The organism is Microbacterium sp. MMO-113 (assembly GCF_037148555.1).
Taxonomy (GTDB): Bacteria; Actinomycetota; Actinomycetes; order Actinomycetales; family Microbacteriaceae; genus Microbacterium.
In genome coordinates, this window is the sequence record NZ_JBBCTD010000003.1 from 277576 (window position 1) to 331296 (window position 53721).

The 53721-nt window shown below is 69.7% G+C and carries 59 protein-coding genes, 3 tRNA genes and 1 pseudogene (2 of these 63 cut by a window edge); 23 read left to right on the plus strand and 40 right to left on the minus strand.

Annotated elements, in window-relative coordinates:
- On the plus strand, window positions 1-584 hold the 3' portion of the coding sequence (locus WFJ36_RS11930) for a class I SAM-dependent methyltransferase (protein WP_336643339.1). 238 nt of this gene lie to the left of the window's left edge; 584 of the gene's 822 nt are visible here — the last part of the coding sequence; its start codon lies off the left edge, out of view; it ends in the stop codon at window positions 582-584.
- A 142-nt stretch (window positions 585-726) separates the two neighbouring features.
- Window positions 727-2244 carry an amino acid permease gene (locus tag WFJ36_RS11935; protein ID WP_336643340.1) on the plus strand — a complete coding sequence of 506 codons (1518 nt, stop codon included), beginning with the start codon at window positions 727-729 and terminating at the stop codon, window positions 2242-2244.
- A gap of 15 nt (window positions 2245-2259) precedes the next feature.
- Here the strand turns inward: WFJ36_RS11935 and ygfZ are convergent, their stop codons facing one another.
- The 3 genes from ygfZ to WFJ36_RS11950 all read right to left on the minus strand — a co-directional run bounded on the left by ygfZ (window position 2260) and on the right by WFJ36_RS11950 (window position 4428).
- Window positions 2260-3375, minus strand: a complete 1116-nt coding sequence (gene ygfZ / locus WFJ36_RS11940) for a CAF17-like 4Fe-4S cluster assembly/insertion protein YgfZ (RefSeq protein ID WP_336643341.1) — start codon at window positions 3373-3375, stop codon at window positions 2260-2262.
- Window positions 3376-3387: 12 nt separating this feature from the next.
- The gene (locus WFJ36_RS11945; protein ID WP_292788366.1) at window positions 3388-3990 is read right to left on the minus strand and encodes an FABP family protein; all 603 of its coding nucleotides are present in this window, start codon (window positions 3988-3990) and stop codon (window positions 3388-3390) included.
- 147 nt (window positions 3991-4137) lie between these two features.
- Window positions 4138-4428 carry a hypothetical protein gene (locus WFJ36_RS11950; protein ID WP_062636289.1) on the minus strand — a complete coding sequence of 97 codons (291 nt, stop codon included), beginning with the start codon at window positions 4426-4428 and terminating at the stop codon, window positions 4138-4140.
- A gap of 73 nt (window positions 4429-4501) precedes the next feature.
- Here WFJ36_RS11950 and WFJ36_RS11955 point away from each other — a divergent pair, with 73 nt between their 5' ends.
- The 7 genes from WFJ36_RS11955 to pstB all read left to right on the plus strand — a co-directional run bounded on the left by WFJ36_RS11955 (window position 4502) and on the right by pstB (window position 12705).
- The gene (locus WFJ36_RS11955) at window positions 4502-5185 is read left to right on the plus strand and encodes a winged helix-turn-helix transcriptional regulator (protein ID WP_060923071.1); all 684 of its coding nucleotides are present in this window, start codon (window positions 4502-4504) and stop codon (window positions 5183-5185) included.
- Window positions 5186-5230: 45 nt separating this feature from the next.
- A complete protein-coding gene (locus WFJ36_RS11960; RefSeq protein ID WP_071328846.1) occupies window positions 5231-7399 on the plus strand; it encodes an RNA degradosome polyphosphate kinase in 2169 nt (722 codons plus the stop codon).
- A complete protein-coding gene (locus tag WFJ36_RS11965; RefSeq protein WP_336643342.1) occupies window positions 7396-8382 on the plus strand; it encodes an NUDIX hydrolase in 987 nt (328 codons plus the stop codon). Before WFJ36_RS11960 ends, WFJ36_RS11965 begins: the two co-directional genes overlap by 4 nt.
- A 221-nt stretch (window positions 8383-8603) precedes the next feature.
- Window positions 8604-9707 carry a phosphate ABC transporter substrate-binding protein PstS gene (locus tag WFJ36_RS11970; RefSeq protein WP_071328848.1) on the plus strand — a complete coding sequence of 368 codons (1104 nt, stop codon included), beginning with the start codon at window positions 8604-8606 and terminating at the stop codon, window positions 9705-9707.
- Window positions 9708-9813: 106 nt separating this feature from the next.
- Window positions 9814-10797, plus strand: coding sequence for a phosphate ABC transporter permease subunit PstC (gene pstC, locus WFJ36_RS11975; protein ID WP_336643343.1), 984 nt, complete (start codon window positions 9814-9816; stop codon window positions 10795-10797).
- 1 nt (window position 10798) lies between these two features.
- Complete coding sequence (pstA, locus tag WFJ36_RS11980) at window positions 10799-11896, plus strand: phosphate ABC transporter permease PstA (RefSeq protein WP_060923076.1); 1098 nt, start codon at window positions 10799-10801, stop codon at window positions 11894-11896.
- Between the two features lie 29 nt (window positions 11897-11925).
- Entirely contained in the window at window positions 11926-12705 is a 780-nt protein-coding gene (gene pstB, locus WFJ36_RS11985; protein ID WP_062636281.1) for a phosphate ABC transporter ATP-binding protein PstB, read from the plus strand.
- 1081 nt (window positions 12706-13786) lie between these two features.
- Here the strand turns inward: pstB and WFJ36_RS11990 are convergent.
- The 5 genes from WFJ36_RS11990 to WFJ36_RS12010 all read right to left on the minus strand — a co-directional run bounded on the left by WFJ36_RS11990 (window position 13787) and on the right by WFJ36_RS12010 (window position 18621).
- Window positions 13787-14671 carry an aminodeoxychorismate lyase gene (locus WFJ36_RS11990; protein ID WP_292788351.1) on the minus strand — a complete coding sequence of 295 codons (885 nt, stop codon included), beginning with the start codon at window positions 14669-14671 and terminating at the stop codon, window positions 13787-13789.
- Window positions 14672-14842: 171 nt separating this feature from the next.
- Window positions 14843-15472, minus strand: a complete 630-nt coding sequence (locus WFJ36_RS11995) for a DNA-directed RNA polymerase subunit beta (protein ID WP_336643344.1) — start codon at window positions 15470-15472, stop codon at window positions 14843-14845.
- 29 nt (window positions 15473-15501) lie between these two features.
- Window positions 15502-16278 (minus strand): anti-sigma factor, encoded by a 777-nt coding sequence (locus tag WFJ36_RS12000; RefSeq protein ID WP_336643345.1) that lies wholly within the window; start codon window positions 16276-16278, stop codon window positions 15502-15504.
- Complete coding sequence (gene sigK, locus WFJ36_RS12005; protein ID WP_292788345.1) at window positions 16275-16877, minus strand: ECF RNA polymerase sigma factor SigK; 603 nt, start codon at window positions 16875-16877, stop codon at window positions 16275-16277. The genes WFJ36_RS12000 and sigK overlap by 4 nt, the downstream gene beginning before the upstream one ends.
- A 31-nt stretch (window positions 16878-16908) precedes the next feature.
- Complete coding sequence (locus tag WFJ36_RS12010; RefSeq protein ID WP_336643346.1) at window positions 16909-18621, minus strand: cytochrome c biogenesis protein DipZ; 1713 nt, start codon at window positions 18619-18621, stop codon at window positions 16909-16911.
- Between the two features lie 167 nt (window positions 18622-18788).
- Between WFJ36_RS12010 and WFJ36_RS12015 the strand changes: the two genes are divergently transcribed.
- Both WFJ36_RS12015 and WFJ36_RS12020 read left to right on the plus strand, forming a co-directional pair.
- On the plus strand, window positions 18789-19448 hold the full coding sequence (locus WFJ36_RS12015) for a fasciclin domain-containing protein (protein ID WP_071328855.1): 660 nt from the start codon (window positions 18789-18791) through the stop codon (window positions 19446-19448).
- 135 nt (window positions 19449-19583) lie between these two features.
- A tRNA-Lys gene (locus WFJ36_RS12020) sits at window positions 19584-19656 on the plus strand.
- Window positions 19657-19664: 8 nt separating this feature from the next.
- Here WFJ36_RS12020 and WFJ36_RS12025 read toward each other — a convergent pair.
- Window positions 19665-20129: a hypothetical protein gene (locus tag WFJ36_RS12025; RefSeq protein ID WP_292788341.1), complete on the minus strand. Its 465-nt coding sequence runs from the start codon at window positions 20127-20129 to the stop codon at window positions 19665-19667.
- Between the two features lie 157 nt (window positions 20130-20286).
- Here WFJ36_RS12025 and WFJ36_RS12030 point away from each other — a divergent pair, with 157 nt between their 5' ends.
- Entirely contained in the window at window positions 20287-20832 is a 546-nt protein-coding gene (locus tag WFJ36_RS12030; protein WP_025104283.1) for a type 1 glutamine amidotransferase domain-containing protein, read from the plus strand.
- Window positions 20833-20835: 3 nt separating this feature from the next.
- On the opposite strand, the gene WFJ36_RS12035 is transcribed toward WFJ36_RS12030, so the two are convergent.
- Entirely contained in the window at window positions 20836-21354 is a 519-nt protein-coding gene (locus WFJ36_RS12035; protein ID WP_336643347.1) for a CGNR zinc finger domain-containing protein, read from the minus strand.
- A 25-nt stretch (window positions 21355-21379) separates the two neighbouring features.
- Between WFJ36_RS12035 and WFJ36_RS12040 the strand changes: the two genes are divergently transcribed.
- On the plus strand, window positions 21380-21598 hold the full coding sequence (locus tag WFJ36_RS12040) for a hypothetical protein (RefSeq protein ID WP_336643348.1): 219 nt from the start codon (window positions 21380-21382) through the stop codon (window positions 21596-21598).
- Here WFJ36_RS12040 and WFJ36_RS12045 read toward each other — a convergent pair.
- From WFJ36_RS12045 to WFJ36_RS12090, 10 genes and pseudogenes are all read right to left on the minus strand, one after another.
- A complete protein-coding gene (locus WFJ36_RS12045; RefSeq protein ID WP_071328861.1) occupies window positions 21579-22112 on the minus strand; it encodes a DUF1697 domain-containing protein in 534 nt (177 codons plus the stop codon). The two genes, WFJ36_RS12040 and WFJ36_RS12045, sit on opposite strands and share 20 nt — an antisense overlap.
- Complete coding sequence (locus WFJ36_RS12050) at window positions 22109-22690, minus strand: isochorismatase family protein (protein ID WP_336643349.1); 582 nt, start codon at window positions 22688-22690, stop codon at window positions 22109-22111. The genes WFJ36_RS12045 and WFJ36_RS12050 overlap by 4 nt, the downstream gene beginning before the upstream one ends.
- A 78-nt stretch (window positions 22691-22768) precedes the next feature.
- Window positions 22769-22841 (minus strand) — tRNA-Thr (locus tag WFJ36_RS12055).
- Window positions 22842-22910: 69 nt separating this feature from the next.
- Window positions 22911-24464 (minus strand): alpha/beta hydrolase, encoded by a 1554-nt coding sequence (locus WFJ36_RS12060; RefSeq protein ID WP_071328863.1) that lies wholly within the window; start codon window positions 24462-24464, stop codon window positions 22911-22913.
- Window positions 24461-25618 carry a DNA polymerase III subunit delta' gene (locus tag WFJ36_RS12065; protein WP_071328864.1) on the minus strand — a complete coding sequence of 386 codons (1158 nt, stop codon included), beginning with the start codon at window positions 25616-25618 and terminating at the stop codon, window positions 24461-24463. Before WFJ36_RS12065 ends, WFJ36_RS12060 begins: the two co-directional genes overlap by 4 nt.
- An 84-nt stretch (window positions 25619-25702) precedes the next feature.
- Window positions 25703-26332, minus strand: a complete 630-nt coding sequence (tmk, locus tag WFJ36_RS12070) for a dTMP kinase (RefSeq protein WP_292788327.1) — start codon at window positions 26330-26332, stop codon at window positions 25703-25705.
- Window positions 26329-29184, minus strand: a complete 2856-nt coding sequence (topA, locus tag WFJ36_RS12075) for a type I DNA topoisomerase (RefSeq protein WP_336643350.1) — start codon at window positions 29182-29184, stop codon at window positions 26329-26331. Before topA ends, tmk begins: the two co-directional genes overlap by 4 nt.
- Before the next feature lie 78 nt (window positions 29185-29262).
- Window positions 29263-29592: an Rv3654c family TadE-like protein gene (locus WFJ36_RS12080; protein ID WP_071328867.1), complete on the minus strand. Its 330-nt coding sequence runs from the start codon at window positions 29590-29592 to the stop codon at window positions 29263-29265.
- Complete coding sequence (locus WFJ36_RS12085; protein ID WP_292788324.1) at window positions 29592-29972, minus strand: TadE family type IV pilus minor pilin; 381 nt, start codon at window positions 29970-29972, stop codon at window positions 29592-29594. Before WFJ36_RS12085 ends, WFJ36_RS12080 begins: the two co-directional genes overlap by 1 nt.
- A pseudogene (locus WFJ36_RS12090) lies at window positions 29969-30073 on the minus strand (DUF4244 domain-containing protein); the annotation flags it as partial. The pseudogene WFJ36_RS12090 and the gene WFJ36_RS12085, both read right to left, overlap by 4 nt.
- 29 nt (window positions 30074-30102) lie before the next feature.
- On the opposite strand from WFJ36_RS12090, the gene WFJ36_RS12095 reads away from it, so the two are divergent.
- From WFJ36_RS12095 to WFJ36_RS12105, 3 genes are all read left to right on the plus strand, one after another.
- Window positions 30103-31698 carry a recombinase family protein gene (locus WFJ36_RS12095; protein ID WP_336643351.1) on the plus strand — a complete coding sequence of 532 codons (1596 nt, stop codon included), beginning with the start codon at window positions 30103-30105 and terminating at the stop codon, window positions 31696-31698.
- Between the two features lie 27 nt (window positions 31699-31725).
- A complete protein-coding gene (locus tag WFJ36_RS12100) occupies window positions 31726-32124 on the plus strand; it encodes a hypothetical protein (RefSeq protein ID WP_336643352.1) in 399 nt (132 codons plus the stop codon).
- A 520-nt stretch (window positions 32125-32644) separates the two neighbouring features.
- Window positions 32645-33235 (plus strand): hypothetical protein, encoded by a 591-nt coding sequence (locus WFJ36_RS12105; RefSeq protein WP_336643353.1) that lies wholly within the window; start codon window positions 32645-32647, stop codon window positions 33233-33235.
- 41 nt (window positions 33236-33276) lie between these two features.
- On the opposite strand, the gene WFJ36_RS12110 is transcribed toward WFJ36_RS12105, so the two are convergent.
- Window positions 33277-33492, minus strand: coding sequence for a helix-turn-helix domain-containing protein (locus WFJ36_RS12110; RefSeq protein ID WP_336643354.1), 216 nt, complete (start codon window positions 33490-33492; stop codon window positions 33277-33279).
- A 76-nt stretch (window positions 33493-33568) separates the two neighbouring features.
- On the opposite strand from WFJ36_RS12110, the gene WFJ36_RS12115 reads away from it, so the two are divergent.
- Complete coding sequence (locus WFJ36_RS12115) at window positions 33569-33742, plus strand: hypothetical protein (protein WP_336643355.1); 174 nt, start codon at window positions 33569-33571, stop codon at window positions 33740-33742.
- Window positions 33743-33796: 54 nt separating this feature from the next.
- On the opposite strand, the gene WFJ36_RS12120 is transcribed toward WFJ36_RS12115, so the two are convergent.
- From WFJ36_RS12120 to WFJ36_RS12190, 15 genes are all read right to left on the minus strand, one after another.
- A complete protein-coding gene (locus WFJ36_RS12120) occupies window positions 33797-34030 on the minus strand; it encodes a hypothetical protein (protein ID WP_336643356.1) in 234 nt (77 codons plus the stop codon).
- 209 nt (window positions 34031-34239) lie between these two features.
- Window positions 34240-34689, minus strand: a complete 450-nt coding sequence (locus tag WFJ36_RS12125) for a hypothetical protein (RefSeq protein ID WP_336643357.1) — start codon at window positions 34687-34689, stop codon at window positions 34240-34242.
- On the minus strand, window positions 34686-35660 hold the full coding sequence (locus tag WFJ36_RS12130; protein WP_336643358.1) for a hypothetical protein: 975 nt from the start codon (window positions 35658-35660) through the stop codon (window positions 34686-34688). The genes WFJ36_RS12125 and WFJ36_RS12130 overlap by 4 nt, the downstream gene beginning before the upstream one ends.
- A 17-nt stretch (window positions 35661-35677) precedes the next feature.
- A complete protein-coding gene (locus WFJ36_RS12135; RefSeq protein WP_336643359.1) occupies window positions 35678-35977 on the minus strand; it encodes a hypothetical protein in 300 nt (99 codons plus the stop codon).
- Complete coding sequence (locus tag WFJ36_RS12140) at window positions 35974-36276, minus strand: hypothetical protein (RefSeq protein WP_336643360.1); 303 nt, start codon at window positions 36274-36276, stop codon at window positions 35974-35976. Before WFJ36_RS12140 ends, WFJ36_RS12135 begins: the two co-directional genes overlap by 4 nt.
- Entirely contained in the window at window positions 36273-36545 is a 273-nt protein-coding gene (locus WFJ36_RS12145) for a hypothetical protein (RefSeq protein WP_336643361.1), read from the minus strand. Before WFJ36_RS12145 ends, WFJ36_RS12140 begins: the two co-directional genes overlap by 4 nt.
- A complete protein-coding gene (locus WFJ36_RS12150) occupies window positions 36542-38947 on the minus strand; it encodes a phage/plasmid primase, P4 family (RefSeq protein ID WP_336643362.1) in 2406 nt (801 codons plus the stop codon). The genes WFJ36_RS12145 and WFJ36_RS12150 overlap by 4 nt, the downstream gene beginning before the upstream one ends.
- Window positions 38944-39216 (minus strand): hypothetical protein, encoded by a 273-nt coding sequence (locus tag WFJ36_RS12155; RefSeq protein WP_336643363.1) that lies wholly within the window; start codon window positions 39214-39216, stop codon window positions 38944-38946. Before WFJ36_RS12155 ends, WFJ36_RS12150 begins: the two co-directional genes overlap by 4 nt.
- Window positions 39217-39317: 101 nt before the next feature.
- Window positions 39318-39449 carry a hypothetical protein gene (locus tag WFJ36_RS12160; protein WP_336643364.1) on the minus strand — a complete coding sequence of 44 codons (132 nt, stop codon included), beginning with the start codon at window positions 39447-39449 and terminating at the stop codon, window positions 39318-39320.
- Window positions 39446-39655, minus strand: coding sequence for a hypothetical protein (locus WFJ36_RS12165; protein WP_336643365.1), 210 nt, complete (start codon window positions 39653-39655; stop codon window positions 39446-39448). The genes WFJ36_RS12160 and WFJ36_RS12165 overlap by 4 nt, the downstream gene beginning before the upstream one ends.
- A 384-nt stretch (window positions 39656-40039) precedes the next feature.
- Complete coding sequence (locus WFJ36_RS12170) at window positions 40040-40606, minus strand: hypothetical protein (protein ID WP_336643366.1); 567 nt, start codon at window positions 40604-40606, stop codon at window positions 40040-40042.
- Window positions 40603-40908, minus strand: coding sequence for a hypothetical protein (locus tag WFJ36_RS12175; protein ID WP_336643367.1), 306 nt, complete (start codon window positions 40906-40908; stop codon window positions 40603-40605). The genes WFJ36_RS12170 and WFJ36_RS12175 overlap by 4 nt, the downstream gene beginning before the upstream one ends.
- Entirely contained in the window at window positions 40892-41512 is a 621-nt protein-coding gene (locus WFJ36_RS12180; protein WP_336643368.1) for a hypothetical protein, read from the minus strand. Before WFJ36_RS12180 ends, WFJ36_RS12175 begins: the two co-directional genes overlap by 17 nt.
- Window positions 41513-41749: 237 nt before the next feature.
- Complete coding sequence (locus tag WFJ36_RS12185) at window positions 41750-42649, minus strand: type II secretion system F family protein (RefSeq protein WP_292788321.1); 900 nt, start codon at window positions 42647-42649, stop codon at window positions 41750-41752.
- The gene (locus WFJ36_RS12190; protein WP_336643369.1) at window positions 42643-43647 is read right to left on the minus strand and encodes a TadA family conjugal transfer-associated ATPase; all 1005 of its coding nucleotides are present in this window, start codon (window positions 43645-43647) and stop codon (window positions 42643-42645) included. The genes WFJ36_RS12185 and WFJ36_RS12190 overlap by 7 nt, the downstream gene beginning before the upstream one ends.
- 398 nt (window positions 43648-44045) lie before the next feature.
- Here WFJ36_RS12190 and acs point away from each other — a divergent pair, with 398 nt between their 5' ends.
- On the plus strand, window positions 44046-46013 hold the full coding sequence (gene acs, locus WFJ36_RS12195; RefSeq protein WP_292788317.1) for an acetate--CoA ligase: 1968 nt from the start codon (window positions 44046-44048) through the stop codon (window positions 46011-46013).
- A gap of 99 nt (window positions 46014-46112) precedes the next feature.
- Here acs and WFJ36_RS12200 read toward each other — a convergent pair whose 3' ends face one another.
- A complete protein-coding gene (locus WFJ36_RS12200) occupies window positions 46113-46571 on the minus strand; it encodes a RidA family protein (RefSeq protein WP_071328872.1) in 459 nt (152 codons plus the stop codon).
- Complete coding sequence (locus tag WFJ36_RS12205) at window positions 46568-46792, minus strand: hypothetical protein (RefSeq protein ID WP_060921874.1); 225 nt, start codon at window positions 46790-46792, stop codon at window positions 46568-46570. Before WFJ36_RS12205 ends, WFJ36_RS12200 begins: the two co-directional genes overlap by 4 nt.
- Before the next feature lie 89 nt (window positions 46793-46881).
- Here WFJ36_RS12205 and WFJ36_RS12210 point away from each other — a divergent pair, with 89 nt between their 5' ends.
- The 5 genes from WFJ36_RS12210 to WFJ36_RS12230 all read left to right on the plus strand — a co-directional run bounded on the left by WFJ36_RS12210 (window position 46882) and on the right by WFJ36_RS12230 (window position 51844).
- On the plus strand, window positions 46882-49443 hold the full coding sequence (locus WFJ36_RS12210; protein WP_336643370.1) for a transglycosylase domain-containing protein: 2562 nt from the start codon (window positions 46882-46884) through the stop codon (window positions 49441-49443).
- Window positions 49434-50375 carry a metallophosphoesterase gene (locus WFJ36_RS12215; RefSeq protein ID WP_292788313.1) on the plus strand — a complete coding sequence of 314 codons (942 nt, stop codon included), beginning with the start codon at window positions 49434-49436 and terminating at the stop codon, window positions 50373-50375. Before WFJ36_RS12210 ends, WFJ36_RS12215 begins: the two co-directional genes overlap by 10 nt.
- Before the next feature lie 83 nt (window positions 50376-50458).
- Window positions 50459-50535, plus strand: a tRNA-Pro gene (locus tag WFJ36_RS12220).
- Between the two features lie 68 nt (window positions 50536-50603).
- The gene (locus WFJ36_RS12225; RefSeq protein ID WP_083391731.1) at window positions 50604-51080 is read left to right on the plus strand and encodes a VanZ family protein; all 477 of its coding nucleotides are present in this window, start codon (window positions 50604-50606) and stop codon (window positions 51078-51080) included.
- On the plus strand, window positions 51077-51844 hold the full coding sequence (locus WFJ36_RS12230) for an HAD-IIB family hydrolase (RefSeq protein ID WP_071328876.1): 768 nt from the start codon (window positions 51077-51079) through the stop codon (window positions 51842-51844). Before WFJ36_RS12225 ends, WFJ36_RS12230 begins: the two co-directional genes overlap by 4 nt.
- Window positions 51845-51929: 85 nt before the next feature.
- On the opposite strand, the gene WFJ36_RS12235 is transcribed toward WFJ36_RS12230, so the two are convergent.
- Together WFJ36_RS12235 and WFJ36_RS12240 are read right to left on the minus strand one after the other, a co-directional pair.
- Window positions 51930-53207, minus strand: a complete 1278-nt coding sequence (locus WFJ36_RS12235; RefSeq protein ID WP_071328877.1) for an alpha-hydroxy acid oxidase — start codon at window positions 53205-53207, stop codon at window positions 51930-51932.
- 10 nt (window positions 53208-53217) lie between these two features.
- A protein-coding gene (locus tag WFJ36_RS12240; protein WP_336643371.1) for a FadR/GntR family transcriptional regulator crosses the window boundary here: on the minus strand, window positions 53218-53721 show its 3' portion. Its footprint extends 219 nt past the window's final position; the window shows 504 of its 723 coding nt (coding positions 220-723); its start codon lies beyond the right edge, outside the window; the stop codon is at window positions 53218-53220.

A 53721-nucleotide genomic window follows, 5' to 3' on the forward strand; every position in this document is an offset into this window, starting at 1 on the left:
CCGCGGAGCAGCAGCTCGCCGAGGTCAAGGCCGGCCGGAGCCCCTTCCCCGCCGACCTCCGCGTCTCCTTCGGCCGCGGCGGGTTCGAGGTGCCGCTCCCGGGCGGTCGGCGGCCCGCGGTCATCCGGGCGATGAACGTCCTGCGGCAATACGACGAGGAAGAGGTCGCCGCCGCCTGGCGGACGATGGCGCACCGCCTCGCTCCGGACGGGCTGCTCGTGGAGGGGACGTGCGACGAGATCGGACGCGTCGCGAGCTGGGTGGACGTGGATCCGCTGGGTACTCCGGTCCGCTTCACGGTGTCCCTCCGTCTTCGCGAGCTCGAGGTCCCGAGCATCGTGGCGGAGCGGCTGCCCAAGGCGCTCATCCACCGCAACGTCCCCGGCGAGCGCATCCACGCGCTGCTGGTCGATCTGGACCGAGAGTGGGAGCGCGCCGCTCCGCTGTCGACCTTCGGCGCCACGCAGCGATTCCTCGCCGCGGTGGCCGCGCTGCGCGCGCAGGGCTGGCCCGTGCAGGGCGGGCGGAGCCGCTGGCGACTGGGTGAGCTCACCCTGCCGTGGGAGGCCGTGGCACCGGCCTGACGGCACCCCGCGAGGACGCACTCCTGCTGTATACCGGTGCGCACCTCACCCCGGGCCTGCGCACCGCTAGCGTCGTACGCGGCGGGCCGTACCGACGCGTGCGCCGACTCGATCGCCATGCGTTCCCAGGGCAGGAGAGGCGATGACCACCGAGAACGCGAAGGCGGAAGGATCCGCGGAGGCACAGGAGAACGACCGCGAACGACTCGGCGACGTCCTGACGTCGGCACAGGACTTCGCCCACGAGCAGTCCGGCTACCGGACCGCGCTGAAGGCACGGCATCTGCAGATGATCGCCCTCGGGGGCGCGATCGGGACCGGACTGTTCATGGGGGCGGGAGGACGCCTGAACGCCGCGGGTCCCCTGCTGGCCGTCTCGTACCTCGTGTGCGGCGTGTTCGCCTTCTTCATCCTTCGCGCCCTCGGGGAGCTCGTCATCCACCGCCCCTCCTCCGGATCGTTCATCTCGTATGCGAGGGAGTTCTACGGCGAGAAGCTGGCCTTCGCCGCCGGCTGGCTGTACCTGCTGAACTGGGGCATGACCGCGGTCGTCGACTCCACGGCCGTGGCCCTGTACGTCCACTACTGGTCGGCGTTCCGCGTCGTCCCGCAGTGGCTGCTCGCACTGATCGCCCTGATCGTCGTCGTCGGCCTCAACCTCGTCTCGGTCCGGCTGTTCGGCGAGATGGAGTTCTGGTTCTCGCTCGTGAAGGTCGCCGCGCTCGCCCTCTTCCTCGTGATCGGCGTGGTGTTTCTCGCGGCCGGCTGGCAGACGGATCAGGGACCGACGGGAGTCGCGATGCTCGCCGCACACGGGGGCTTCGCGCCGGAAGGGGTGCTCCCCGCCGTGATCGTGATGCAGGGAGTCGTCTTCGCCTACGCCTCGATCGAGCTGGTCGGCACCGCCGCGGGCGAGACCGAGAACCCGGAGAAGGTGATGCCCCGGGCCGTCAACTCGGTGATCCTGCGCATCGCCGTGTTCTACGTCGGATCGGTCCTGCTGCTCGCCCTCCTGCTCCCGTACACGGTGTACCGCGCCGGGGAGAGCCCGTTCGTGACGTTCTTCTCGCACGTGGGAGGGCCGGACGTGGGAGCGGTGGCCGGCAGCACCATGAACTTCATCGTGATCACCGCCGCGGTCTCGGGGCTGAACGCTGGCCTCTACTCGACCGGGCGGGTCTTCCGCTCGCTCGCGGCCTCGGGCGCCGCACCACGGGCGACCGGCCGGATGAGCCGTCGCGGCGTGCCCGTCGTGGGCATCCTTCTCACCGCGGTGTTCGCCCTCGCCGGTGTCCTGCTGAACGCGGTGGTTCCGACCCAGGCCTTCGAGATCGTGCTGAACCTGTCCGCCCTGGGGATCATCGCGGCCTGGGCGACCATCATCCTCTGCCACCTCCGGCTGTACCGGCTTTCGCGGCGCGGCCTCGTCGAACGACCGTCGTTCCGCCTCTTCGGCGCGCCCTACACCTCATACCTGACGCTGGCGTTCCTCGCGTCCGTCGTCGTGCTCATGGCCTTCGACTATCCGACGGGCACCTGGACCGTCGCCAGCCTCGGCGTGCTGATCCCTGCGCTCATCGGCGGCTGGTTCCTGGCCCGAGCACGGATCGCGGAGCTCGCCGCACAGCGCTCGGCCGGCGGCTCGGACGCCAACGGCTGACCGGCTCCCGTCGGCTCAGACGCCGGCGTCGCGGGGATCGGGTGCCGTCGGTCGGCGGGACAGCCGCGTCAGCCGCGGGATGTCCGCGGTGGCGCCGGCGTCGGCCGGGACGATGATCTGCTGGGACGCGGCGATGTCGATCCCCTCGGCCCGGACGACGAGGTCGCCGACGGGAGCGCGGCGGGAAAGGAGGGCGAGGGCGATCGGCCCGTCCTCATAATGCCGCGCGGAGGAGGTGATGTGCCCGACCTCGTCGTCGCCCGCGAACACCGGGGCTCCGGGTTCCGGAAGCACGGCGTCGCTGCCGTCGAGCTGGAGCAGGGCGAGCCGCCGCGGCGGATGACCGAGGTTGTGCACCTTCGCGACGGTCTCCTGCCCGCGGTAGCAGCCCTTGTTCAGGTGCACAGCGCTGCGGAGCCAGTCCGACTCGTGCGGCAGCGACCGCTCGTCCACCTCGGCCGCCCGCCGCGGACGCCAGGCGGCGATGCGCAGCGCTTCAGCGGCGAGGAGACCAGCGGCGTCCTCCCGATCGAGCTCCGCGGCGAGCGCCCGCGCCACCGTCTCGGGCACGATGGCGACCCGCCAGGCGAGGTCGGCCCCGGGGTGCGCGGCCACGTCGGCGTACTGATGCCCGCCGACGGCGACCTGCTGCCACGGGTCGACCCAGATCCGGGCGTCGTCGAGGCCGCGCACGCGCTCGGCCGCGGGACCCCCGTCGACGAAGCCGAGGAGCGCGAGGTCGGGGCGCAGCTCGACCGTGGCCTGGGTGCGGAACTTCATCCGCGTCAGCCACGTCGCGAGCCCCTCGGCATCGCCGGCGTCCGCCAGGAGCCAGGTCGAGGTGCCGTCGTCGAGCACGCCCGCCGCGTGCTCCACCCGTCCCTGCGGATCGAGGACGAGGAGCTCGGTGCTCTCCCCCGCGCGCAGGCGAACCACCGCCTGCGACGTGATGGAGTCGAGCCAGGGCAGGCGTTCGGGGCCGGACACCTCGATGACCGTCCGGTCGTCGAGGGGCGCGATCGCCGTTCCGGCCGCGAGGCGGCGCTGCTCCCGGAACGGATCGCCGAAGTGGGCGATCCCGCGCTCCCCCGCTGTCGCGCCGGGGACGCCGTCGAAGACGCTGGTGCTCACCGTGTGCTCCGTTCAGACGCGGGCGAGACGCGCCGAGGCGTGCGCCCGCAGAGGTGTGCCGAGGGCGGCGATGTCCCACGCCCACAGCAGGTGCCCGTCGACGAGTCCGTACATCCGCGAGGCGGAGCCGTAGTCCTTGGCGCCGGCGCCGCGCACGATCGCGTCCGACGCGAGGTCGACCCGCGGTCCGTTGATCTCGCCGAGGTAGTACTCGAGCATGCCGTCCGAGCGCGCCAGCGACACCTCGAGCGGGAACGCGCCGTTGGCCGACCGCAGCGCCTCCACGTCGTCGACCGTGCGGGCGACGGGCGTCGCCGTCGGCGGCAGCAGCGCCGGTCCCGCGTCGGTCGCCGCGGCCGGACGCGCCAGACGCCAGAAACCGGACTCGGCGGTCAGCGGGACGGCGGGCGCACCCTCGTCACCGACGAAGGTCGCCGTGGCCGCATAGTTGAGGAACGGCCCCCCGTCGTGGCTGAAGCTGACGCGATGCGTGAACTCGCCCTGCAGACGCTCCTCGCCGACCGGGTAGTCGATCACCCCGGACCCCTCCCACACGCCGATCAGCCACGCCAGCGGGGCGAGGTCGGCGGGAAGGTCGGTGGGGAGTTCGATCATGTCGTCAGCGCTGGCCGCGGAAGAGGTTGCGCAGCACCACGGCCGAGACGAAAACGATCGCGAGGCTCGCCAGGCCGAGCAGGCCGATGAAGAAGATTTCGAGCGCCATGATGTCCATGACCTCCACCTTACCCCCGGCGATCCGGGTCAGGAGGGGATGAGGGCGGCCAGCCCGAAGCCGACCGAGATGATCCCCATCAGCAGCAGCGCACCGGTCACGCTGCTCGCGACACGGAAGATGAAACCCTGCGTGCGGCCGTACCAGAGCTGCACGGCGAAGGAGAGCAGCACGACCGCCCCGAAGCCCACCAGCATCCAGGGGATGCGCCACTCCTCGGGAGCGAAGATCCCGATGACGATACTGCCGACGAACGCGGTCGCCCAGACCGCGATGACGCCGGTGAAGGCGTTGCGGGGCGCGAGTGCCGGTTCTGACATGTCTCCATTCTTGCGCATCGGTGGCCGCTATCATGGCGGCACGGCGTCGATCCCCCGCCGGTGAGGAGTGCGCGTGGCCCTGGTGCTGGTTCTGACCAATGCTCCGCTCTCGGAGCAGGTGCTGCCCGCCCTCGAGCTGCTGAGCCATCGCACCCGGCAGATCCCCGCGGAGCCCGCGCAGCTCATCAACGCCCCGGAGTACGACATCGTGATCGTCGACGGCCGTCACGACCTGGTCGGGGCGAAATCGCTGTGCCGTCTGCTGCGGGCCACCGGCCAGGATGCGCCGCTGCTGCTCGTGGTGACCGAGGGCGGCATGAGCGCGCTCTCCGGCGAATGGGGCATCGACGACGTGCTGCTGTCCACCGCCGGCCCCGCCGAGATCGACGCGCGCGTGCGCCTCGCCCTCGCCCGGCGGGACGAGGTCGCGGAACCGGCGCGGGTGCAGGCCTCCGGCGTCACGATCGACGAGCAGTCCTACTCGGCGAAGCTGCACGGCCGGCCGCTGGACCTCACCTACAAGGAGTTCCAGCTCCTGCACTTCCTCGCCACGCACCCCTCGCGGGTGTTCACCCGCGAGCAGCTGCTCAGCGAGGTGTGGGGGTACGACTACTTCGGCGGCACCAGGACCGTGGACGTGCACGTGCGCCGGCTGCGCGCGAAGCTCGGCGATCAGGAGCAGATCATCGGCACCGTGCGCAACGTCGGGTACCGCTTCAACGTCTACGAGGACGACAGCCTGGTCGGCTCGCGCTGACCGTCGTTCACACGCCCGACACCTGCCGGTGCTTAGATGTACCCCATGATCGATCCCGCACTCGCCGACGCCGGACTCGGTGACGCAGAAGACGACGACTTCGACGACGCCGTCGAGGCGCCGGACTCGCAGCTCCCCGACCACCGCTATCTGGACCGCGAGCTGAGCTGGCTCGCGTTCAACCAGCGGGTGCTCGAACTCGCGGAGGACCCGTCGCTGCCCGAGCTGGAGCGGGCGAACTTCCTGGCGATCTTCGCCAGCAACCTCGACGAGTTCTTCATGGTGCGTGTGGCCGGCCTCAAACGGCGCATCATGACCGGCCTCGCCGTGCCGACCAACATCGGGCGGTCGCCCGTCGACGCCCTCGCGGACATCTCGCGGGAGGCCCACGCGCTGCAGCTCCGCCACGCGGACGCCTGGACGAAGCTCGTCCGTCCTGCTCTCGCCGACTCCGGCATCGAGATCACCGACTGGTCCGATCTCACCGACGACGAGCGCCGGGCACTGTCGGACTACTTCGGAGCGCAGGTCTTCCCGGTGCTGATGCCCCTGGCGGTCGACCCGGCGCACCCGTTCCCCTACATCTCCGGCCTCTCCCTGAACCTCGCCATCCGCATCCGCAACGCGCGGACCGGCCGCCAGGAGTTCGCGCGCCTCAAAGTGCCGCCCATGCTGCCGCGCTTCGTCGAGGTCCCGGGCGGCGGGGAGATCAAGCGTTTCCTGCGGCTGGAGGAACTCATCGCCAACCACCTCGGCGACCTCTTCCCCGGCATGGAGGTGCTCGACCACCACGCGTTCCGCCTCACCCGCAACGAGGATGTGGAGATCGAGGAGGACGAGAGCGAGAACCTCATCCAGGCGCTCGAGGCCGAGCTGCTGCGTCGTCGGTTCGGTCCGCCCATCCGGCTCGAGATCACCGACGACATGGACGACGTCACCATGGACCTGCTGGTCAGGGAACTCGACATCACCGACCTCGAGGTGTACCGCCTCCCTGGGCCGCTCGACCTCCGCGGACTGTTCGACCTGTCGCGGATCGACCGTCCGGACCTGCGGTATCCGCCGCACCTGCCCACCACCGCCGTCGCCTTCCAGCCCGCGGGGTCGAGCAATCGCGCCGACATCTTCAAGGCGATCCGCAAGTCCGACGTCCTCGTGCACCACCCGTACGAGTCGTTCACCACGAGCGTCCAGGCGTTCCTGGAGCAGGCCGCCCGCGACCCGCATGTGCTCGCCATCAAGCAGACGTTGTACCGGACCTCCGGCGACAGCCCCGTCGTACAGGCGCTCATCGACGCCGCCGAGGCGGGCAAGCAGGTGCTCGCGCTCGTCGAGGTGAAGGCGCGATTCGACGAGGCGAACAACATCGTCTGGGCGCGCAAGCTGGAGAAGGCCGGCGTGCACGTGGTGTACGGCCTCGTCGGGCTCAAGACCCACTGCAAGCTCGCCCTCGTCATCCGCGAGGAGGACGGCCGGCTCCAGCACTACTCGCACGTCGGCACGGGCAACTACAACCCGAAGACCAGCCGAATCTATGAGGACTTCGGACTGTTCACCGCCGACGCCCAGGTGGGCAAGGACCTCACCCGGCTGTTCAACGAGCTCAGCGGTTACGCCATCGAGAAGAAGTTCAAGCGCCTCCTCGTCGCGCCGCTGCACCTCCGCAAGGGTCTCGTCCGGCTGATCGACGCCGAACGCCGGATCGCCGAGGCGGGCAAGCCGGCGCACATCCGCATCAAGGTCAACTCGATGGTCGACGAGGAGATCATCGACGCGCTCTATCGCGCGAGTGCCGCGGGGGTGAAGGTCGACGTGTGGGTGCGCGGTATCTGCAGCCTGCGGACCGACCTCGACGGGATCAGCGACAACATCACGGTCCGCAGCATCCTCGGCCGCTATCTCGAGCACTCCCGGATCTTCACGTTCGAGAACGACGGCGACCCGCAGGTGTACATCGGCAGCGCCGACATGATGCACCGCAACCTCGACCGTCGCGTGGAGGCCCTGGTCCGGGTCACGGACCCCGCGCATCTCAAGGAGCTCATCGCCTTCTTCGACCTGGCGATGGACGACCGGACCTCGTCGTGGCACCTGGGCCGCGACGGCGTCTGGGAGCGTCACGCCGTGGACGCCGACGGCAAGCCCCTCGTCGACCTGCAGGATACGACCATGGGGATGATCCAGCGACGTCGTCGGGCGCGGGCGGTTCGATGACGGCGCGGCAGGTCCAGCTCCCGCCGTCTGCGGCCGAAGCGAAGTGGGCGGACAAGGCCGTGTACGCGGCCGGTGCCGTCGTGTGGCGTCTGGTCGACGGCAAGCTGCGGATCCTTCTCATCCACCGCACGAAGTACCGCGACGTCACCCTGCCGAAGGGGAAGGTCGACCCGGGCGAGATGCTCGCGGAGACCGCGGTGCGCGAGGTGCACGAGGAGACCGGCATCCGGGTGGCGCTCGGCGTGCCGGTCGGGGTCAGCCGCTACCACCTCGCGTCCCGCAAGCAGAAGGTCGTCCACTACTGGGCGGCCGAGGCCACGGACGCGGCGATCCGCGCCTCGACCTTCGTGCCGAACCGCGAGATCGCCGCCCTCGAGTGGGTCAGCGTGAAGAAGGCCCGCGCCGCGCTGAGCTACCCCGTCGACCTCGAGATCCTCGATGCGTTCGCGGCGCTGGTGGACGACGGCGTGCTGCGGACCTTCCCGGTGATCGCCCTCCGGCACGCGAAGGCCCTGCCCCGCTCGGAATGGGACAAGGCGGACGCGACCCGACCGCTCACGGACCGCGGGAAGCGCCAGGCCAAAGCCATCGTCGGGCCGCTCCGCGCTTTCGGCGTGCGCAAGATCGTCACCAGCGACGCGGTGCGCTGCGTGCAGACCGTCACGCCGCTCGCCAAGGCCCTGGACCGCACACCGGTCCTCACCGAGAAGATCAGCCAGGACGCCTGGGAGGAGGGCGTCGCCGACCTCCGCTCCGTCGTCGGCCGCCGCATCCGCGCCGGCAAGCCCGCCGTGCTCTGCAGCCACGGCCCCGTGCTACCCGCGCTCCTCTCCGAGATCGCCCTCGCGACCGGCACCGTGCACGGCTCGTACGTGGGCAGTGCTGCCGATCTGGAGACCGGCGCGTTCTCCGTAGTGCACGTCTCGGCGACCAACCCCGGCTCCGGCATCATCTCGATCGAGACCCACGCGCCGAAGGTCTGACCCTTCCCGTCGTTCGAGTCGCGCACTTCGCTGCATCTGTGCTCGAAATGGCGCAAAGTGGGCGATTCAAAAGGGCGCGCGGTGACGGGGGGCCGGCTCCAGAGAGTCGCCGGCCGTTCACCTGCCGTTCACCTGCGCGGGAGAGTCTCGTTAACCGTCGCCCCTAGCGTCACTGTGTGCCCTGCACCGGGCCCCACCCCTCCAAGATCGAAGGATCCACAGTGAAGATCTCCCGAATCGCACGAATCGGCGCCATCGGCGCCGTCGCCGCTCTCGCCCTCGCCGGCTGTGCCGCGAACGAAGGCGGAGCCGGCGGCTCCAGCGAAGAGCCCTCGGAGTCCACGCTCTCCGGCACGATCGACGCGACCGGCGCGTCCTCGCAGACCGCAGCCCAGGAGGCCTGGGTCGCCGCCTTCCAGACCGCCCACCCCGACGTGACGGTCAACTACGAGCCCACCGGCTCCGGCACCGGCCGCGAGAACTTCCTCGAGGGCGGCAGCAACTTCATCGGATCCGACCGCGCGTTCAACGACGAGGAGATCGCCGCCGGCGGCTTCGGCGCCTGCACCACCGACGACATCGTCGAGGTCCCCCTCTACATCTCCCCCGTCGCCGTCGCCTTCAACCTCGAGGGCATCGACACGCTGAACCTCGACGCCGCCACGATCGCGGGCATCTTCGCCGGCACGATCACCAACTGGAACGACGAGGCCATCGCCGCCCTGAACGACGGCGTCGAGCTCCCCGACCTGGCGATCTCGCCCGTGCACCGCTCCGACCCCTCGGGCACTCAGGAGACCTTCGCCAAGTACCTCAGCGCGACGGCCCCCGACGTCTGGACCTACGAGGTCTCCGACGAGTGGCCGATCCAGGGTGGCGAGGCCGCGCAGGGCACCTCCGGTGTGAAGCAGGCCCTCACCGCCGGCAACGGCGCAATCGGCTTCCTCGACGCGTCCCAGGCGGACGGCCTCGGCCAGGTCGCCGTGGGCGTCGGCGAGGACTTCGTCTCCTACTCGGCCGAGGCCGCCGCGAAGCTCGTCGAGGGCTCGCCGCTCGCCGAGGGCCGCGGTGAGGGCGACCTCGTCTTCGACGTCGACCCGGCCGCTGCTGCGGACGGCGCCTACCCGATCGCCCTGGTCAGCTACCTCATCGGCTGCGAGCAGTACGAGGACAGCAACGTCGCGGAGCTCGTGAAGGAGTACTTCACGTACATCGCGAGCGCCGAGGGCCAGGACGCCGCCGCCGAGAACGCCGGCAGCGCCCCGATCTCGGACGGCCTGCGCGAGCAGGTCCAGGCCGCGATCGACCTCATCCAGGTCGGCTGATCCTGCCGATCCACTGACGACGGTGCCCCCGCGTCCCCGAGCGGGCGCGGGGGCTCCGCCAGGTCAGCACCCGATCCATCTCCACCCGGCCCGAAACAGGGAGATCATGAGCACGACCGCGCAGGAGCCGACAACGGCACCGGCACCGACACCGGCGCCGCCCACACCGATCAAGGCCAAGCAGCGCCTCGGCGACCGGGTCTTCTCCGGTACCGCGCTGGCGGCCGGCATCATCATCCTGGTCGTGCTGGCGCTCGTCGCGGCCTTCCTCATCATCCAGAGCCTGCCGGCCTTCCAGCTCGACACCGCCGACAACCACATCCTCCGGGGCGAGTCTTTCTGGGTGTACGTGTGGCCGCTCGTCTTCGGCACCCTCTGGGCCTCGTTCATCGCCCTGCTGATCGCGGCCCCCATCGCCATCGGCATCGCGCTCTTCATCTCTCACTACGCCCACCGACGGCTCGCGTCGTTCCTCGGCTACATCATCGACCTGCTCGCCGCAGTCCCCTCCGTGGTGTTCGGACTCTGGGGCGGCCTCGTGCTCGCCCCCATGCTCCAGCCGATCTACGTATGGCTCAACGAGAACGCCTCGTGGGTGCCGTTCTTCGGCGGCCAGGTCTCCGCGACGGGCAAGACGATCCTCACCGCCGCGCTCGTCCTCGCTGTGATGTGCATCCCGATCATGACCGCGATCTGCCGCGAGGTCTTCCTGCAGACCCCCAAGCTCCACGAGGAGGCGGCCCTCGCCCTCGGGTCCACGCGCTGGGAGATGGTCCGCATGGCCGTCCTCCCCTTCGCCCGCGGCGGCATGGTGTCGGCGGCAATGCTCGCCCTCGGCCGCGCGCTCGGCGAGACGATGGCCGTGACGATGGTGCTCTCCCCCTCGGCGGTCGTCAGCTTCCTCGTGCTCACCGCCACGAACCCCACGCCGATCCCCGCGAACATCGCGCTCGCCTTCCCGGAGGCGCACGGCACCGGCGTGAACACGCTGATCGCGACCGGGCTCATCCTCTTCGTCGTGACCTTCGCGGTCAACGCGCTGGCGCGCTGGATCGTGGCCCGCCGCGCCGAGTTCTCGGGAGCGAACTGACATGACCGCCCTCACCAGCGCTCCGCCCGCCGCGAGCACCACCGCGCTCACCTCCGGCCGCCTGCCGAAGTGGGCTCCGTGGGCCCTCCTCGGCGTCTCCTTCGTCGTGTCCGCCGCGGTGTTCGGTGTCGCCGCCGCCGGCTCCGACACCCCGCTCGCCGACTTCAACATCGCGGGCACCGTCATCGTCGGCATCCTGCTCTACATGGTGATCATCACGGTGATCTCGTCCATCGCCGAGAGCCGTCGCAAGGCCGTCGACCGCCTGATGACGGCCCTCGTCGCCACGGCCTTCCTCATCGCCCTGCTGCCGCTGATCTCCCTGCTGTGGACCGTGGTGGCGAACGGCCTCGAGCGCTTCGACGCCGAGTTCTTCACCTACTCGATGCGCAATGTCGTCGGTGACGGCGGCGGTATCGTGCACGCCATCTGGGGCACGGTCCTCATCACGCTGACGGCCACGATCATCTCGGTGCCGGTCGGTCTGATGACCTCGATCTACCTCGTCGAGTACGGTCGCGGCAAGATCGCCAAGGCCATCACGTTCTTCGTCGACGTGATGACGGGCATCCCCTCGATCGTCGCGGGTCTGTTCATCTACGCGGTGTTCGCCCTCCTGATCCGCCCCGGCATCTCGATGGGCTTCATGGGCGCGCTCGCCCTCGCCGTGCTGATGACGCCGGTCGTCGTCCGCGGCAGCGAGGAGCTGCTCCGGATCGTCCCGAACGAGCTGCGCGAGGCCTCCTACGCCCTGGGCGTGCCGAAGTGGCTCACGATCCTCAAGGTCGTCCTGCCCACCTCGATCGCCGGCATCATGACCTCCGTCATGCTCGCCATCTCCCGCGTGATCGGCGAGACGGCCCCGCTGCTGCTCACCGCCGGCTTCACGCAGAGCCTCAACACGAACATCTTCGACGGTCAGATGATGACCCTCCCGGTGTTCGCCTACAACCAGTACATGAACCAGGGCACGAGCCCGGACGCCGCCGTCGCGCGCGCCTGGGCCGCCGCCCTCACCCTCATCCTCATCGTCATGGTGCTGAACCTGCTCGCCCGCCTGATCGCGAAGCTGTTCGCCCCGAAGGTCAACGGCCGCTGAGGCCCCGACCACCCAGAATAGGAATCCACGTGTCCAAGAGCATCGAAGTCAACGACCTCAACGTCTACTACGGCAACTTCCTCGCGGTCGAAGGCGTCTCCCTCGACATCCAGCCGCGCAGCGTCACGGCCTTCATCGGCCCGTCCGGCTGCGGCAAGTCGACCTTCCTCCGCACCCTCAACCGCATGCACGAGGTGATCCCCGGTGCCCGCGTGGAGGGTGAGGTGCTGCTCGACGGCAAGGACCTCTACGGCGCCGGCGTCGACCCGGTGCTCGTGCGTCGCCAGGTCGGCATGGTGTTCCAGCGCCCTAACCCGTTCCCCACGATGTCGATCAAGGAGAACGTCCTCGCGGGTGTGAAGCTCAACAACAAGCGGATGTCGAAGAGCGAGCAGGACGACCTCGTCGAGAAGTCCCTCACCGGCGCGAACCTGTGGAACGAGGTCAAGGACCGCCTCGACCGTCCAGGCTCCGGGCTCTCGGGCGGCCAGCAGCAGCGTCTCTGCATCGCCCGCGCGATCGCCGTCTCCCCTGAGGTGCTGCTGATGGACGAGCCGTGCTCCGCCCTCGACCCGATCTCGACCTACGCGATCGAGGAGCTGATCGGCGAGCTCAAGAACGAGTTCACGATCGTGATCGTGACGCACAACATGCAGCAGGCGAGCCGGGTCTCCGACAAGACCGCGTTCTTCAACATCGCCGGCACCGGCAAGCCCGGCAAGCTCATCGAGTACGACGACACCACGAACATCTTCACGACCCCGTCGGTGCAGGCGACCGAGGACTACGTCTCCGGCCGCTTCGGCTGACCCGCACACCCTTCGGTCTTCGAGCGCGTCCGTCCCCTCCCCCTCCGCCCGGGCACAACTTCGGATGTACCGCGCGACACGCCGGCACCCGCTCCAGGGCCGCGGCGCGTCCCCTTCGGTCTCCGAAGCCGTGCACGGGTCGTGAGTCCTGCACCGACGGGGCCATGAGGCGGATCGTCCACAGAGGGCGGACTCTGAGGTCGAGACCGGGCGGAGAGGCCGCGGCGGCGCGAATGATGGCGGGATGTGCACGGGGCGAGGGACGCAGGTGTGGACGTATGCCGCGCTCCGCGCCCGGCACCGACGACGGCAGATCGAGCGTCAGATGCGCGACGGTACCCTCGTCCGGGTGCGGCGCGGGATCTACGCGACCGCCGCTGCGTGCGTGGAGGTCGTGACCGCCGCCACTCACGGCGGGGTCCTCGGCTGTGAGTCCGCCGCCCGGCACCTCGGGATCTGGGTTCTCGACGAGCCGGCTCTGCACGTCTGGATGCACCACGACCGTCATCAGTATCCGCACGAGGACTGCGACTGCGTGACGCACTGGGATGCCGCGAGGTCGAGCAGTGCCTTCGAGCAGCCGGGGGTGCCCCTCGTGCTCCGGCAGATCTACGGCTGCCGAGGGCCGGAGGCGTTCTTCGTCGCTCTGGAGTCCGCCCGGCGGCTCGGACTCATCGATGCGGTCGGGCTGCGCCGACTCGGTGACCGGCTCGGGCCCGAGGGGCGCGACCTCATCGCCTTCTCGCGGGCCGACGCCGACAGCGGCCTGGAATCCTTGGTGCGGCTGCGGATCCGGCGCCACGGGTGGCGCGTGCGGACACAGGTCGGCGTGGTCGGGACGGGCCGGGTGGACCTCCTCATCGATGACTGGCTCATCATCGAGACTCGACGACGCGATGGTCCTCCACGACTGGCCCCTCGTCGAGCGCGCCATCGTCGAGACCATGCGTCGCCGTCCCTGACCCGGTCACCCCTGTGCCGTGCACAGCTTCGGAGACCGTCGACGACACGCCGGTGTCGGGGCCGGGGCCACGGCGTGTCGTCCGGCATCTCCGAAGTCGTGCCCGGGGACCCCGGAGGCTCAGTCGCGCGGGGAGAGGAGGTAGGCGTTGAGGTCGTCCGTGAGGGCGGTGTCGACGGGCACCGGCGTGCCGTCGATCGCGGTGATGGCGGTGGCGAGACGCACGCTCGACACGAGCCATGCGGCGTCGGCCCGCGTCAGATCGGCGGCGGGGATGCGGTCGTACCCGACCTCGAAGCCGCGCGCGAGGAGGTGGTCGTAGACGCTGAGCTGCGTGGTGCCGTGCAGGATCCCGCCGTTCGGGGCCGGCGTCGTGAAACGGTCGTCGAAGCGCAGGATGAGCGAGGCCGTCGGAGCCTCCAGCACGAAGCCGTCGCTCGACAGGAAGATCGCGTCGTCGGCTCCGCGGCGCTTGGCCTCGCGCAGGGCCGCCATGTTGACGGCGTAGGACAGCGTCTTGGCTCCGAGCAGCAGCCAGGGTGCCCGTTCTGCGGCGCCGAGGTCGTATCCGCGGTCGAGGGTCACGACCTTGACGCCGTTCCGCCGTACCGCGGCGAAGTCCGCCGCCGGAGCCGCCGTGACCCAGGCGGTGGGCGTCGGCCCGTGCTCGACGCCGCGACTGAGGATCAGCTTGATGACCGACTCCCCCGCCCCGAGCTGTGCGGCGGCCTGCTGGATCGCCTGCCGCCACTGCTCCTGGTTCGGCACCGGGAGGTCGCAGAGTCGCGCCGAGTGCGCAAGGCGTTCCAGATGCGGGACGACCTCCTGCGCATGTCCGTCGACGACCCCGATGGACTCGAACACACCGTCGCCGCGCTGCGTGCTCAGCTCGCCGACGCTGAGGGCGGGGGCCGCGGCGTCCACCTGCGTGAACGTGTCGGCATAGTCGGCACGCTGCTCGTCGGCGGCGACGGGATCGATCATGAGGGCGAAGCGACGGGTCATGTCACGAGCCTAGGCCGCCGGGAATACCCACCGCGTCCTCGCGTTACACTGGAGTGGCCGGGCCGCATAACCCCGGGCTCCAATTTTCGCCGCTGCGAGCGGCCTTCCGCCGAGAGGCGTTCTTGCGGCCCGGTCTTTCTCTGTCCGGACGCTGTTCCGCCCCGCTCGGACTCAGGCCAGGGCTCCGGTGCGCCACAGAACTGCCGACGCCGCGAGGTCCTGGGCATAGCTGCTCAGCCGCAGCGCCCGCGTGGTGAGCTCGCTCGCCCGGGCGGGCTCCGTGGGCTCGTAGTCGTCGGCGGTGTGCGTCGCCCCCGAGGCCTGGACCCGGCAGAACGCCGCCGCGCGCTCCAGTGCCACGGCGAAGTCGCCGCGGAAGGCGCCGCGCAGGATCGTGTCGATGAGCGCCACGAGCTCGTCCGGGCTCGCCGGCACCGGCGCCCCGGCGACCACGGCATCGGCCGACGGCAGCTCGACCCGTCCCCGGTCGTAGAGCAGGGCGGCGGTGCGCGGATCGCCGTGGATCGCGAGCTGGAGCACGTACAGCCGCCACAGCGACCCGGGGAGAGTGCGCGACGGCGCCTTGGACCACAGCTCCGCGATCTCGTCGATGCCGTGCTCGCTCGTGAAGGCGATCAGCCGCTCGACGCTCGCCCCGCTCTCGTCCTCGCGGACGCGGGTCAGCAGCGCGGAGGCCGTGGCGTGTGCGACACGCGTCTCCTCGGCGGGATCATGGGCGCCGACGATGTTGTCGAAGGCGCTCGTCGGACGGCGCACGGGGCGATGGTGCTGCTCGGGCATCCCTCCAGGGTACGCCCCGCCTCCCGCGCTCAGGCCGTCGGGATGACGATCACCGGGTCGGTCGTGGGGAGCCCGGACGGCGATCCGCCCTCCTGCTCGACCGTGACCGCGATGGCGTCGCCGGCCTGCATCTCGCCCTCGAGGAGCGCCGTGGCCTCTCCGTCGTCGACGTCGAACACACCGGCGGCGATGGGATCCTCCCCGCGCACGAACCACAGCTCGTAGGTCTTGCCGTCCGCCACCTCGGGCAATCCGTCCGTGACGAGCACGGCCTTGCCGACCGAACCCGACCAGTGCGCCGTCGCCGTCGCGCCGTCGTCGAGCTCGACCGTCGCCTTCTGCGCGTCGCCCGCGGACTCGATCTCCTGCAGCGCGACGACGCTCTCCGGCCTGTTCAGCTGATCGTTCAGAGCCACCGCACCGATCCCGACGCCCACGAGGAGTGCGAGGCACGCGGCGAGCGCGAACGCGAGCCGGGTCCAGCGGCGAGCCGGGCCGGGAGAGGCGGCGCCGGAGGCAGGGCTCTCGTCCGCGGGTCCGTCTGGCTCGGAGGCGGGGGCGGGCTCGGAGGCATCGCTCTGCGGAGTCTGGGCGATCTGCGCGAGCAGAGCCGCACGGATGCCGGCGGGCGGAGCGACCGGAGCCACGCCGTCGGCGAGGACAGCGGCCGTCTCGGTGTCGGTGTCGTCCTGCGCCGCCCACTCCGGGTGCTCGGCGAGGGCACGGCGGTACCGGCGCTCGTCGTCCGCCGACAGCGCGTGGAGCGCGGCACCTGCCGCGAGTTCTGCGAAGTCCTTCTCGTTCATGCCGTCACCCCCATCGCCGTGCGGAGCCGGGCCAGCCCGTCTCTCATCCGTGTCTTGATCGTTCCGAGTGGCGCTCCCACGAGCGCCGCGATCTCGTTCTGACTGTAACCGCCGTAGTAGGCGAGGACGAGCGCCTCCCGCTGCGCCTCCGGAAGCCCGGTCAGCGCCGCCACGACCCGCTCTCCTTCGATCCCCAACTCGACCCGTTCCGCCACGCTGTCGTGCGCGACGCCGAGGTCCTTGAAGCCCGCGCGCACGTCCCGGTCCGCACTCGACTGCGAAGCCCGCACCCGATCCACGGCCCGGCGATGCGCGATGGTCATCACCCAGGTTCGTCCCTGTCCCTTGTTCGGAGCGAACCGGGAAGCGGATTGCCAGATCTCGAGGAAGACCTCCTGGAGCACTTCCTCGCTCTGCGCGCGGTTCACGAGCACGCGGAGGATGAGGCCGAACACGCGGGAGGAGAGGGAGTCGTACAGCGCCGCGAAGGCAGCCTGATCACCGGAGGCGACGCGGACGAGGAGGTCGGCGACAGCATCCTGCGGCGCCGCCCCGTCCTCGGGGACGTCCATCCCATCGATGACCATCTCCATAAGCATGCCGTATCTCCTCCCTCTTCCCGTGCAGACGTCACCCGAATGTGAACGAATACACCTCGACGCCGGTGGGGACCTCGAGCGTGAACGCGCCCTTCGCGATGTCGTCCTGCTCGAGCAGGCCGTAGGAGCGTGGCGTCCCGTCGATCCGGATCGTCTGCGCGTTCCCGTCGGCGTCGGTCACCACCACCTCGCCCGACCCCGCGACGACCATGCGCACCTCGGCCGCCCGGTACTGCAACCGGATCCGCGCGTCGTCAGCGGTCGGTGTCACGTACTGCGTGTCCACGGTCCAATCGCCGTCCAGCGCGAAGCTGTCGTCGGGCTGGTCATCGGGGAAGCGGAAGCTGCCCTCGCCGCGGCGGTACTCGTCGCCACCGCCGTAGTTGACATCCTTCGAGGATCCGAGGAAGGTCTCCCGGGTCGTGGCTCCCACCTCGGGGGTCTCGTCCTTCACGTCCGTGGCGGCGGGCAGCTCGACGTCGGGGTCGGCATCCTGCAGCAGTTCCCGGATCATCGCCTCCGTCGCGGCGTAGTTGCCCTCGCCGAAGGAGATGTGGCGGACGGTCCCCTCCGCGTCGATGAGGTAGTGCGCGGGCCAGTACCGGTTGCGGTAGTTGGTCCAGGTCGAGAGGGTGTTGTCGAGGGCGACGGGGTACTCGATGCCGAAGTCGCGGGCGCCCGCCGCGACGTTCCCCGGATCCTTCTCGAACGCGTACTCGGGCGAGTGGACGCCGATCACCTGCAGCCCGGCGTCCCGGTAGGTCTCATCCCAGGCCACGACGTGCGGGATGGAACGCTGGCAGTTGATGCAGGAGTACGCCCAGAAGTCGATGAGGACCACCTGTCCGCGCAGGTCCTTCAGATCGATCGCCTCCCCGTCCGGGGTGTTGAGCCACTGCTGGATCCCCTTGATGGACGGCGCCGTCCCGCACGACTCCAGCTCGGTCGCGCCGTTCGTGCACTTGTCGAGGTCTTTGTTCTCGTCGTTGACCAGGCCGCCGAGGTCGAGGGCATCCTGCACCTGCTCGGAGTCGGCGATCTGCTCCTGCAGCGGTGCGGTGTAGTCCGGCAGCAGCCGCTGCAGCGCCTGGGGCACGTTGAAGACGAGACCCACGGCGAGCGCGATCATCGCGACACCGGCGGCGATCCGCAGCGCACGCTCCTTGGTCCGGAAGGCGCGGATACGCTCGATGACGCTGCGACCCGCGAGCGCGAAGACCAGCAGGGGCACGGCGACGCCGATCGCGAACGAGACGGTGAGCAGCACGGTGCCCACGCCGATCTGCCCCGTGGAGCCGGCGACGATGATGGCCGCGAGGACCGGGCCCGCGCACGGGACGAACACGGCCCCGAGAGCGAGGCCGACGCCGAAGCCGTTGCCGCGGTTCTTCACCTCGCGCTGTCCGAAGCGCTGGAACGGCCGCTCCAGGATGTGCTGGAACCGCGGCACGATGAGTCCCACCCCGATGACGACCAGCACCGCGATGCCGACCCAGCGGATGATGTCCTGCGGCAGGTTCAGCAAGCCCAGCAGGAGCGACCCGGCGAGCGTCACGAGCGTGAAGCTCAGCACGAGGCCGGCGATGACGAAGTAGGGGCGGCTGCGCTTCGCCGGCACCGCCTCCCCCTCGTAGGACGCCGACTGGGCGCCGCCGGTGAGGAAGATCACCGGGAGTACGGGCAGGATGCACGGCGAGATGCCGGTGATGAGCCCGCCGAGCAGGCCGATGATGATCAGGTCCATGAGGTCCTCGTCTCTGTCGGGGGCTGTTCGCGCCGACCCCCCGGAGCGGATTGGATCGGATCCGATTTCGGAGAATCTCGAAATTCTTCCCATCCGATCCGGGGACGCTTCCGAACAGCCCTCGACGCCACGGAGAGGCCGTGGCCGGAGTTTCGAAGGAGCTCGACATGTTCAGCACCAAGAAGAAGGTCACCGCAGCAGTCACCCTGGGTCTGGCGAGCGCATTCCTGCTCTCGGCATGTTCCATGGGCAGCGGAACGAGCACGGAGGAGTCGTCGGAGCCGACGACCCCGGAGTCGTCGGAGTCGACGCCGATGGAGATGGACCCCGCCGCGAACCTCGTCGGTCCCGGCTGTGCGGCCTACGCGGAAGAGGTCCCGGACGGCGCCGGTTCCATCCAGGGCATGTCCCAGGACCCGGTGGCGGTCGCCGCCTCGAACAACCCCATGCTGACGACGCTCGTATCGGCGGTCAGCGGTGAGCTGAACCCCGACGTGAACCTCGTCGACACGCTCAACGGCGACGAGTTCACCGTGTTCGCCCCGGTCGACGACGCCTTCGCGAAGATCGACCCCGCGACCATCGAGACGCTGAAGACCGACAGCGACCTGCTGACCTCGATCCTCACGTACCACGTGGTCCCCGGCCAGATCGAGCCGTCCGACATCGAGGGCACGCACACCACCGTCCAGGGCGCCGACCTGGAGGTCACCGGCAGCGGTGACGAGTGGATGGTCAACGACGCCAACGTCATCTGCGGCGGCGTGCAGACCGCGAACGCGACCGTGTACCTCATCGACTCGGTCCTGATGCCCCCGGCTGAGTAAGCCAGGGATGGTGCCGGCGACCCGACCGGCACACGGCCTCCCCTGTTGTCAGGAGGGACACGGGGCAGGTGAAGGGGCCGTCGGCGGCTGTGGCGCCGACGGCCCCTCGTCGTGCGCCCCCTAGACTGGGAGCACGGGCCTCTAGCTCAGTTGGCAGAGCATCGGACTTTTAATCCGCGGGTCGTGGGTTCGAGCCCCACGGGGCCCACCGCATCCTCAGTCGTCGCCGCCGACGTCCCCGGCGAGCAGGTCGTCGCGGATCCCGGCGACACCGTCCGGCAGGGTCTCGCCGTGCAGCACGAAGTCCGGGGCCTCGGGGCTCCCCCCGATACCGCAGACGGCGACGTTGTCCTGACCGTCGATCGTCTCCGGGACGGCCACGAACCACACCGCCGACTGTTCCAGCCACTCGGTGGTCGCCATGTCGGCGAAGAACGTGGCGTTCGGCGAGATCGTACGGATCTTCTCGGTGCAGAGGGAGACGAGCTGCCCCTTCGCGAAGGCGCCGGCAGCCGGCGGCGACGACGACTCCGTGGGCGTCGGGGCCGTGGTCGGGACGGGCGAGGACGACGGCGTCTCCGAGGGGGTGGAGGTCACGGTCGGCGTCGGGTCCGGAGCCGGCGTGCACCCGGCGAGGACGACCAGCACCGGCAGGAGGAGGAGAGCAGGGCGGAGGCGCATGTCTGGATGGTATCGAGTCGCCGCTGCCATTCCCTCCAGCGCGGCCGCTCTGTATCACCGTCGTCCACGGCTGGCCACCCCCTGGCGACGCCCGGAGCCCTGCGAGAGGGTCGAGGAGTCCCCGGAACAGGGCGACTTCCCACCGAAAGGACGGACCATGACTCTCACCGGAAACCGCGTGGCATTCCTGGCGACGGACGGCTTCGAGGACAGCGAGCTCACGAGCCCTTGGGAGGCGGTGACCACGGAGGGCGCCAGCGCCACCCTCATCGCCCCGGACGGAGCGGCGATCACCGGCAAGAACGGCCACGAGCAGGCTGTCGACCTCAAGGCCGCCGACGCCTCCGCCGACCAGTTCGACGCGCTCGTGCTGCCTGGCGGCGTCGTGAACGCGGATCACCTCCGCATGGATCAGGCCTCCATCGACCTGGCCCGAGCGTTCTTCGAGCAGCACAAGCCCGTAGGCGTCATCTGCCACGGCGCCTGGATCCTCATCGAGGCCGGTGTCGTGGACGGCCGGACGATCACGAGCTATCCGAGCCTGAAGACCGACCTCCGCAACGCCGGGGCGAGCTGGGTGGACGAGGAGGTCGTGGTCGACGAGGGGCTCGTGTCGAGCCGCACCCCGGACGACCTCCCGGCGTTCAACGCCAAGCTCGTCGAGGAGATCGGCGAGGGCAAGCACGCAGGGCAGACCGCCTGACCCTCAGCTGACGCGCGCCCGATGGCGCCGCACGGCCGCCCGGTTCGCGCACCTCACGGAGCAGAACCGCTGGCGGCCGTTGCGCGTCACGTCCGCGACGACGTTGGTGCACGGCGGCGCGTCGCAGCGCCCGAGTCGGTTCATCCCCCGGGTCACGAGGTGCAGCGCTGTGCCGAGGTTGATGATCGCGCGCAGCACGAAGGGCAGCGAGCGCACGTCGTCCCGGTAGTGCAGGTGCCAGCCCTCGTCATCGTGATTGGTGAGCCGCGGATAGGCACCCGCGGTGGCGAGCTGATCGTTGAGCAGGGCGGCCCGCGCATCGGGGTCCTCCTCATCCACCATGGCCAGCCAGTCGTCGATCACGGCGCGCACCTGCGCGTGATCGTCGGGGGCCGGCGGAAACGTCTGCGTCATCCCGAGCGCGAGCGACCGCTCCTCGATGCCCGCGCGATCGGCCGGCCAGTCGTTCGCGAGGGAGGCCGCGAGGAGCACCGCGTATTCACCGTAAGGGTTGAGATGCATAAGACCATTACATCACGCTGGTCCCATGACCTCCTCCGACACCCTCCCGATCCCCCGGCTCGCCTCCGCCGCCGACACCCACGAGCACGCCTGGCTGGTCGAGTCTCGCCATCCCACCAGCGAGGGCGTCGTGCTGTACGTCCGGTGCGCGGGCTGCGACTCCCGCCGGGTCGACCTCGCCCCGCGTGCCGAGATGCCGCCGACCGCGCTGAGCCGCGCCGTGGTCACGCCGTCAGCGCGATGAGCTTCCGCACCGTGCGCAGGTTGCGCGCCGTGCCGGGAACCCCGAGCGCCCGGTCCAGCACGGCTTTCGTGAGCTTGGTCGTGTGCACCCCGCCGGGGGCGTAATCGATCCACAGATCGTGTCCGACCAGAGCGAGACGCTCCCCTGGCACCAGGCGCTCGTGCAGAGCTTCGAGGGCGCCCGCGGCGGGCTCACCCTCGAGGAACATCGCGTGCACGAGCTTCAGCTCTCCCTCCGGGAAGGGCTGGGCCGCCTCGGACTCGGCGAGCTCGGCGTGCGTGCGATGGATGACCGGCGTGTCGACACCGAACTCCGCCGCGATGAGCGCCCGGACCGTCGCGCAAGCCGCCGCGGGTTCTCGCGGCGTCGCGCAGAGGATGTTGCCGCTCGCGATGTAGGTCGAGACGTCACCCAGGTCGGTCTCGGCGACGAGCAGCTCGCGCAGCCGCATCATCGGCACGCTGTTGCGGCCGCTGACGTTGACCGCGCGGAGGAGGAGGACGCTGCTACTCACGCCTTCGCGCTCTCGAGGAGCTCGGCACCGGCGTGCGCGAGCTCGGCGAGGGCCGCGGCACTGGGTTCGGGCGCGACTCCGGCGACCAGGTCGGTGAGGACGCGGACACGGACGCCGTGCGCGATCGCATCGAGTGCGGAGGCACGGACGCAGTGGTCCGTGGCGATGCCGACGATATCCGCCGTGACGACGCCGGCCGCGCTCAGCACCGCGGCGACGGTCGCCCCGTGGTCGGTCACCCCCGCGAACATCGAGTAGGCCGGACGGCCCTGGCCCTTGCGCACGTGGTGGGTGACGCGGTCGGTCACGAACAGCGGATCGTACTCCGCTCCCGCGGTGCCGGCGACGCAGTGCACCGGCCAGGAGTCGGTGTAGTCGGGAGTGGCGGAGAAGTGGCCGCCGTTGTCGCCGTCGGCATCGTGCCAGTCGCGGGAGGCCACGACGACCTCGTAGTCGTCGGCGTGGGACGCGAGGTAGGCGGAGACGGCGGCGGCCACCGCGTCACCGCCCGGGACCGCGAGGGCGCCGCCCTCGGTGAAGTCGTTCTGCACGTCGACGATGAGAAGCGCTCTGCTCATGCTCCGAGCGTACGCCCCGCGGCCGAGCCCGGAGACGAGGAAACCCCCGGGACCACGAGGGTTCCGGGGGTTTTCCTGAGCCGCTTGTCAGAATCGAACTGACGACCTTTTCATTACGAGTGAAATGCTCTGCCGACTGAGCTAAAGCGGCGTGCGACGCGTGAGCGGCGCGATCACCGATATTACCCTGTCTCGCGCTCGCTCGCGAATCGAGGCGCGATCACTCGCAGCGCAGGCCGTCTTCCGGCACCACGTCTTCGAGGAGAAACGCCTCCACCGCCTCGTCGACGCAGACGTTGCCCTTGTTGTAACCGGTGTGGCCCTCGCCCACGCGGGTGATGAGGACACCCTCGGAGAGCTGGTCGGCGAGCGACTCCGACCACTCGTACGGGGTCGCAGGATCGTTGGTGGTGCCGACGACGACGATGGGACCCGCGCCTTCCGCGGTGATCTTCTCGCGGGTGCCGGTGGGCGGATACGGCCACACCTCGCACGGGTCCGGTCCGGACCAGTACGGCGCGATGGTCGGCGCCCCGTCCGCGATCTTCTTCTCGGTGGCCGCCTCGGCCGCGGGGTCGTCCTCGACCGGGTAGTCCATGCAGTTGTACGCGCGGAAGGCCTCAGTCGAGTTGTCGATGTAGGTGCCGTTCTCCCGGCCGTTGTAGTAGTCGGCCAGGCGGAAGGCCGTCGACGGGTCCCCCTGCAGCGCCTCGTCCAGGGCCTGGGTGAGGATCTCCCAGCTGTCCTCCGAGTACAGCGCCGCGATGATCGCCGTCATCAGGGCGTCGGCGCCCATGAGCCGGCCGTCGCCGTTCTTCAAGGGCGTGCGATCCGCGCTCGCGAGCAGGGCGCCGAGATCGGCCATCGCCTCGTCCACCGTGCCGTTAAACGGGCACGAGCCGGAGTCGAGGCAGTTCTGCATGTAGGCCCGCAGCGCCGACTCGAAGCCGAGTGCCTGCGTAGCACCGACCTCGAGGCCGGGGACGGAGGGATCGATCGCTCCATCGAGCACGAGCCGTCCGGCCTTCTCCGGGTAGAGCTTGGCGTAGGTCGCCCCGAGGAACGTGCCGTACGAGTACCCGAGGTAGTTGAGCTCCTTGTCGCCCAGGACGGCACGGAGGAGGTCCATGTCGCGGGCGGCGTTGACCGTGGTGATGTACGGCAGGATCCCCTCGCTGTTGGCGTCGCACGCCTCACCGAAGGCGCGGGCCGAGTCGAGCAGCTCGGACTCCCACTCCGGGGTGCCCCGCGGCGCGGAGGGGATGCCGTAGAGGTACCCGTCCATCTCCTTCGCGTCGTAGCAGGTGACCGCGGTGGAGGCGCCCACCCCCCGGGGATCGAAGCCGATGACGTCGTAGTTCTCGATGAGCGCCGGACCGACCGCGTAGTCGAGGCTGCCCTGGATGAGGTCGACGCCGCTGGAACCGGGGCCGCCGGGGTTCGTGAGCAGCGAGCCGATCGCCTCGCCCTCGGCGCGGTGCCGCACCACGGCGAGCTCGATCTCTCCCGCGCTCGGGTCTTCCCAGTCGAGCGGCGCGGTGACGGTCGTGCAGTCGAAGCCCTGACCGCAGTCGGTCCAGTCCAGCCCCTGGGAGTAGAACGGCAGCAGATCTTCCGCGACGCCCTCGGTGTCCGGCGTCTTCTCCACGGCCGGCTTCGAGGACTGCTCCGGGATCATGGCGTACAGGCAGCCGGAGAGCGCGACCGAAGCCGCGGCGAGACCGGCGACGATCGCCGCGGTGCGACGGAAGCGGGACAGGGATCGAGTCTTCACGGTTTCCTCCCGCTCGTGACGGTCACGAGCAAACTCTCGAGTGCGAGCAGCGGGGCGACGTTGCGCTCCAGCGCCTCACGGGTCTCGGCCAGGTGGTCGAGCACGACCAGCGTGCGCTCCACACTCCAGGCGGCGGCGAGGCCGGCCACCTCGGTGTGCAGTTCGCGGTTGATGAGATCGTCACCGCGACCGTACTGCAGCATCACGACATCGCGGAAGAGCGACTGCAGGTCGGTGAGGACCCGGTCGATGCCGTCCCGCAGACTCCGCGTCGCCCGTTTCTTCTGGTCGTCCTCCAGCGCCGACACCTGAGCACGCAGCGCCGGAGGCACCGCCTGCCCCTCGGCGACCCCGACGGTGCGCAGGAGAGCGGCGCGTTCCGCCGCGTCCCGCTCGGCGGTGAGCGCCTTGGCGTCTTCCGTCGCCGCCTGGATGATGCGCCCGGCGACCTCGACCGCGTCGTTGACGCCGCGCACCCCGATCACGGCACGGAGCGTCTCGTCGCGGCGGCGGCGTGCGGCATCGTCGGTGGCGAGACGCTGGGCCATGCCGATGTGGCGCTGCGCGTGGCGGGCGGCCTGCTCGGCGACGGCCTCGTCCACGCCCGTGCGGAGGCTGATGAGGCGGGACACGTCCGCCACGTCGGGTTCGCGGAGTCGGAGCGACCGCACGCGTGACCGGATGGTCGGGAGGAGGTCGGCCTCACTGGGCGCGCAGAGGATCCAGACGGTCTGCTCCGGCGGCTCCTCCAGCGCCTTGAGCAGCACGTTCGAGGTGCGCTCGACCATCCGGTCGGCGTCCTCGACGACGATGACCCGGTAGCGCCCGGCAGAGGGCGCGAAGTAGGAGCGTTCGACGAGGGCCCGCGCCTCGGCGATGGTGATGATCACCTTGTCAGTGCGCAGCGCCGTCACATCGGGGTGCGTGCCGGCGAGGACCTGCCGCATCGTGGCCTCGTCATCGGGCCCCTCGGCGATGAGCGCGGCGGCGAAGGCGTAGGCGAGGGTCGAGCGTCCGGAGCCCGGAGGGCCCGTGATCAGCCAGGCGTGCGAGAGCGCGGCGGGATCGGACGCGGCGGCGCGCAGCGTCTCGACGGCGGCCTCCTGCCCCCAGACGTCGGCCCAGGGAAACGGCGGGGCGAGGGTCGAGGGCATGCACTCAGCCTAATCGCGACCGCCGACGCTCCCACCACCCGCCGGGGACTGGGCCTCCCAACGGACGAGGCCCCCGATGAAGGATCAGTCGAACAGTGCGGAGACGCGGGCGCGGATGCGCTCGGCGATGCGCTCGGGCGACGCCGCAGCGTCGATCACGAGGAACCGGGCAGGCTCCGCGCGGGCCAGTTCGAGATAGGCGTCGCGCACACGGGCGTGGAAGGCCTCCTTCTCGGCCTCCAGCCGATCGAACGGCTTGTCGGCCGAGTCGAGGCGCGTGCGCGCCATGGCCGGATCGAGATCGAGGAGCACGGTGAGATCCGGAAGCGCCCCCTCGGCCGCCCACAGCGACAGATCGCGAATCTCCGCGGCATCGAGGACGCGTCCGGCGCCCTGGTACGCCACCGAGGAGTCGAGATAGCGGTCCTGCAGCACGATCTCGCCGCGAGCGAGCGCGGGGCGCACCACCGTCGCGACGTGGTGCGCGCGGTCGGCGGCGTAGAGCAGCGCCTCCGCGCGCGGTGCGATGTCGCCGCGGTGGTGGAGCACGATGTCGCGGATGAGCTGCCCGACCTCGGAGCCACCCGGCTCCCGGGTGCGCACGACCGTTCGACCGCTCTGCTCCAGCCAGATGGCGAGGAGGTTCGACTGGGTCGTCTTCCCGGAGCCGTCCCCGCCCTCCAGCGTGATCCAGAAGCCGGGGCCTGCGGTCACGAGTCCGCCTTCTCTGCCGCCTTCGCCGCCGCGTTCGCGGCCCGGGTCGCCGCCGCCTTCTTGGCCGCCGCCGAGCGGGCTGCCGACGTGGTCGACGCCTTCGCCGTCGAGGACTTCTTCGCCGTGGAGGCCTTGGCCGGGGACTTCTTGGCCGGGGACTTCTTGGCCGGAGCCTTCTTCGCGGGAGCCTTCTTCGCCGCTCCCCGCTTGGGCGCCGGACCCTTGGCGCGCTTGTCCGCGAGCATCTGCACGGCGATCTCGAACGTGATGTCGTCCGGGGTCTGTCCCCGCGGGATGGTGACGTTCGTCTCGCCGTCGGTGACGTACGGCCCGAAGCGGCCGTCGCGCACGCGGATGGGCTTGCCGCTCACCGGGTCGGCTTCGAACTCGGCCAGCGCGCTCGACGCCCGCCGGGCGCCGTACTTGGGCTGCTGGTAGATCTCCAGCGCCTGTTCGAGCGTGACGTCGAAGATCTGCGACTCGCTCTCCAGCGACCGGGAGTCGGCACCCTTCTTCAGGTAGGGACCGAAGCGGCCGTTCTGCGCGGTGATCTCGTCCCCCGTCTCCGGGTCGACGCCGACGACACGCGGCAGGCTCAGCAGCTGCAGCGCGGTATCGAGATCGATCGTGTCCACCGACATCGAGCGGAACAGCGAGGCGGTGCGGGGCTTGGGCGCCGCTTCCTTCTTCGCGCCGCGCTTGGGCTTAGGGGCCTCGACGACCTCACCGGTGGCCTCATCGACGGCGGCATCGTCGGAGACCGGATCGTTCTCCTGCACGTAGGGGCCGAAGCGTCCGTCCTTGACGACGACGACCTTGCCGTTGTCCGGGTTCACCCCGAGGACACGGTCGCCGGCGACCGGCGCATCGATGAGCTCCTGGGCCTTCTCCGCCGTGAGCTCGTCAGGCGCGAGATCTTCGGGGACGTTGACGATGCGCGGCTTGGCCTCCGGATCCTTCGGGTCCGTCACCTCGAGGTAGGGGCCGTACTTGCCGAACCGGAGGGTCGCGGTATCGGTGATCCGCGTCGAGTTCAGCGCCCGGGCGTCGATCTCCCCGAGGTTGTCGACGACCTGGCGGAGACCCACGTGCGAGTCGGAGCCGAAATAAAACGACTTCAGCCATTCCACGCGGTTCTGCTCGCCGCGTGCGATGGTGTCGAGGTCGTCTTCGAGCGCCGCCGTGAAGTCGTAGTCGACGAGCTCGGCGAAGTGCTCTTCGAGCAGACGCACCACGCTGAACGCGAGCCACGTCGGAACGAGGGCCTGGCCGCGCTTGACCGCGTACCCGCGATCGAGGATGGTCTCCGGGATGGTGGCGAAGGTCGAGGGACGGCCGATGCCCTTCTCCTCGAGCACCTTCACCAGCGAGGCCTCGGTGTAGCGCGGCTTCGGCGTGGTGCGGTGCCCCTTCGCCTCTGCGGCGGACACCGCCAGCTCGTCTCCGACGGAGACCGCGGGGAGGGACTGATTCTCCGCGGCGTCGGCGTCGCTGCGCTTCTCGTCGCGGCCCTCTTCGTAGGCCTCCAGGAACCCCTTGAAGGTGTAGACCGTGCCCGAGGCGGTGAACTCCGCCGTCTGCCCGTCCGCCTCGACCGCGATGGTGACGGTCGTCGTCTCGTACTTGGCGTCCGACATCTGGCTGGCGACGGTGCGCTTCCAGATGAGGTCGTACAGCCGCTGCTCCTCGCGGTCGAGCTCGCCGGACAGCGAGGACGGTGTGCGGAAGTTCTCCCCCGAGGGGCGGATCGCCTCGTGCGCCTCCTGCGCGTTCTTGCTCTTCGACTTGTAGACGCGCGGCTTGAGGGGCACCGCGTTGTCGCCGTAGAGAGCCACGGCCTGACTCCGGGCCGCTTGCACCGCCTGGGTGCTCAGCGCCGTGGAGTCGGTACGCATATAGGTGATGTAGCCCTTCTCATAGAGGCGCTGGGCGACGCTCATCGCCTGCTTCGCGCTCATCGAGAGCTTGCGGCCCGCCTCCTGCTGCATGGTGGAGGTCGTGAAGGGCGCATAGGGGCTGCGGGTTCCCGGCTTGGCCTCGACCTTGGTGACGGTTCCCGCCCCGGCGGCATCCACGGCGCGCGCGAGGGCGGCCGCCCTCGCCTCGTCGAGGACGACGACCGCCTTCTTGAGCTTTCCGGTGTCGTCGAAGTCGGAGCCTCGGGCGAGCTGGCCGCCGTCCACGCGCACCAGGCGGATGCGGAAGGACGTACCGGTCGCGGCCGCGTCGGCGTCGACGTCCCAGTACTCCGCAGAGACGAACGCCATGCGCTCACGCTCGCGGTCGACGATCAGGCGGGTTGCGGCGGACTGCACCCGGCCGGCCGAGATCCCGGTCTTGACCTTGTACCAGAGCACGGGCGAGACATCCCACCCGTAGAGGCGGTCGAGGATGCGCCGGGTCTCCTGCGCGTCGACGAGGGCGTGGTCGAGTTCACGGGTGTTGCCGACGGCGGCCTGGATCGCGTCCTTGGTGATCTCGTGGAAGACCATGCGCTTGACCGGCACCTTGGGCTTGAGCGTCTCCAGCAGGTGCCAGGCGATCGCCTCGCCCTCGCGGTCCTCATCAGTGGCGAGCAGGACCTCATCGGCGTGCTTGAGCGCGCGCTTGAGCTCGGCGACCGTCTTGGTCTTGCGGTCCGAGACCACGTAGTAGGGGTCGAAGCCGTTGTCGATGTCGATGGAGTACTTGCCGTACGCCTTCTTGTCCTCGGCTGGGATGTCCTTCTTGTCGGCGAGGTCGCGGATGTGCCCGACAGAGCTGAGCACCTCGTAACCGTCGCCGAGGTATCCCTGAATAGACCGCATCTTCGTCGGGGACTCGACGATGACGAGCTTCTTGCCTTCAGCCAAGGGGCGTCCTTTCTTCGAAGCACACCATACACACCGCTATCAGGGGTCGTTCACAGCGGGCGAGGGGTAGAGCCGCCGTCATGGTTCCTCGGGTGGCCCGGCACGAGCGCGGGAGACGGCAGCGAGTCCAGCGTACGCCGCCTCCACCGACACGGTCGCCACATACCCTTGCAGCGAACAGCTCGTCAGGGCCGCCCCGCTCGCCGCGGCGACCCTGGCGGCCAGCGCACACGGCTCGTCCGCCGTCGGCACCGCGCCGCTCGCGGCATCCGCGGCGGCGAGCGCGGCGGCGTCGGCAGCGCCCGCCGCCCGCTGTGCCGTGACCGCCGCGCCGCCCACCGCCGCAAGACCGACGGACAGCGTGGCGCTCACCACGAGGAGCGCGGCCGCGAGCGCCGAGCCCGCCATCAGCGGCCCCCGTCCAGCGCACAGCTCGAGGCGCGCAGCGGGACGCTGACGACCGCTCCGAGGGAGAGCCGGAGCGTCGCCGTGGCGCACACGAGGTCGCCCGCAGGGGCGAACGCGGCACCGGCGCCAGGGATCGCCTCGTGGACGACCCGGGCTGCCGCCGCCGGGTCCTCGCCGCGGCCGAGCAGCCGCGCGGCGTCGGCGGCCGCATCCTGCAGCGCGACCTGCCTCGACGCCGCCACGAGAGCACCCGCCCCGAGCAGCAGCACCAGCACGATGGCCGGCAGGGCCAGGGCGAGCTCCGCCGCGACGGCGCCACGGTCACCACGCCACCGCCAGTGCGCCGGGGGCGCATCGGCATCGGGTACGCCGCCCGTCATGAGACAGTCAGAGCTCGACGGACGAGGCCCGTGAGGATTCCCCGCACCTCGTCCGAGCGCATGATCGCCACGAGCAGACCGGCGAAGGCGACCGCGGCCACTATTGGCCTATAAGGGCATTATTGATTGCATGACGCCGAAGAAGCACCAGACCCGCGCCGCGATCTACGCGAGGCAGTCCGTCTCCGACAGCGAGGGCATCGGCATCCAGCTCGAGAAGGCGCACGCGTTGGCAGCGTCGCGCGACTTCGAGGTCGTCGACAAGTACATCGACGACGGCGTGAGCGGGTACAAGGCGCGCGAGGAGGGAACCGCGTTCGCGCGGATGCTCGACGACGCCCGAGCGCGGCGCTTCGACGTCGTGATCGTCCGCAAGCTCGACCGCCTCGGCCGCTCGCTCTCCGCGCTTGAGGCGCTGACGACGGCGAAGGCGCAGGTGGTGACCACCGACGGCGAGGTCGACCTCACGACGGTGAACGGCCGCCTCATGGCGAACCTGCTGACGTCGGTCGCGCGGGCCGAGAGCGAGACGAAGGCGGAGCGCCGGGTGAACCGCAACGACGAGCGCCGGAAGGACGGCGTCCCGACGTCGGGGCGGGTGCCGTACGGCTACCGCTGGGTCACGACGAAGGAGCGCGCCGAGCGCGGCACGGATGAGGCCTACGAGCTGGACGACGAGCGCGCTGCGGACGTGCGCGGGATCTTCGAGGCCTTCCTCGGCGGCGTCCCGCTCGGGTCGATCGCCCGCGATCTGAACACGGCCGGGAAGCGCACGATGCCGACGAAGCGGCACCCCGAAGGAGTGCCGTTCTCGCCGACGTCGGTGCGCCGCATGCTGATGAACCCGTACTACGCCGCGCTCCTGCCGCGCGAGGCACCGAAGGACGGCGCGCACTACGACCAGAGCAGCGTCGACGTCGACGATTGCGTGCCCGGCCGGTGGCCAGCGATCGTGACCGTCGCGCAGTGGCAGGCGGCGAAGAAGAAGCTCGACCATCCCGAGCGGAAGACCTCGCCCGGCCCGACGCGGCGGTGGCTGCTCAGCGGCCTGGCGATCTGCGGCGGCCACGGCAAGCGCGACGACGCCGCGATCCAGTCGCGGGCGCTGCAGGCCACCGGCCGCACCGACGCCGCCGAGCTGACGCCGCAAGAGATCGCCGAGGCCGCCGTCGCGCTGGCCGAGGAACGGTGCGGCATGCCGATCCGCGCAGGCGGCGGTGAGAAGGGCATCCACTCGTATCGGTGCGGCAGTATGGCGCATTTCATGCGCCGGGGCAAGCCGCTCGACGACTTCATCACGCGGCTCGTGGTCGCGCGCCTCGCAGCACCGGACGCGGCCGATCTGCTCGTCGACCGGGAGCGGCCCGACGCGGAGGCGCTGAGCGCCGAGCTGACGCGCCTGGAGGCGGTGCGGCGGGAACTGGGCGACGATCGCGACGAAGGCCTGATCGGCCGCGCGGAGTACCAGCGGCGGCTCAAGCGCGTCGACGCGAAGCTCGCCGAGGTGCGCGCGAAGCTCGAGCGCGGCGCGGTCATCGAGCCGCTGCGCGATCTGGTCGGAGCGGACGACGTGCGCGCGGTGTGGGACGCGCTGACGCTCGGTCGCAAGCGCGCAGTGATCGAGGCGCTGATGACGATCGTCGTGCACAGCGTCGGGCAGGGGAACCGCCGCAATATGCCCGACGCGGCCATGGCGAGCACGCTCAGCATTCTCTGGCACGCGTGAGCTGATAGCTGACGCTACGATTCGAGCATGATGACGACACGGACCATTGGCTTTCTTCTGTCGACCGCAGTGGTCGCGGTGCTGCTCGCCGGGTGCTCAGGCGTCGATGAAGCCGGAGCGTGCGACCAGGCGAAGTCGATCGCTATAGACGTCAGGTCCGCGATCAGCGCAGGCGGGGCCATCACCGAGCTCGAAGAATCGGACGAGAATCTCGACGAACTCCACCGTCTCGCGGACCAGCTACGAGACGTGAGCGGATCGGTCGACTTGAATGAAGCCACCGCAGAGATGGCCGATGCCGTGGACGACTTCGCAGACGAGCTCTTGGACATTCGCAACGGGAACGGCGACGAGGACGACGCGCAGGAAGCTGGCGGGTATATCGCGCAGGGAATCGTGCTCATCAACATGTATTGCGCTGGATAGGCGGGGATCTCGGTCTGCGCTCGCATCAGCCCTCGGTCAGCAGGATCGCCACCGGCGCCCCGAGGTCGTTGCTAAAGGCCCGCGTCGAAGCGGCCTAAGAGGGTGTGCAGGGTGTGCAGGCACTCAACATTGACGAGAAATGCGCGCGCGTGGGCGCGTCAATATAGAGAGGTTGCACACCCTGCACACCCCCCGGAATTACGCGGAAGTCGGGCGGCGCGAGATTGGCGATTGCGGCGCTGGAAAGTTGAAAATGCCCGCGGAGGGCGCCCCCCCCCCGATCCCCGCCCGCACTAAGGCGACGATTCGGAGCGCGTTACGGTAGCGGGATGACCTATGCCGACGACTTCGGGAGCACCGAGCCGCGATGCCCAGACTGCGGCGTCGTAATGCGCGGCGAGGAGGGCGGCTGGAGCTGCCCGGAGTGCCGGAGGTTCGAGCCGACCGAGCAGGGGCCGCTCCCGCCGCCCTTCGAGGGGCCGGGCATCCACGGCGGATGACGTATGCCAGGATGAGCGGCATGAGCCTGAACCCGCGCGACGTTACAACGGAGGCGTTCGCCCGCATGCTGGCCGATGGCGAATTGCGGAAGATCCTTGGCGTGGATCTTTCTCAAGGTTCCGCCGATGCTGTTCTGTCGTCGCCGGAGCTGTTGGCGGACTACTACAGGAGATGGTCGGATGCAGCAGTCATGCTGCAAGGGACGGGCGCGACGCAACCTCACAGTGATCCGCCTGCACGCCGTTCGAACGCCGTGCGCCCCTCAGCGCGCAGCACATTAGGAATGCAAAGCGCCGTTCAGGGAGTCATTTGGGCTGGCGCGAGCCTAGTACTCGTCGGCCTCACCTTAACGCTAGCGATTGCGCTGGCACGAAGCGACGACCCGAATCTCGGGCAGCCAGCGGCAATCTATTGGACTCAGGTCGGCTTGTTCTTCGCCATTCTCTTGTGCGTTTGGGGGCTCATGCACGCCGTTCGAGCTACACGTTTCGGTGGTAGCGCGGAAGTGGGTACGCCGCGAAAGACTGCCACCATCGTTCTCGGAGTGATCGGACTGATAGCCAACGTGTTCTTCGCGTTGTCGTGGATCCTGACATGGGTGACGCTTTAGAACGGGGTACGCCGTCGGATCGTTAGCGCCCGCTGTTGTGATTAGGGCTTACCCGGGAACAGATCCCGGACCTCGACCTCTAGCGCGTCCGCGAGACGATAGAGCACGTCGAGTGTCGGGTTTCGCCGACCCCGCTCGACGCCGCTGACATAGGTGCGATCTAGCCCAGCTTTGTGAGCGAACGCCTCCTGCGACAGCGTCAGAGCTTCTCGAAGCTCGCGCACGCGCACACCGAGAGCGACGCGAGGAGAAGGCATGAAACCACCGTCTCGATATGCTGACGATGAGTCCACGGACTATGAGTCACACATTCATCGCAGAGAGGTCGCACCCATGGCGAGCAAGAAGGAACCATACGAGACGCAGACCGTCAACTCAGAGCGCGCCGCGGCGAAGCTGGTGGCCAAGGGCTGGGAGGTCGTCAGCAGCACGTCAAGCGGAACCTGGGTGACAGGCAAGCGCACGGTGGTTATCCTTCGGCGACCGAACCCCAAGTACAAGGGCTGAGTGTAAGAAGCGGCGCGCTGGGGATGCGCGACCCCGACGCGCCGCAGTCGTGGATCATCCCTCGTCGTCGACGACCTCGGCATCCACGACCTCGAGCGCGGCGGGAGTAGACGCTGCAGCCAGAGGGCGCTCTCTGGCGCGAACCGCGAGAAGTTGCTGCAGCAGCAACTCGCGCGATTCCTCGAGCGTGACATGGCCCTCGATCCGAGAGGCGCGCGGGAACCCGGCGCGGTCCAGGATCGCCTCGGCGGCGCGGAGCTTGTCCTGGTCGCGAGCGCCTTTCACCATCACCCGCGCCAGCGTCCCGATCGCCGGGTCAACCAGCTCTGCCAGCCGGAGCCGAGCGCGTCGCCGCACCGCCGGAGCGCCACCGCCGTGAAAGCGACACACCGTGCCGCCGGGGATCGGCCGGTTACCACACCGCTCACCGGTCGACCGCGCATGCGCCGTGCAGCGGGGAGCACCGCTCATAGGGTCGCGTGCTTCCATGGGGTCGTTCACGACAGCACCGCCAGGTCGGTCCCGCGCAGCCCTTCGGCGACGGCGCATGCCTCACAGAGCGCGATCGCGAACACGACGTGCGGCCGCGCCACCTCGGCGGGCACGAGCGCCTTGTGCAGCGCCGACGCCCGGGCGGTATCGCAGCGCTCACAGGTGCGACGCCAGCCCGCCTCGATCTCGTCGCGGAAGTCGGCAGCGCACGCCCGGCAACCCACGAAGGCGTGACCAGGGAACGCGATCATGTCGGGGAGGTCGCCCTCCTCCGTCGCGCCCAGATGCGTGCACATGGCCGCCAGCGACTTCCGGGACGCTACGCGGGGATCCACGCGCTCGATGAGGTCGTCGATCGCGGTGTCGAGGAACGCCGAGCGCGGCAGCGAAGCGAGGTCGACGCCGGAGAGCGTCGCGCGCTCCGCCAGCGCCGCCCAGACCACCCCGACGCTCATCGCGCACCCGCGTTCACGTAGCCGCGCTCCTGCACGTCGACGAGGTCGCGCCGCAGCGCCGCGACGTCGACGTGCGCCCACGGCTCCGCGTTCGGCGGCGTGCCGTCCGGGAGAGCGCCCCAGCCGACGACGGTCATCTCGATCGCGTCGAGGGCGAAGGTGCGCGTCATCCCGAGGTGCTGCAGCAGCGCCCGGCGAAGCGAGGTCTGACCGACGGAGCCGACGTCGGCGAGCGCGTCCGAGCAGGCGGAGCAGACGTCGCCCTCGATCGGTGCGGCGGAGGGCTGACCGCCGAGCGAGCGCGTCGACGCCGTGAGCGCCTCCCACACCGTGCTCGCCGCCACACCGCAGAGCAGGCAGCCACGGCGCTCTGAGTCGGCGGGAGGGCCGAGCGGGACCGCCACCGGCCCCGTGCGCAGCAGGCGCGAGCGCAGCAGAGCCGCGAGGCCGTCACGCGCCGCCTGGCGCAGCTCGGAGCCGACGTGGGCGAAAGGCGAAGCGTTCGCGACGCCGAGGCGAGCATCGGAGGCCTGCACCGGCGCGAAGCGTGCCGACCACAGCGCCGCGGCACCCGCGACGTTCAGCTGCTCGAGCGCGGTCGAGAGGTCGCGCGGCGACTCCAGGCGCACGGCGGAGCCGGTGACGCCCTCGACGGCGAGCACCGCCTCCAGGCGCTCCACGATCAGCGAGCGGGAGCCGAGACGGGCTGCGAACGCGCCGAACGCGTCGACGGCGGCGCGGGCACGCTCGAGGCGGCCGAGGCAGGCGGCGCAACGGGTGACCGCCAGCGAGCGCTGCGGCGTCAGCTCGCGCACACCGAGACGCGGATCGTCGACGGCGGCGATCGCCAGCTCGGTGACGTCGCGCTGCAGGTGCGGGCCGGGGACGGCGACACCGCAGACCCCGCAGGGCAGCAGCGAGCCGGTGAGGGCGATCGCGACCGGGACGGCCGCGGGAGAGGTGGTGGACATGAGAACTCCTTCAGGGATCAGACGTGGTTGATGTAGGGGGCGGCGGCCCTGAGTAGGAGCTGCCAGTCGGCCTCCGCCACAACGCGCGTGGGGGCCGCAGGAGCCGCCGGAGTGGGCGCAGGGGCCGGTGGTACGCGCCGGGCAGCCTCAAGGGCCGCAGCGGAGCGCTGGGCGGCGGCACGGGCACGTTCAGCGGCGGCGTGCGCCTCCTCGTACCGCGCCTCGAGCCGCTCTTGCCGGGCGACCGAGGCCAGCTCGACGGCGAGGCGATCGGCAGCGGCGGGGATGAACCCCTGGAACCCGGAGCGGCGCGTCATGACGCACCCCCAGCCGAGGCGACCGCCGCGATAATGCGGTTGGCCCGGTCGAGGCGGGCGCGAGCCGCCGCAGCGATCACCCCAGGGTCACGGCTCGTCTCGGCGGCCCAGAACAGCCGCTCGTCGACCTCGGAGCCGCGGACCAGAGCCTCCACGACGCGATCCGGGTGCACGCCCAGCCAGCCGAGCACGCCCTCCGAAGTCCGGCACTCATGGCCGGGTCCGACGCCACAGGTCGTGCACGACAGCACGCGCACACGCACCTCCGCCACCGAGAGCATCGGAGCCGCGGCGTTCACGATGCCACCGCCGAGCGCCGGGCGACTCGATCGCCGCAGACGCCAGCATTGAAGCACCGCTCGCCGACCTCCGCGCCGTGCTTCTCGCAGGCGATCGCCAGCGCGGACGGGATGACCGCCATCGTCGCGATCTGACGATGGATGACCTCGGCGGGCGGCGGCGGCCCTTCGTACGGCCGCAGCGGCCGCCGCTGCTCGGCGGGCGGAGTTGAGCGCAGCGCTTCCTCGATGCGCCGGACGCCCGGCGACTGCATGGTTGTGCGGGTCATGATTCGTCCTCCGATTTCGTATCCCAGGAGGTGAGCGCCTCCTGATTCGGGCGGAGCGACAGCCCCGTCCAGCCCGTGGTCTGCTTCCCGCCGATGCGGGGCCGACCCTTGATCGCGCTGCGCATCAGCTCGTGACGCGCGAGGCGCTCGGCGAAGAGCGTCTCCGACCACTTCGCATGACCTCGATCGCCGAGCCAGGCGGAGAACCGCCGGTACAGGTCTTGCGACGAGGCGAACCCGGCCTCGTCGAAGATCACGTTCTCGACGAGGAACCCGTGCACCGAGTCCGCGCTCGCGCGCCAGTCGGTCGTGGCGGCCTCGACCTCCAGCGGCAGCGCCGGGAACTCCTCGCCCGCGGCGTAGAAGCGCATCGCGCCCTCGACCAGCCAGGCCAGGACGGCCTCAGCGCGACCCGCTCGACCCGCCTTCAGGCGACCCCGCAGACCTGGATCACCAACCAGCTCGCCGCGAGAAGGATCGGGTGCCTGGCGACCGGTGACGAAGGTGAACGGGAACTCGACCAGCGCGAGGCGACGCCAGGTGCCGTGGTCGGTTTCCGAGATCGAGGGCCGATAGTTCGTCGTGACGTAGAGCGAGTGCGTCGTCGGGAAGGTCGAGTTGTCCTGGCGCATCCGGCGAGCGGTGATCCACTCGGTGCCGAGCACGGACTTGAGGCGCACGACGTCCAGCCGGTTGCCTTCGGGCAGCTCCTCGAGCCACGCGAGGCGCGCGCCCTGCAGCGTCGTCAGCTCGGTCGTGTGATCGCTCGGAGAGCCGAGCAGCACCTTGTGAGGGACCACCCGCGAGAAGCCGTCGTCTACCGCCGAGTTGATCGCGGTGAGCATCACGGACTTGCCGTTCTTGCCGCCGCCGTGGAGCACCAGCAGGCGATCATCGGGCGTCGGATGCCCGGTGAGGCCCTGGCCCAGTCGCACCTGCAGCCACTCGCCTACGTCGCCCGGCAGCGCCGTCAGCGCAGCATCCCAGTCGGCATGACGCGCGCCGGGAAGATACCGCGCCGCGGTGACGTGCGTCAGGCGCAGCTCGGGATCGTGCGGAGCGAGGTCGCCGGTGCGGAGGTCGAGCACGCCATTACGGACGTTGAGCAGGTGCGGGTGAGCGTCGAGCTGGTCGGCGCGCACCGCGAGCTGGCCGCGGATGAGCACCTCGGACGCCCGGATCCGCGACGCCGACATGAAGCTCGACAGCTCGCCCGCGCGCACATCGGGGACATGATCCAGATGCCAACCCCGGATCAGCTCGAGCACGTAGGCGGCATCCCGAATCTGCCAGCGGGTACCGTCCCAGACGTACGGCGTATGACCGTCGACGTAGAGCACCTGGCCTCGCAGGTCGGCGGCAATAGCCTCCGCCCGGCGAGCATCCAGCAGCAGCTCCTCGTCGTCGAGCTGGACCTCGCCCGAGGAGGCACGCGCCGGTGCGGGCACGGGCGCAGCAGGAGCCGCGGCAGCCCGCTTGCGCTCCTCCTTCGAGAGCGGGAATGTGGCCGTCAGATCGTCGGGCATTTCGGCCACCTTCCGCGCCCAGGCGCGCTCGAAATGGGCGGCGGAGTCGCGTCCGTAGCCGCCCGAGTAGCGCTCCAGCGCCTTGTCATGCGCCCAGCGACGCCCGGCGCGGTCCTCCCACGCGGCAGCGACCACGGGACCGACGATGGACATCAGAGCGTCGTTGTCGACGCCCGAGGTCGGAACGGACTTCGCCGCGGCGCGCACGCGCTTGGTCGGCTTGGTGCGGCCGCGATCGTGCCACTCGTCCAGGTCGACGGAGCGGGCCGAGGAGCGATCCTCGCGCGGCTCCAGCAGCGCCTCGAACCACTCGACCGGCAGCAGCGGGAGGTCCGCGACAGCAGGCGCATCGCAGCGCTCACCGGTCGGCGAGTACCAGCGGTACGGCTTCCCGGTGACCGGATGCACGCTCGGGGAGACGACCGAATAGCGGTGACCGCGCCACGGGATCTCCATCCCGGCCAGAGGCCGCGATCGGATCCGCATGCCCTCCGGGACCGCACTCGGTAGCCGGTAGAAGCGCTGACGTCGAGGCGAGTTCTTCCCGCGCGCGGTCGACGACCAGGTGGGCGTGAGGTCGGGCAGAGGTTCGCCGCGCTCGGCCTCCAGCAGCGCGCGGAGGCCGTCGACGGTGGTCGAGTCCTCGTCGAACGCGAGAGTCAGCTCATGCCGAATCGCGATGTTGGCCCCGCGCCAGGCGGGAGAGGCCGCCCAGGCGTCGCGGTCAGCGCGCGAGACGGTGCCGTCGTACCCGGTGCAGCCGGTCGGGAGCTTGCCCTTGCCGCCCTTGCCGACGACGGGGATCACCGACGGCCAGGCCCGCGAGACGTAGCCCGCGACCGCATCGGCGTAGGGGCGCTTGCGCTTGCCGCTCATCGAAGAACCTCCTCGGGCAGCACGTCATCGGCCCAGCCCACCGTGACGTGCTCGATCGCAACCCACGGGATCAGCGAGACGACTTCGGAGCCGTCCAGATCGAGATGACCCGGGGTGACCAACAGCAGGCCGGTTCGGTCGGACGCCTTCACGCGGCCGGTGACGTCGCAGAGGCCGCGGTCGAGCACCGACCCGGCGAAGCGCACACAGACGAGCTGGTCGCGCAGCGCAGCACGAGCGTCGGCAAACTCGGAGAGGTAGCGCGACACCAGCGAGTGTCGAAGGTCCGCCGTAGAATTAACAGCAGAGGTCGCGTCGCAACGATCCTTTGCCGCCGTCCCGTCGTCACCGGGGCGGCGGTTCTTTGCGCTCACCGCTCCGACCCCTTGGTCGGCGCGAGCAGGGCTGCCAGACGGGCGCGTGTGTCGGCGGACAGGCGAGGAGCCTGAGCCACCAGCCGATCGAGCGTGCCGTCGTCGACGGGCGCAGGCGCGGCGTTCATTTCGCACCGCCCTGCAGTCGCGCTGAGAGCTGCGCGGCGTGCTCAGGCTTGAGGCGAGCACCGGAAGCCGAGAGCGCGTCGGTGATGGCGCGGTCGACCTTGGCCGCAGCGAGATCGCTGCGAGCGCTGCGCTCGGCGATGGGATCGCCAGCGCGCACGGCCCGGCCGATCGCCGCAACGGCGATGCGGGATGACGGGATGGACATGAGAAGCCAATCGCTAGTAACTAGCGATCAGCGCCCTCTATCCGCTTACCCCTCGGGTGGCTTATTGACCTCGCACCCGAGTCCTCAGCGGCTCCACGGTTTCCCGCGGGCTACTTCTCGTCGAGGGTTTCCCCTCTAACGGCCAGCTCCCCGAACGGAGGTCCGCTATCCCAGATCACCCCCGGAGGGGATAAGTGGTCCGAACAGCACCCGCGGCGTTTCGGTTCCGCTGGCGGCTCGTGTTCGGGCTCGACCTAAGGCTACCACTAGAACTAGCGACTACCAACAAAAACCCCGGTCACGTCATATATTAGGCGACGCGCCGCAGCGTGCGCGGGTGGCCGTTCCGATCCTACGGTGCTGTACACCTGCGACGAGAACGGATCACGCCGATGCGGGAACGGAACGCAACGTTCGAATGTGCGAGTTCGTAACCGTCTTGGTACGACTCGGGCGGATGATCGCAGCCGTGGTTTCAGCCCAATAAGCAAATGCCTCCGCTTGCTCGCGATCCATCACGCCCACTTTGGCCGCGTGAAAGATTGCGTCATCCAAAGTTGATCCGAGAACTGCTCTATAGGAATCGCTCTCATCCGCGTCGCGGGTGAGATGATCCCACAGGTCGATCACGCTGTGCGAGTCTGCAGTCGTCATGGGCGTTGCAAACTGGACATGGAAGACACGGCGCGCGCTCTCGGCGGGGGACTCATCCGATCCGTAGTCCCTTCCGGCGACGGCGTGCAGTCCCTCCCGGTAGCGAGGGTCGCTCTCGCTACGTCGAGAGGACAACTCTGCGTGGAGCTCACCAACCGTCGTTGCCATGTGCTCGAGCAGCCTCGCAGTCTTGCGATCGTTCGCGAGTTCTGACCGGCGCCGCAGCGCCACCGTGACGATGCTTGCTCCCAAGACGACCAAGCCCGCGAGAAGCAAAACAACTTCTATCCAACTCATCGTCGTCCCTTCCCTCCGATCACGTCGAGCTTTCTTCCATTCTCGTCGATCTGCGCCCGCATGGCGCCAAGGTCATCTTTCACCAACTTCAGTGTTGCGTCGAGCGAGTTGGCAATCCTCTCAGTCGAACTCTTGGCTATGTCCGCAACCGTGGAGTCCGGTGGGAACAGTTTTCGAACGACCGAGGGGCCAACGGTGACGACAAGCGCTGTGAGAAGAGAGAGACCCGCGGCCCAAAGTTCCACTCCGGATCCGCTCGCATCGGCGACAGCATCCTGGGCGGCGCTAGAGAGAAAGGCCATGACCCCACTCCGGAATGGTCATATCGGCCGACCCAGCGATGAGCTTGCCAGCACGCTCACGAATTGAGGTGAGAGCGGAAGTGAGGCCTTCGATGTCGGCCAGGTTAAGTTGGAAGACTATTGCGCTCACTCCAGCCGCCACACTCGAATCGAACTCCAGGCGTGCACTTACGAACGGCGTAGCGATCGGCAGGCCGCCAGCTCCCTCGGTCACGCGTAGGTCAAGCGCGAACCGGTGTGAAGTCAGGATCGGAAGAAACGCGTCGCGCTCGTCAATTCCAGTGACACGCTCCTTGTCATCGTCGTCGGGCGTCAGCGAGGCCAGGAGACGAGCAACATTGTCTTCGAGGGCATCCGGGAATGCAGCGCGTAGCTCCGCGCCCACGTCCGTAACTCCGTCGCGCAGTGCGGCTTCATGCAGCAGGCCGAAGGCGCGGCTCACCAATTCGTCGCCAGAAGTGATCGGCTCGTGAGTGGCCGTCGCAGTTAGCCGGTCGAGACTTGCTGCGCGTAGCTCGGCGAGCGCTTCTGCATCCTGCTCAAGAAGATCGGCGACGGATCCGCGGAAGGACTCGACCTTATATAGAGGTGCGATCCGGCTCATGAAAGTATCCCCATCACGGTTGTGACATTACACGAGCTTGCCCCTGCGGCACTCTTACTCGTGCATCTTCTCTTTGTATATGCTCTATCGCTGCCACAGTTGCCATGGTGGTGATGGCGTACTCGGCGGTCGCTGCGCCGGTGTCGTCTCCGAAGAGAGCCCGGGCGCGGCGCCGGTTCAGGGTGGGCAAGGTGTCGTTCATCTTCATACCTCTTTCTTTGGGTGATCACGGAAGGGTCAGGTCGGCAGGGGTGTAGAGGCGAGCACACTGAGCAGGAGGGGCGCCACACCGAGCAGGAGGAACGCCGGGAGCGTGCAGACGCCGAGCGGAAGCAGCAGCCGCGTGGAGAGGCGCGCGGCGCGAAGACGCCCCTGGACCCTCGCACGATGCCGGTCCTGTGCCGCCGCCGCACGCAGCAGCTCCACGGCGGGGACGCCAGCGGCACGCGAGAGCTCGAGAACCTGACCGACGCGGTCGCGCTCGGCGGGATCGACGACTCCGGTCTCGGTGACGAGCGCGACGGCGCGGTCGATCGGTGCACCACCCGTGAGCGCGACCGCGACGAGCTCCGCCGTCATACCCGGCGTCCCCGGCTCGGGACGCGCACGGCGCAGCAGTCGTCTCGTCCACAGCCGGGCGACCGCGACCAGCAGCAGGCCGACGACGACGCACGCACCCCCGAGGGGGTTGCCGATGATGGCACCCAGGGTGTCGAATCCCAGCGCGACGCCGAGCAGCAGACCGGCCAGCGGCATCCAGAGCAGCAGTCGCGCCGTGCCCGCCGGTTCGGCCAGGGCCACCCGGACGTCGTCCGCCGCCGACGCGGCATCGCGCAGCGCCTCGGCGATGGTGCGGAGCACGTCGGCCAGCGGCGCTCCGACCGTCGTGGCGACCTCCCATGCCGCCGCCAACTCCGTCCACATGCCGCCCTGCGCCTCGATCGCCGCGACCAGGGGCACCCCCTCGTCCGTTCGTTCCAGCACCGCCGTCGCAGACGGGTCTCCCGTTCCCGCGAGGTGCCGCCAGGCGACGAGCGGGATCGCCCCGGCCTGCAGGAGCACCGCGAGCGTCTGGACGGAATCGGCGACATGCGGACCGGCCGCCGATGCCGGCCTCGGCACACGGGGCGTCACCACGGCTCGACCTCCTCGATCGCCAGCCGCTCACCCGCGAGCACGAGACGACCGGTCTTCGCGATGCGTCGCGCCCCGCCCGTGGTGCGTTCCAGGTGCAGCACGATGGTGAAGGCGCTCACCGCCTGACGCGCGAGGGCGACCGCGTCCATGCCGGCGAGCGCGCCCAGGGCCTCCAAGCGCGCGGGCACGTCCGCCAGACCGCTGGCGTGCAGGGTGCCCGCGCCACCGTCGTGCCCGGTGTTGAGCGCGGTGAGCAGCTCGCGGACCTCCTCCCCTCGGCACTCGCCCACCACGAGGCGGTCCGGACGCATGCGCAGGGACTCACGGACCAATCGCGCCAGATCGATCTCGCCGGCGCCTTCGAGATTGGCCTGACGGGCCTCCAGTGCGACATGGTGCGGGTGCCGCGGCCTCAGCTCCGCGACGTCTTCGATGGTGACGATGCGCTCATCGGGCGGGACCTCCGACAGCAGGGCCGACAGGAGCGTCGTCTTGCCGGTGCCCGTGCCGCCGGTGAGCAGGAGGTTCGCCCGGTCGCGGACGAGCACGCCGAGCCAGCGCCTCTGCCGCGCATCGAAGGCCCCGCGCGCCGCGAGCGCATCGAGGTCGGCCGCGTGTACGCGAGGGACGCGGATCGACACGGCTGTGCCCAATGCCGACACCGGAGCGAGGGCGGCGTGCACCCTGACGCCCGAGCCGAGCCGCACATCGACGCACGGCGTCTGATCGTCGAGGTGTCGCCCTCCGATCGCGACGAGCGCCACGGCGAGCTCGCGGACCTCACGTTCCGTGGCCCGCCAGTCCGGCACGCGTTCCGCCCCGCTCCCTCTATCCACGAACAGCGCGTCCGCGCCGTTCAGGAACACGTCCGTCACCTCGTCGTCGACGAACGGCGCGAGCAGGGCGAATGCCGGCTCGCTCCGGAGCGCCTCCTGCGGAGCGCGCGATGCAGCACGAGTCCCGGAAGAGCGAGGGCGGATGACGAATCGATCAGGCATACGGCGACGGTAGGCCGCGGCTGTGCGCGTCGACCGCGAGGGGCGTGTGCTCCGTCGGACCCTGTGCACAAGCAGACGCCACCCGCAGCGGTGCAGGAGCCGACCGCGGCGGACGAGGAGGCGGGAGCGCTCCCATGAGAAAGGGCGGCACCTCACGGGGGGAATGAGATGCCGCCCACGGCGGCTCTCGATCGGGGGAATCGGGCACGCCAAGGCCGGAATGAGATTTCGGCTGTCGTCGAGTGTACGCAAGGCGACCGTCCTGACAAAACCCACTCGACTACCGACTTTCGGCAGTATTCGAGGGTCAGGGGCGGGGATAGATTCACCCTGACCTGGTCGCACTCCCCCTGCGGCCATGCCTGCACGACCCGAACGCCGCAAAGGAGCGCCTGCCGATGAGCAGTCAGATCGATCACCTTCTCGACGAGACCCGGCGCTTCGCGCCGTCGGAGGAGTTCGCCGCCAAATCCGTCGCCTCGCAGGAGCTCTACGAGCGCGCCGCCGCGGACCGCGAGGGCTTCTGGGCCGACCAGTCACGCGAGCTCGTCCACTGGCACAAGCCCTTCACGCAGGTCCTCGACTGGAGCAACCCGCCCTTCGCCAAGTGGTTCGACGACGGGGAGCTCAACGTGGCGTACAACTGCCTCGACCGGCACGTCGAGGCCGGCAACGGCGACCGCGTCGCGCTCTTCTGGGAGGGTGAGCCCGGGGACAGCCGCCGCATCACCTATGCCGAGCTGACGGACGAGGTCAAGCGCGTCGCGAACGTGCTCGACGAGCTCGGCATCGGTCAGGGCGACCGGGTCGCGATCTATCTGCCGATGATCCCCGAGGCGATCGCCGCGATGCTCGCCGTGGCGCGCGTGGGCGCCATCCACTCGGTCGTCTTCGGCGGGTTCAGCGCGGACAGCCTCCGCTCCCGGATCGACGACGCCGGCGCCAAGCTCGTGATCACCGCGGACGGCGGGTACCGCAAGGGCCGCGTCTCCGCGCTGAAGCCGGCCGTCGACCAGGCGCTGGCCGACCGCGGCGAGGGCGAGCAGCAGACCGTCGAGCACGTGCTCGTGGTCAAGCGCGGTGAGAACGAGGTGGAGTGGACGGAGGGCCGCGACCTGTGGTGGCACGACGTCGTCCCCGCCGCCTCCGCCGACCACACCGCCCTGGCGTTCCCCGCCGAGAACCCGCTCTTCATCCTGTACACCTCGGGCACGACAGGGAAGCCGAAGGGCATCCTGCACACCTCCGGCGGCTACCTCACCCAGGCGGCCTACTCGCACAAGAACGTCTTCGACCTGAAGCCGGAGACCGACGTCTACTGGTGCACCGCCGACATCGGCTGGATCACCGGACACAGCTACGTCGCCTACGGTCCTCTCGCGAACGGCGCGACGCAGGTGCTCTACGAAGGCACGCCCGACACCCCGCACCCCGGCCGCTGGTGGGAGCTCATCGAGAAGTACAAGGTCTCGATCTTCTACACGGCGCCGACCGCCATCCGCTCGTTCATGAAGATCGGTCGCAGCGTTCCCCAGAAGTTCGACCTGTCCTCGCTCCGCGTGCTCGGCTCGGTCGGCGAGCCCATCAACCCCGAGGCCTGGATGTGGTACCGCGAGGTCATCGGCGCCGGCTCGACGCCGATCGTCGACACCTGGTGGCAGACCGAGACCGGCGCGATCATGGTGTCGGCGCTCCCCGGGATCACCGCCACGAAGCCCGGCTCGGCGCAGGTGCCCCTGCCCGGCATCTCGATCGATGTGGTCGATGAGCAGGGCGTCGAGGTCGGCAACGGCAACGGCGGGCTCCTCGTCATCACCGAACCCTGGCCGAGCATGCTGCGCGGCATCTGGGGCGACCCGGAGCGTTTCCGCGAGACGTACTGGGAGAAGTTCGAGAAGCAGGGCTACTACTTCGCCGGCGACGGTGCGCGGCTCGACGAGGACGGCGACCTCTGGCTGCTCGGACGCGTCGACGACGTGATGAACGTATCGGGCCACCGCCTGTCGACCGCGGAGATCGAGTCCTCGCTCGTCGCGCACGAGGCCACGGCCGAAGCCGCCGTCGTCGGCGCCTCGGACGAGACCACGGGTCAGGCGGTCGTGGCGTTCGTGATCATCAAGGAGAGCTACCTCTCCGCGCACGACCCGGCGGGACTCGCCCAGCAGCTGCGGCTCTGGGTGGGCGAGCAGATCGGCGCGATCGCCCGTCCGCGTGACGTCTACATCGTCGGCGAGCTGCCGAAGACCCGCTCCGGCAAGATCATGCGGCGTCTGCTCCGCGACGTGGCCGAGGGTCGCGAGGTCGGCGACACGACGACGCTCGCCGACACCGCCGTGATGAGCATCATCTCCGCCCAGGTCAAGTAACGCCAGCCCCCGGGTTCATGTCGAGACCCCCTGCTGCAGACGTCTGCAGCAGGGGGTCTCGACATGAACCCGGGGGCTCGGCGAGCCGGGGCACGGGAACTACGCGAGGCGGAACGTGACCTCGACCTCGACGGGACTGCCGAGCGGGAGCTCCGCGACGCCGACCGCGGCGCGGGCGTGCCGGCCTTCCTCTCCGAAGATCTCGCCGAGCACCTCGCTCGCGCCATTGATGACGGCGGGCTGTCCGGTGAAGCCCTCCGCCGAACCGACGAACCCGCCGACGCGGACCACACCGGCGATCCGATCGACACCGCCCGCGACATCGGCGGCCGCGGCGAGCGCGTTCAGGGCGCAGGTCCGGGCGAACGCCTTGGCGTCCTCCGCAGAGACCTCCGCACCGACCTTGCCGGTTGCCGGAAGGGCACCGTCGACGAACGGGAGCTGGCCCGAGGTGTACACGAGTCCGCCGTGCACGACGGCCGGCACGTAGGCGGCGACGGGAGCGGCGACGGCGGGCAGCTCGATGCCGAGCTCGGAGAGGCGGGTGGCGACGCTCATGCCTGGCCTCCCTCGAACTGGCGCGAGGCCTCGGCGGCGGCGGCGAGACCGGCGTTGGCCGAGCCGTCCGTCGTGACGGGGCGCTTGAAGTAGGCGACCAGACCGCCTTCGGGGCCCTGCACCACCTGGACGAGCTCCCAGCCCTGCTTGCCCCAGTTGTTGAGGATGGCCGCGGTGTTGTGGATCAGCAGCGGCGTGGTGAGATACTCCCACGTGGTCATGGCACTCCTGTCGATCAGGGCGCGTCCAGGGCAGACCGGGCCGCGCTCGTCAAAGCCGGTATTCAGGGAACTCCCCTACGATCAAGCGTATGCCCCAAAAGAACCGCACGGTGAAGGGCGTGCTCGGCGGTCTCGTCGGGCTCGTCGGACTGAGCGCCATCGCCGGTCTGCTGGTCACCGCCAGCGTCACCCCTGTCCTCGCGATGACCGGCGTCGCCGGCTCCACGGCGCTGACGATCTTCGATGAGCTGCCCGAGGTGCTCAAGGTCGACACCCCGATGGAGCAGTCGACCATCTACGCGACCAACCCCGAGGGCAAGCCGGTCGTGCTGGCGTCGTTCTACGAGCAGAACCGCGTGCCGGTCACCTACGAGCAGGTCGCGCCCGTCCTCTACGACGCGATCCTCTCCAGTGAGGACAAGAACTTCTACACCCACGGCGGCGTCAACCTCGGCGCGACCGTGAAGGCCCTCGTCGACAACGTGCGGGGCACGTCCAGCCGCGGCGCCTCGACGATCAGCCAGCAGTTCGTGAAGAACGTCCGCATCCAGCAGTGCGAGCAGAACGTCAACACGGCCTCCGAGACGTACGCGGACGAGCTGCAGCAATGCTGGCAGGACGCCACCAACGCCTCCGGTGTGGACGGCATCGAGCGCAAGCTCCAGGAGATGCGCTACGCCATCCAGATCGAGAAGGACTACTCGAAGAACGACATCCTCCTCGGGTACCTGAACATCGCGAACTTCGGCGGCACCGTCTACGGCATCGAGGCCGCCGCGCGCTACTACTTCTCCACGTCCGCGGCGAAGCTCACCGTCGGCCAGGCGGCGACACTCGCCGGGATCGTGCAGAACCCGAACACGTATCGCATCGACAAGCCGGGCGGGACCTACACGACCAAGGACGGGGTCGCGCACAACTCCGAGGCGGACGGCTACAAGGACGCGAAGGACCGCCGCGACTACGTGCTCGGCCGCATGCTCACGGACGGCAAGATCACCCAGGCGCAGCACGACGAGGCGAAGGCCGCCGCGATCACGCCCGCCATCACGGTCCCGACCCAGGGCTGTGCCGCCGCCGGTCGCAACGCCTACTTCTGCCAGTACGTGAAGTCGATCGTCGAGAACGACGAGGCATTCGGTGCGGACATCCAGGAGCGTCGCGACCTGCTGCGCCGCGGTGGCCTGAAGATCTACACGACCCTCGACTTCCGCGTGCAGGACCCGGCGGCCGAGGAGATGGCCAACGTCGTCCCGGCGAACTTCGACAACAAGTACTTCGGTGCTGCCGGCGTCTCGATCGAGGTCGGCACCGGCCGCATCCTCTCGATCACGCAGAATACGAAGTTCTCGGAGACCCCGACCACCGACCAGCAGTACTCGTCGCTCGTCTTCGCCGGTGACCAGAAGTACGGCAACTCCGGCGGCTTCCAGGTGGGCTCGACCTATAAGCTCTTCACCCTTATCGACTGGCTCGAGAAGGGCCACTCCGTGCGGGAGAACCTGAACGGGACCGTGCAGACGAACCTGCAGATCCCCGTCTGCGGCAGCCCCCAGCCGACGGACACCGCGAAGATCGGCAACTTCGGCCGCAGCCGCGGCTATCCGGGGACGCCGATGACCTTCACGGCGCAGTCGCTCAACAGCGGCTACTTCGCAATGGCCTCCAAGCTCGACGTCTGCGACATCAACAAGGTCGCCGACAAGATGGGCGTCACGCTCGCCAGCGGCGAGAAGGTCACCGAGGAGAACGTCCCCTACGACGTCCTCGGCCCGAAGAACATCTCTCCCATCGCGATGGCCAACGCCTACGCGACGGTCGCCAGCGGCGGCACCTACTGCACGCCCCGCGCGATCGACAAGGTGATCGACGCCGAAGGCAAGGAGCGCCCGCTTCCCAAGGCCTCCTGCACCGAGGGCGTGCTCTCGAAGGAGGTCGCGGCGACCGCGGCCTATGCGCTGCAGGGCGTCATGGCCGGCGGTGGCACAGGCTCGCGAGCCAACCCGTTCGACGGCACCCCGCTGATCGGCAAGACCGGTACGCACGACCTGTGGTCGACCATGATGATCGAGTCCAGCACCAAGGTCGCGACCGCGGTCTGGGCCGGCCGCTCGAACGGCAACCACGACAACGTGTTCAACGTCTGGACCGGCAGCCACCTCCTCAACGAGGTGCGGTACCCGCTCGCCCGCGCCGCGCAGCACGCCGCGAACCAGGCCTACGGCGGTGACCGGTTCCCGGAGCCGGACGGCAACCTCATCCGCCAGATCCGCGTGGACGTGCCCGATGTCGTCGGCCAGACCGTCGAGGAAGCGACCGCGACCCTCGAGCGGGCCGGTTTCCAGGTCTCCGTGGGTGATCCGGTGGACAGCGACAAGGCGACGAACATCGTCGTCGAACAGAGCCCGTCCGGTCAGGCCACTGCCGGGGCCACCATCACGATCTCGCCCAGCAACGGCAACGGCGCGACCGTCCCCGATGTGACAGGGCAGAGTCCGACCGAGGCCAACGCCGCGCTCGTCGCCGCCGGCTTCACGACGGTCGAACGAGAAGGCTCCTGTAACGCGGAAGACGCGACGGTGACTGCGACGACCCCGGCCGCGAACTCTGCGGCGACGAAGGCCACGCCGATCCGAGTGTCGTGCAAGTAGGCACGTCCCGCGCGGCGCACCCGGCCCTCATCGCGCTCGGCGCGGTGGGGGCCGTCGGTGCGGCCGCCGCGATCTGGGGTATCGGCATCGAGCGGTACCTGTTCACGGTGCGGGAGGTCTCGGCGGAGGCGCTTCCGGCGGGCGCGGCGCCGCTGCGCATCCTGCACCTCTCCGACGCGCACATGGCGCCCTGGCAGCACCGGAAGCAGGACTGGCTCGCGTCCCTGGCCGATCTGAAGCCCGACCTCATCGTCAACACGGGCGACAACCTCGGGCACGAGGAGGGCTTGCAGGGCATCCGCCGGGCGTTCGCCCCCTTCGCCGGTGTTCCCGGAGTGTTCGTGCACGGCTCCAACGACGTCAACGGCCCCTCCCCCCGGAATCCGCTGCGGTACTTCGCCGGACCATCGCAGAAGCACCGCGAGCCCACTCTGCTCGACACCGCCGCGATGGACCGCTACTTCACGGACGAGCTCGGCTGGGCCGACCTGAACAACACCGCGACACGCCTCACGGTGCGCGGCGAGGCGGTCGACCTGTTCGGCGTCGACGACGCCCATCGCGACTGGGAGCGCCTCGACGTGCTGCCCGCGGCGCTCGAACAACTCGGGTCCCGGTCGGACGCCACCCCCGTGCTCGGCGTCACGCATGCGCCGTATCAGCGCGTGCTCAACGGCTTCGTCGACCTCGGCGCGGACGCCATCCTCGGCGGGCACACCCACGGCGGACAGGTCTGTCTTCCCGGTTTCGGCGCCATCGTGGCCAACTGCGACATCCCCCTGAAGCAGGCCAAGGGACTCAGTACCTGGACGCATGGCGACCGTTCGGTGCCCCTCAACGTCAGCGCAGGCTGCGGGCACTCCATCTACGCGCCCGTCCGCTTCGCGTGCCGTCCCGAGGCGACACTGCTCACGCTGACCCCGCACGCGTGACCCCGCGAACGGTTCCGCCACGCGGGTGGACGGCTCGATTCGGCGCTGGAGACATTTCGCTGTAGACTCGGAGGGTTGCAAAACGGGGTGTGGCGCAGCTTGGTAGCGCGCTTCGTTCGGGACGAAGAGGTCGCAGGTTCAAATCCTGTCACCCCGACCAGTGACACGAGAAGGCCGCCCGCAGGGGCGGCCTTCTCTGTATCGGGATGTCGTGCGAGAGGGGAACGCATGGGGAGGCTCCTGCCACCGCCGCGGCGTTCGACGCGCGTGTGGGCCGTCGCCCTCGGACTCCCCTTCCTCCTCGGCGTCGCCCTCCTCACACTCACGCCCGCGCGCGTGGAGCAGACGATGCCCAACCTGCTCGACCTCCTCCTTCGCGCGATCCAGCGTCTCGGCTGGACGAGCCTCGACTTCACGCGACTCGAGGTTCTGGCGAACGTCGCCGTCTTCATCCCCGTCGGGGTGCTCGCGTTCCTGCTCGTGCCCCGGCGCGCGTGGCTGCTATCGCTGCTCGTGGGTCCGGCCCTCTCGCTGGCGATCGAGACGGCGCAGTACCTCGCCCTCCCCCACCGCGCCGCGACTGTGAGCGACGTGCTGGCCAATTCCACCGGGGCGAGCATCGGCGTCGTCCTTGCGATATTCTGCACGCTGCTCGCGGCCACACCGTCCTCCCGGCCGCGAACACCTACAGTGGAGGCATCATGACTTCGCCCTCTCTCGTCGCCTTCGACCTCGATGACACCCTTGCCCCTTCCAAGGGCACGATCGACCCGCAGATCGCCGCACTCCTGGGTGAGCTGCTGCGTTCGGTGGACGTCGCGATCATCTCCGGCGGCAACGAGGCGCAGTTCCGTACGCAGGTGGTGGCGCAGCTCGCCGACGCCGACCCGGCGGCCCTCGCCCGACTGCACCTGCTCCCGACCTGCGGCACGCGGTACCTGCGGCATGACGGCACCGATTTCGTCGCGGTGTACGCCCATGATCTGAGCGACGAGGAGAAGACCGCCGCCCTCACCGCGCTGCGCGAGGAGGCCGAGCGTCTCGGGCTCTGGGAGGCCGAGCCCTGGGGCGAGATCCTCGAGGATCGCGGCTCGCAGATCACGTTCTCCGCGCTCGGCCAGCAGGCCCCGCGCGACGCGAAGCATGCGTGGGATCCGACGGGTTCGAAGCGCGGCGCGCTGCGCGATGCCGTCGCCGCGCGGCTCCCGGGCCTCGAGGTGCGCTCGGGCGGCTCGACCTCGATCGACATCACCCGCGCCGGGATCGACAAGGCGTTCGGCATGCAGCAGCTCGCCACCCACACCGGGATCGATCTGACCGCGATGCTGTTCTATGGCGACCGCCTCGACGAGGGCGGCAACGACTACCCCGTCCTGGCGCTCGGAGTGCCAGCGGTGGCCGTCGAGGGCTGGGAAGACACGGCTGCCCGCCTGCGGGAACTGCTGCCGACCCTCTCCACCCGGGTCTGACGGGCACAGCCGCACGACGAGACGACGCCTGCACGACGGGAGGACCGAATCCGTCGTGCAGGCGTCGTCTCGTCGTGCAGGTGGGTCAGTGCACCTCGACGCCGGCCGCGCGGGAGACAGGCACCAGGCGAGTGAGCTGGGTCACATGCCCGGGCTCCAGCTCCGCGAGCGAGGCCACGCCCAGCAGCCGCATCGTGCGCTCGATCTCGCCGCGCAGGATGGCGATCGTGCGGTCGACGCCCTGGCGACCTCCCGCCATCAGGCCGTAGAGGTAGGCGCGACCGATCAGCGTGAAGTCGGCACCCAGCGCGACGGATGCCACGATGTCGGCGCCGTTCATGATGCCGGTGTCGATCATGACCGTGAAGTCGTCGCCGACCGCCCGACGGACCTCGGGCAGGAGATGGAACGGGATCGGGGCGCGGTCGAGCTGACGGCCGCCGTGGTTCGACAGCACGATGCCGTCGACACCCGCGTCGCGCAGGCGCACGGAGTCCTCGACGTTCTGCACGCCCTTGATGACGATCTTGCCGGGCCAGATGTCGCGGATGACCGCGAGGTCGTCATAGCTGATCGTCGGGTCCATCGCCGCGTCCAGGAGCTCACCGACGGTGCCGCCGGTCGTGCTCAGCGAAGCGAACTCGAGCTTCGGCGTGGTCAGGAAGTCGAACCACCACCAGGGCCGCGGGATGGCGTTGATGATCGTGCCGAGGGTGAGCTGCGGCGGGATGCTGAAGCCGTTGCGCTTGTCGCGGAGACGGGCGCCGGCGACCGGGGTGTCGACGGTGAACTGCAGCGTGTCGAAGCCCGCGGCGGCGGCGCGGCGGGCGAGCTCGTACGAGATCTCGCGGTCGCGCATGACGTAGAGCTGGAACCAGTTCCGGCCGGGAACGGGGCCCTGCGGCTCCCGGACCGTCGCCGCCTTGACGTCTTCGATCGAGGTGGTCCCGAGGGTGGACAGCGTGAACGGGATGCCCGCAGCGGCCGCGGCGCCGGCGCCCGCGACCTCGCCCTCGGTCTGCATGAGCCGGGTGAAGCCGGTCGGCGCGATGCCGAACGGGAGCGCGGACGGGCCGCCGAGGATCTCGACGGCCGTGTCGACATCCGGCGCCGGCTTGAGGATACCGGGGTGGAACTCCACGTCCTGGAACGCCTGGCGTGCCCGGCTCAGCGACAGCTCACCCTCGGCGGCGCCGTCGGTGTAGTCGAAGGCGGCCTTGGGCGTGCGGCGCTTGGCGATCTTCCGCAGGTCGTCGATGGTGAGCGCGGCGTCGAGGCGGCGCTTGCGTCCGTCGAGCTCGGGCTTCTTGAACTTCATGAGCTCCAACAGCTCGGCGGGATTGGGGAGCTGGCGCTGGACCATGTTCTGCCTCTCAGTTCTGCGGGGTGATGGCGCGGGTGAGGCCCGCGGCGGTGTAGTAGCCGGTGATGTGAGCGCGGACAAGACGGCGCGCGGCAGGGGCATCGCCCTCGTCGATCGCCGCGACGAGGGCGCGGTGCTCGGAACGCAGACGCTCGGCCATCCGATCCCAGTCATCGACGGTCGCCGCGCCCGCGAGCACGTACGACTCGATGGCGGAGCGGAGTCCCGCCATCATCGCCGCGATGACCGTGTTGCCGCTGCCCTCCGCGAGGGAGAGGTGCAGCTGCGCGTCGAGGGCGAGGAACTCGGCCGGTGTGAGGGCGCCGTCATCCATGGCGGTGAGCAGCACGTGCGCCCGCGTGGTGTCGCGATGGACAGCCGATGCCATGGCGTCGACGACCGCATCCTCGAGCACGAGCCGCGTGCGGACGACGTCGTCGAGGGGGAAGCCCTGCGCGGCCACCTGGAGCCGGAGGAGCGCCGACATCCCGCCGGTGGGGGTGGCGATGACGAT

What these genes read in the sequence shown, in the direction of transcription:
- WFJ36_RS11960 (WP_071328846.1), top strand. Translation starts at nt 5,231, where the DNA reads ATGATCGATCCCGCACTCGCCGACGCCGGACTCGGTGACGCAGAAGAC.
- WFJ36_RS12150 (WP_336643362.1), bottom strand. Translation starts at nt 38,947, where the DNA reads ATGAGCGGCAAGCGCAAGCGCCCCTACGCCGATGCGGTCGCGGGCTAC.
- WFJ36_RS12050 (WP_336643349.1), bottom strand. Translation starts at nt 22,690, where the DNA reads ATGAGCAGAGCGCTTCTCATCGTCGACGTGCAGAACGACTTCACCGAG.
- WFJ36_RS12165 (WP_336643365.1), bottom strand. Translation starts at nt 39,655, where the DNA reads ATGTCCATCCCGTCATCCCGCATCGCCGTTGCGGCGATCGGCCGGGCC.
- WFJ36_RS12180 (WP_336643368.1), bottom strand. Translation starts at nt 41,512, where the DNA reads ATGAGCCGGATCGCACCTCTATATAAGGTCGAGTCCTTCCGCGGATCC.
- WFJ36_RS12100 (WP_336643352.1), top strand. Translation starts at nt 31,726, where the DNA reads ATGATGACGACACGGACCATTGGCTTTCTTCTGTCGACCGCAGTGGTC.
- WFJ36_RS12170 (WP_336643366.1), bottom strand. Translation starts at nt 40,606, where the DNA reads ATGAGTTGGATAGAAGTTGTTTTGCTTCTCGCGGGCTTGGTCGTCTTG.
- WFJ36_RS12235 (WP_071328877.1), bottom strand. Translation starts at nt 53,207, where the DNA reads ATGGTCCAGCGCCAGCTCCCCAATCCCGCCGAGCTGTTGGAGCTCATG.
- WFJ36_RS12210 (WP_336643370.1), top strand. Translation starts at nt 46,882, where the DNA reads ATGCCCCAAAAGAACCGCACGGTGAAGGGCGTGCTCGGCGGTCTCGTC.
- pstA (WP_060923076.1), top strand. Translation starts at nt 10,799, where the DNA reads ATGACCGCCCTCACCAGCGCTCCGCCCGCCGCGAGCACCACCGCGCTC.
- WFJ36_RS12205 (WP_060921874.1), bottom strand. Translation starts at nt 46,792, where the DNA reads ATGACCACGTGGGAGTATCTCACCACGCCGCTGCTGATCCACAACACC.
- WFJ36_RS11935 (WP_336643340.1), top strand. Translation starts at nt 727, where the DNA reads ATGACCACCGAGAACGCGAAGGCGGAAGGATCCGCGGAGGCACAGGAG.
- WFJ36_RS12110 (WP_336643354.1), bottom strand. Translation starts at nt 33,492, where the DNA reads ATGCCTTCTCCTCGCGTCGCTCTCGGTGTGCGCGTGCGCGAGCTTCGA.
- WFJ36_RS12120 (WP_336643356.1), bottom strand. Translation starts at nt 34,030, where the DNA reads ATGGTGAAAGGCGCTCGCGACCAGGACAAGCTCCGCGCCGCCGAGGCG.
- WFJ36_RS12200 (WP_071328872.1), bottom strand. Translation starts at nt 46,571, where the DNA reads ATGAGCGTCGCCACCCGCCTCTCCGAGCTCGGCATCGAGCTGCCCGCC.
- WFJ36_RS12040 (WP_336643348.1), top strand. Translation starts at nt 21,380, where the DNA reads ATGACCTCCTCCGACACCCTCCCGATCCCCCGGCTCGCCTCCGCCGCC.
- WFJ36_RS12025 (WP_292788341.1), bottom strand. Translation starts at nt 20,129, where the DNA reads ATGCGCCTCCGCCCTGCTCTCCTCCTCCTGCCGGTGCTGGTCGTCCTC.
- WFJ36_RS12035 (WP_336643347.1), bottom strand. Translation starts at nt 21,354, where the DNA reads ATGCATCTCAACCCTTACGGTGAATACGCGGTGCTCCTCGCGGCCTCC.
- WFJ36_RS12160 (WP_336643364.1), bottom strand. Translation starts at nt 39,449, where the DNA reads ATGAACGCCGCGCCTGCGCCCGTCGACGACGGCACGCTCGATCGGCTG.
- acs (WP_292788317.1), top strand. Translation starts at nt 44,046, where the DNA reads ATGAGCAGTCAGATCGATCACCTTCTCGACGAGACCCGGCGCTTCGCG.
- WFJ36_RS12010 (WP_336643346.1), bottom strand. Translation starts at nt 18,621, where the DNA reads ATGGACCTGATCATCATCGGCCTGCTCGGCGGGCTCATCACCGGCATC.
- WFJ36_RS12175 (WP_336643367.1), bottom strand. Translation starts at nt 40,908, where the DNA reads ATGGCCTTTCTCTCTAGCGCCGCCCAGGATGCTGTCGCCGATGCGAGC.
- WFJ36_RS12130 (WP_336643358.1), bottom strand. Translation starts at nt 35,660, where the DNA reads ATGTCCACCACCTCTCCCGCGGCCGTCCCGGTCGCGATCGCCCTCACC.
- WFJ36_RS12085 (WP_292788324.1), bottom strand. Translation starts at nt 29,972, where the DNA reads ATGACGGGCGGCGTACCCGATGCCGATGCGCCCCCGGCGCACTGGCGG.
- WFJ36_RS11945 (WP_292788366.1), bottom strand. Translation starts at nt 3,990, where the DNA reads ATGATCGAACTCCCCACCGACCTTCCCGCCGACCTCGCCCCGCTGGCG.
- WFJ36_RS11990 (WP_292788351.1), bottom strand. Translation starts at nt 14,671, where the DNA reads ATGACCCGTCGCTTCGCCCTCATGATCGATCCCGTCGCCGCCGACGAG.
- WFJ36_RS12190 (WP_336643369.1), bottom strand. Translation starts at nt 43,647, where the DNA reads ATGCCTGATCGATTCGTCATCCGCCCTCGCTCTTCCGGGACTCGTGCT.
- WFJ36_RS12065 (WP_071328864.1), bottom strand. Translation starts at nt 25,618, where the DNA reads ATGCCCTCGACCCTCGCCCCGCCGTTTCCCTGGGCCGACGTCTGGGGG.
- WFJ36_RS12030 (WP_025104283.1), top strand. Translation starts at nt 20,287, where the DNA reads ATGACTCTCACCGGAAACCGCGTGGCATTCCTGGCGACGGACGGCTTC.
- WFJ36_RS12080 (WP_071328867.1), bottom strand. Translation starts at nt 29,592, where the DNA reads ATGGCGGGCTCGGCGCTCGCGGCCGCGCTCCTCGTGGTGAGCGCCACG.
- WFJ36_RS12000 (WP_336643345.1), bottom strand. Translation starts at nt 16,278, where the DNA reads ATGAACGAGAAGGACTTCGCAGAACTCGCGGCAGGTGCCGCGCTCCAC.
- WFJ36_RS12145 (WP_336643361.1), bottom strand. Translation starts at nt 36,545, where the DNA reads ATGACCCGCACAACCATGCAGTCGCCGGGCGTCCGGCGCATCGAGGAA.
- WFJ36_RS12225 (WP_083391731.1), top strand. Translation starts at nt 50,604, where the DNA reads ATGGGGAGGCTCCTGCCACCGCCGCGGCGTTCGACGCGCGTGTGGGCC.
- sigK (WP_292788345.1), bottom strand. Translation starts at nt 16,877, where the DNA reads ATGCTTATGGAGATGGTCATCGATGGGATGGACGTCCCCGAGGACGGG.
- WFJ36_RS12125 (WP_336643357.1), bottom strand. Translation starts at nt 34,689, where the DNA reads ATGAGCGTCGGGGTGGTCTGGGCGGCGCTGGCGGAGCGCGCGACGCTC.
- WFJ36_RS11950 (WP_062636289.1), bottom strand. Translation starts at nt 4,428, where the DNA reads ATGTCAGAACCGGCACTCGCGCCCCGCAACGCCTTCACCGGCGTCATC.
- WFJ36_RS12015 (WP_071328855.1), top strand. Translation starts at nt 18,789, where the DNA reads ATGTTCAGCACCAAGAAGAAGGTCACCGCAGCAGTCACCCTGGGTCTG.
- WFJ36_RS12115 (WP_336643355.1), top strand. Translation starts at nt 33,569, where the DNA reads ATGGCGAGCAAGAAGGAACCATACGAGACGCAGACCGTCAACTCAGAG.
- pstC (WP_336643343.1), top strand. Translation starts at nt 9,814, where the DNA reads ATGAGCACGACCGCGCAGGAGCCGACAACGGCACCGGCACCGACACCG.
- WFJ36_RS12135 (WP_336643359.1), bottom strand. Translation starts at nt 35,977, where the DNA reads ATGACGCGCCGCTCCGGGTTCCAGGGGTTCATCCCCGCCGCTGCCGAT.
- WFJ36_RS12230 (WP_071328876.1), top strand. Translation starts at nt 51,077, where the DNA reads ATGACTTCGCCCTCTCTCGTCGCCTTCGACCTCGATGACACCCTTGCC.
- WFJ36_RS12095 (WP_336643351.1), top strand. Translation starts at nt 30,103, where the DNA reads ATGACGCCGAAGAAGCACCAGACCCGCGCCGCGATCTACGCGAGGCAG.
- WFJ36_RS11965 (WP_336643342.1), top strand. Translation starts at nt 7,396, where the DNA reads ATGACGGCGCGGCAGGTCCAGCTCCCGCCGTCTGCGGCCGAAGCGAAG.
- WFJ36_RS11995 (WP_336643344.1), bottom strand. Translation starts at nt 15,472, where the DNA reads ATGCCCGAGCAGCACCATCGCCCCGTGCGCCGTCCGACGAGCGCCTTC.
- WFJ36_RS12105 (WP_336643353.1), top strand. Translation starts at nt 32,645, where the DNA reads ATGAGCCTGAACCCGCGCGACGTTACAACGGAGGCGTTCGCCCGCATG.